Origin of the sequence: Ectopseudomonas chengduensis, from assembly GCF_900102635.1 — a bacterium.
In the GTDB taxonomy this organism is placed as follows: domain Bacteria; phylum Pseudomonadota; class Gammaproteobacteria; order Pseudomonadales; family Pseudomonadaceae; genus Aquipseudomonas; species Aquipseudomonas chengduensis.
This window is the reverse complement of the sequence record NZ_FMZQ01000001.1, coordinates 969,225-1,013,045: the sequence shown is the minus strand read 5'-3', so window position 1 is coordinate 1,013,045 and position 43,821 is coordinate 969,225. Positions and strand designations below refer to the sequence as shown.

Annotated in this window: 34 protein-coding genes (1 of these 34 cut by a window edge); 22 read left to right on the top strand and 12 right to left on the bottom strand. The window is 63.9% G+C overall.

The window, feature by feature from the left end:
* Positions 1 to 128: 128 nt before the first annotated feature.
* Positions 129 to 1,250, bottom strand: coding sequence for a fatty acid desaturase family protein (locus BLS08_RS04560; protein ID WP_162237604.1), 1,122 nt, complete (start codon positions 1,248 to 1,250; stop codon positions 129 to 131).
* A complete protein-coding gene (locus BLS08_RS04555) occupies positions 1,208 to 2,296 on the bottom strand; it encodes a ferredoxin reductase (RefSeq protein WP_017678703.1) in 1,089 nt (362 codons plus the stop codon). Before BLS08_RS04555 ends, BLS08_RS04560 begins: the two co-directional genes overlap by 43 nt.
* Before the next feature lie 148 nt (positions 2,297 to 2,444).
* On the opposite strand from BLS08_RS04555, the gene fabR reads away from it, so the two are divergent.
* The 10 genes from fabR to azu all read left to right on the top strand — a co-directional run bounded on the left by fabR (position 2,445) and on the right by azu (position 10,553).
* A complete protein-coding gene (gene fabR / locus BLS08_RS04550; protein ID WP_017678702.1) occupies positions 2,445 to 3,131 on the top strand; it encodes an HTH-type transcriptional repressor FabR in 687 nt (228 codons plus the stop codon).
* A gap of 112 nt (positions 3,132 to 3,243) precedes the next feature.
* Complete coding sequence (gene ureE / locus BLS08_RS04545) at positions 3,244 to 3,744, top strand: urease accessory protein UreE (protein ID WP_017678701.1); 501 nt, start codon at positions 3,244 to 3,246, stop codon at positions 3,742 to 3,744.
* Positions 3,745 to 3,781: 37 nt separating this feature from the next.
* Entirely contained in the window at positions 3,782 to 4,456 is a 675-nt protein-coding gene (locus tag BLS08_RS04540; RefSeq protein ID WP_017678700.1) for an urease accessory protein UreF, read from the top strand.
* Between the two features lie 16 nt (positions 4,457 to 4,472).
* Positions 4,473 to 5,087 (top strand): urease accessory protein UreG, encoded by a 615-nt coding sequence (gene ureG, locus BLS08_RS04535; protein ID WP_013713893.1) that lies wholly within the window; start codon positions 4,473 to 4,475, stop codon positions 5,085 to 5,087.
* Between the two features lie 22 nt (positions 5,088 to 5,109).
* Positions 5,110 to 5,682, top strand: coding sequence for a HupE/UreJ family protein (locus BLS08_RS04530; protein ID WP_017678699.1), 573 nt, complete (start codon positions 5,110 to 5,112; stop codon positions 5,680 to 5,682).
* 153 nt (positions 5,683 to 5,835) lie between these two features.
* Positions 5,836 to 6,750 (top strand): glycerophosphodiester phosphodiesterase family protein, encoded by a 915-nt coding sequence (locus BLS08_RS04525; RefSeq protein ID WP_017678698.1) that lies wholly within the window; start codon positions 5,836 to 5,838, stop codon positions 6,748 to 6,750.
* Between the two features lie 523 nt (positions 6,751 to 7,273).
* Complete coding sequence (locus tag BLS08_RS04520) at positions 7,274 to 7,888, top strand: LysE family transporter (RefSeq protein WP_017678697.1); 615 nt, start codon at positions 7,274 to 7,276, stop codon at positions 7,886 to 7,888.
* A gap of 236 nt (positions 7,889 to 8,124) precedes the next feature.
* The gene (locus BLS08_RS04515) at positions 8,125 to 8,712 is read left to right on the top strand and encodes an LOG family protein (protein WP_017678696.1); all 588 of its coding nucleotides are present in this window, start codon (positions 8,125 to 8,127) and stop codon (positions 8,710 to 8,712) included.
* Positions 8,713 to 8,778: 66 nt separating this feature from the next.
* Positions 8,779 to 9,714, top strand: a complete 936-nt coding sequence (locus BLS08_RS04510) for a DUF808 domain-containing protein (protein WP_017678695.1) — start codon at positions 8,779 to 8,781, stop codon at positions 9,712 to 9,714.
* A 389-nt stretch (positions 9,715 to 10,103) separates the two neighbouring features.
* On the top strand, positions 10,104 to 10,553 hold the full coding sequence (gene azu, locus BLS08_RS04505) for an azurin (RefSeq protein WP_017678694.1): 450 nt from the start codon (positions 10,104 to 10,106) through the stop codon (positions 10,551 to 10,553).
* A gap of 49 nt (positions 10,554 to 10,602) precedes the next feature.
* Here the strand turns inward: azu and BLS08_RS04500 are convergent, their stop codons facing one another.
* The 3 genes from BLS08_RS04500 to BLS08_RS04490 form a co-directional block, all read right to left on the bottom strand.
* The gene (locus BLS08_RS04500) at positions 10,603 to 11,496 is read right to left on the bottom strand and encodes a transglutaminase family protein (RefSeq protein WP_017678693.1); all 894 of its coding nucleotides are present in this window, start codon (positions 11,494 to 11,496) and stop codon (positions 10,603 to 10,605) included.
* Complete coding sequence (locus BLS08_RS04495) at positions 11,493 to 13,979, bottom strand: circularly permuted type 2 ATP-grasp protein (RefSeq protein WP_017678692.1); 2,487 nt, start codon at positions 13,977 to 13,979, stop codon at positions 11,493 to 11,495. The genes BLS08_RS04500 and BLS08_RS04495 overlap by 4 nt, the downstream gene beginning before the upstream one ends.
* Positions 13,980 to 14,096: 117 nt before the next feature.
* On the bottom strand, positions 14,097 to 17,390 hold the full coding sequence (locus BLS08_RS04490; RefSeq protein WP_017678691.1) for a transglutaminase family protein: 3,294 nt from the start codon (positions 17,388 to 17,390) through the stop codon (positions 14,097 to 14,099).
* Positions 17,391 to 17,612: 222 nt separating this feature from the next.
* Here BLS08_RS04490 and BLS08_RS04485 point away from each other — a divergent pair, with 222 nt between their 5' ends.
* From BLS08_RS04485 to BLS08_RS04440, 10 genes are all read left to right on the top strand, one after another.
* A complete protein-coding gene (locus BLS08_RS04485; RefSeq protein WP_017678690.1) occupies positions 17,613 to 18,395 on the top strand; it encodes an efflux RND transporter periplasmic adaptor subunit in 783 nt (260 codons plus the stop codon).
* Positions 18,392 to 19,711: an efflux RND transporter periplasmic adaptor subunit gene (locus BLS08_RS04480; RefSeq protein ID WP_017678689.1), complete on the top strand. Its 1,320-nt coding sequence runs from the start codon at positions 18,392 to 18,394 to the stop codon at positions 19,709 to 19,711. The genes BLS08_RS04485 and BLS08_RS04480 overlap by 4 nt, the downstream gene beginning before the upstream one ends.
* Positions 19,708 to 21,804: an efflux RND transporter periplasmic adaptor subunit gene (locus tag BLS08_RS04475; protein ID WP_026088747.1), complete on the top strand. Its 2,097-nt coding sequence runs from the start codon at positions 19,708 to 19,710 to the stop codon at positions 21,802 to 21,804. Before BLS08_RS04480 ends, BLS08_RS04475 begins: the two co-directional genes overlap by 4 nt.
* Before the next feature lie 14 nt (positions 21,805 to 21,818).
* Positions 21,819 to 22,619: an aspartyl/asparaginyl beta-hydroxylase domain-containing protein gene (locus tag BLS08_RS04470; protein ID WP_026088746.1), complete on the top strand. Its 801-nt coding sequence runs from the start codon at positions 21,819 to 21,821 to the stop codon at positions 22,617 to 22,619.
* Positions 22,607 to 23,614, top strand: a complete 1,008-nt coding sequence (locus tag BLS08_RS04465) for a sulfotransferase family protein (RefSeq protein ID WP_017678686.1) — start codon at positions 22,607 to 22,609, stop codon at positions 23,612 to 23,614. Before BLS08_RS04470 ends, BLS08_RS04465 begins: the two co-directional genes overlap by 13 nt.
* Positions 23,615 to 23,761: 147 nt before the next feature.
* Entirely contained in the window at positions 23,762 to 24,259 is a 498-nt protein-coding gene (locus BLS08_RS04460; RefSeq protein WP_055984187.1) for a GNAT family N-acetyltransferase, read from the top strand.
* Complete coding sequence (locus tag BLS08_RS04455) at positions 24,256 to 24,585, top strand: DUF6916 family protein (protein WP_017678684.1); 330 nt, start codon at positions 24,256 to 24,258, stop codon at positions 24,583 to 24,585. Before BLS08_RS04460 ends, BLS08_RS04455 begins: the two co-directional genes overlap by 4 nt.
* Before the next feature lie 51 nt (positions 24,586 to 24,636).
* On the top strand, positions 24,637 to 25,287 hold the full coding sequence (locus BLS08_RS04450) for a phage tail protein (protein WP_055984190.1): 651 nt from the start codon (positions 24,637 to 24,639) through the stop codon (positions 25,285 to 25,287).
* A gap of 176 nt (positions 25,288 to 25,463) precedes the next feature.
* A complete protein-coding gene (locus BLS08_RS04445; RefSeq protein WP_055984193.1) occupies positions 25,464 to 31,121 on the top strand; it encodes an Ig-like domain-containing protein in 5,658 nt (1,885 codons plus the stop codon).
* Between the two features lie 53 nt (positions 31,122 to 31,174).
* Positions 31,175 to 32,659: a TolC family protein gene (locus BLS08_RS04440; protein ID WP_017678681.1), complete on the top strand. Its 1,485-nt coding sequence runs from the start codon at positions 31,175 to 31,177 to the stop codon at positions 32,657 to 32,659.
* 4 nt (positions 32,660 to 32,663) lie between these two features.
* Here the strand turns inward: BLS08_RS04440 and BLS08_RS04435 are convergent, their stop codons facing one another.
* Together BLS08_RS04435 and BLS08_RS04430 are read right to left on the bottom strand one after the other, a co-directional pair.
* Positions 32,664 to 33,770: an SO2930 family diheme c-type cytochrome gene (locus BLS08_RS04435; protein ID WP_017678680.1), complete on the bottom strand. Its 1,107-nt coding sequence runs from the start codon at positions 33,768 to 33,770 to the stop codon at positions 32,664 to 32,666.
* Positions 33,771 to 33,772: 2 nt separating this feature from the next.
* The gene (locus BLS08_RS04430) at positions 33,773 to 35,014 is read right to left on the bottom strand and encodes a parallel beta-helix domain-containing protein (RefSeq protein ID WP_017678679.1); all 1,242 of its coding nucleotides are present in this window, start codon (positions 35,012 to 35,014) and stop codon (positions 33,773 to 33,775) included.
* Between the two features lie 161 nt (positions 35,015 to 35,175).
* On the opposite strand from BLS08_RS04430, the gene BLS08_RS04425 reads away from it, so the two are divergent.
* Positions 35,176 to 35,904 (top strand): class I SAM-dependent methyltransferase, encoded by a 729-nt coding sequence (locus BLS08_RS04425; protein ID WP_017678678.1) that lies wholly within the window; start codon positions 35,176 to 35,178, stop codon positions 35,902 to 35,904.
* A gap of 121 nt (positions 35,905 to 36,025) precedes the next feature.
* On the opposite strand, the gene BLS08_RS04420 is transcribed toward BLS08_RS04425, so the two are convergent.
* Positions 36,026 to 38,329, bottom strand: coding sequence for a YgiQ family radical SAM protein (locus BLS08_RS04420; protein ID WP_055984196.1), 2,304 nt, complete (start codon positions 38,327 to 38,329; stop codon positions 36,026 to 36,028).
* A gap of 290 nt (positions 38,330 to 38,619) precedes the next feature.
* On the opposite strand from BLS08_RS04420, the gene BLS08_RS04415 reads away from it, so the two are divergent.
* The gene (locus tag BLS08_RS04415; RefSeq protein ID WP_090336078.1) at positions 38,620 to 40,527 is read left to right on the top strand and encodes a diguanylate cyclase; all 1,908 of its coding nucleotides are present in this window, start codon (positions 38,620 to 38,622) and stop codon (positions 40,525 to 40,527) included.
* Here BLS08_RS04415 and alr read toward each other — a convergent pair whose 3' ends face one another.
* From alr to BLS08_RS04395, 4 genes are all read right to left on the bottom strand, one after another.
* Positions 40,528 to 41,604 (bottom strand): alanine racemase, encoded by a 1,077-nt coding sequence (alr, locus tag BLS08_RS04410; RefSeq protein ID WP_055984202.1) that lies wholly within the window; start codon positions 41,602 to 41,604, stop codon positions 40,528 to 40,530.
* Between the two features lie 123 nt (positions 41,605 to 41,727).
* Entirely contained in the window at positions 41,728 to 43,122 is a 1,395-nt protein-coding gene (gene dnaB, locus BLS08_RS04405) for a replicative DNA helicase (protein WP_017678674.1), read from the bottom strand.
* Between the two features lie 118 nt (positions 43,123 to 43,240).
* The gene (gene rplI / locus BLS08_RS04400; RefSeq protein ID WP_017678673.1) at positions 43,241 to 43,687 is read right to left on the bottom strand and encodes a 50S ribosomal protein L9; all 447 of its coding nucleotides are present in this window, start codon (positions 43,685 to 43,687) and stop codon (positions 43,241 to 43,243) included.
* 21 nt (positions 43,688 to 43,708) lie between these two features.
* Positions 43,709 to 43,821, bottom strand: partial view of a YybS family protein gene (locus BLS08_RS04395; RefSeq protein ID WP_004423255.1) — the 3' portion only. The gene runs 781 nt beyond the window's last position; 113 of the gene's 894 nt are visible here — the last part of the coding sequence; its start codon lies off the right edge, out of view; it ends in the stop codon at positions 43,709 to 43,711.

Here is a 43,821-nt window from a genome sequence, read left to right as displayed (position 1 = left end):
CCCTGGATGTAGCCCATAAACGACAATGCCCCCATCGACTGATGGAGGCATTGTCTTCAGCTTGCTCTCAGACTGCTAGGTTTTCACACAGTCTGGCATGCCGGGCTTTTTTATGCCTTTCACGCGAGTCACGCCGTTCCTGTCGCGGGCAAGCGGTAGATCCAGATGCGCTGCAGCACGGTCGCGAACTGCCCCCACAAGGTGCCGCAGTTGTAATGCTGGCCATAGCGCTGGGCAATCAGGCGCACCTCACGCGCCAGCTCGGCATAGCGCCGCGCCGGCAGATCGGGGAACAGATGATGCTCGATCTGATGGCTGAGGTTGCCGGTCAGAATATGCAGCAGCGGCCCACCGGACAGGTTGCTCGAGCCGCGCAGTTGGCGCAGGTACCAGTGCCCACGCGTCTCCCCTTCCAATACTTCGGGTGCAAACACCGCCGCCTTCTCGGTGAAGTGACCGCAGAAGATCACCAGAAAGGTCCACAGATTGCGCAGCAGATTGGCCACCAGGTTGCCGGTCAGTACGGCCAGTACATTGGCGCCGAGCAGCAGGGCCAGCAGCGGAAACGCCAGATAGTCCTTGCCCCACTGCCGCGCCAGCTTGGCGCCGAACTGACGCGCTAGCGGCCTTACTTCCTCCTTGCTGATGCGGCCTTTCACCAGCTTGTCCAGGCGCAGGTGCTGGATAGCCACGGCGTACTGGAAAAGCAGCGCCTGGATCGTCACCCACAAGGGTTGCCAGCGGTAGAACGGCTTCCAGCGTTGCTCGGGGAACAGGCGCACCACGCCATAGCCGACGTCATCGTCCATGCCCAGCACGTTGGTGTAGGTGTGATGCACGTGGTTATGCGTATGCCGCCAGAAATCGGCGGGCCCGACGATGTCCCATTCGTATTGACGACCGGCGAATTCTGGATCGTTCATCCAGTCATACTGGCCGTGCATCACGTTGTGGCCCAGCTCCATGTTCTCGAGAATCTTGCCCAGCCCCAGCAAGAAGGTACCGAGCAGCCAGGTCGGCGGGAACCAGCCGAACATCAGCAGCCCACGGCCACTCCAGCAGCACAGGCGCACCACACCACGCACACGGCGGATATAGCACGCATCGGCCTCGCCCAGATCAGCCAGGGTGCGCTGGCGCAGAGCGTCCAGCTCCTGACCGAAGGCTTCGAGTTCGGCAGGGGTCAACTCACGATCAGGACGATTGCTCACAGGTCGATCTCCACATCCCCATGCGGGGCGCTGACACATAGACGGATGGGCTGCCCCGGCTCGGCGAACAGCTCACCGCTGCGCAGATCGCGCACCGTGCCGGCCAGCAGCAGGCAGGTGCAGCTGGTGCAGATGCCCTGGCGACAGCCATGGGCCGGGCGCAGACCGCTGGCCTCGGCCTGCTCCAGCAGACTGACATTGCCGTTGCCCGAAACCTGCTGGCCGCTGCGCGCAAAGCGCAGACGAACCTCTCCGGTATCGGCCTCAACCAGCACCGGCAGCGGGCTGAAGCTTTCCGCCTGCAGGCTGGCCCCGCGCCCGGCGTCGCGCCACCAGCCGCACGCCTGCTCGACGAAACCACGCGGGCCACATATCAACAGATGCTCGCCCGGCAGCGCTGCCAGTTGTTCGGCCGTCAGGCGGCCACCCGCCTCACCGCTGAAGGCCCAGCGCACCTGAAAGTTGGCATGACGCGCCGTCAATGCCTGCAGCTCTTCGGCAAAGGCCTGCTGCCCCTGGCGACGCACCTGATGCAGCAGCGTCACCGGCGCAGAAAAGCCACGCGCCAGTGCATCACGCAACAAACCGAGCAAGGGCGTGATGCCACTGCCAGCCGCCAGCAGCAACACCGCATTCTGCTCCTGCGGCCAGGCGAAATCGCCGAATGCCTGACCCAGCTCGACCACCTCCCCCACCTCCAGATGATCGAGCAGCAAATTGGACAGGCGCCCGCCCGGCTGGCGTTTGATCGCAAGCTCGATGCGCCCGTCGGCAGCCACCGACGTCAGGCTGTAACTGCGCCCGTGACGCACGCCGTCCTGCTCCAGATACAGCTGGACATGCTGCCCGGCTCGCCAGCCCCGCGCATTGCCATTGCAGCGCAGCTCAAGTGCCAGCATGTCGTCGGCCACCCAGCGGCGCGCCTCGACCCTGGCGAATACGCGGTTGAGGCGCAGTGCCGGGTGTAGCAGGCGCAAGCACAGATCGACATCCGCCTCACGCAACCAACCGGCCGCACAGAGCCGGCGCAGCGGTTGCAAGCCGCGAGCGACATGCCGCGCCAGTGACAGGGAAAGCAGAGCCATGAATAGATTCCAGTAAACACTTGTGCACAAGGCTGACAGATAGCCTGCATTTCAGTCAACAGTCGTTCACCGAACTGCATCCGCGCGGTTCGACGCTAGCGCCGCGCATTTGCTAGAGTGCGGCATCGCTCAACGACCCCGATCTCGCATGACGCCACGCGCCGAACAGAAGCAGCAGACCCGCCAGGCCCTGATGGACGCCGCCCTCACCCTGATGGAGAGCGGCCGCGGCTTTGGCAGCCTGAGCCTGCGCGAAGTGACCCGCGTCGCCGGCATCGTGCCCACCGGTTTCTATCGCCATTTCGCCGATATGGACGAGCTGGGCCTGGCGCTGGTGGCGGAGGTGGGCGAAACCTTCCGTGCGGCGATCCGCCAGGTGCGTCGTCACGAGTTCGAAATGCGCGGCATGATCGACGCCTCGGTGCGTATCTTCCTCGCCGAAGTGGCTGCCAATCGCGCTCAGTTCCTCTTTCTCGCCCGCGAGCAGTACGGCGGTTCGCAACCGGTGCGCCAGGCCATTGCGGCCCTGCGCGAACGCATCACCAGCGACCTGGCCGCCGACCTCAAACTGATGAACCGCATGCCGCACCTCGACGATGCAGCGCTCGACGTGGTGTCGGATCTGGTGGTAAAGACGGTGTTCGCCACCCTGCCCGAACTGATCGATCCGCCCGCTGAAACCTTGCCGGCGCACCTCACGGCAGAGGCCAAGGTCATCCAGCAACTGCGCTTCATCATGGTTGGTGGCAAGCACTGGTTGGGCCTGGGTAAGCCATCCGAGCAAAGCGCACCACAATCGCGCACGAACAGCGAAAACGCACCAAATAAATCCTGACCGCTCTGCCAAGTTATCCACAGAGCGCCTGAACGCCCCTTCCTGCGCCACTCTTCGGCCTTGGCAAGCCACTTGCACTATTTCCGGGCACATTGCCCCGGAATAGATACGCATGCTGGTGATCCACTCCCGAATCGCGCCACAGGCTGCTGCGGACGCCGAACTGGAACTGACCTTCGAAGCCCGCAGCAAAAGCCGCCTGCGCTGCTTCACCACGGCGGGCGAGGAAGTCGGCCTGTTCCTCGAGCGCGGCCAACCGGCACTGGCCGATGGTGAGTTTCTGCTGGCCAAGGACGGACGCATCGTACGCGTGCGCGCCAAGGCCGAGCCGCTGCTGCATGTCACCTGCGTCAGCCCCTTTGAGCTGATGCGCGCCGCCTACCATCTGGGTAACCGCCATGTCGCCCTGCAACTGGGCGACGGCTGGCTGCGCCTGCCAGACGACTACGTGCTCAAAGCCATGCTCGAACAGCTCGGCGCCACCGTCGAAGCCATCCAGGCGCCCTACCAGCCCGAGCATGGCGCCTATGGCGGCGGTCACCATCACTCTCATCACGGAGACGAGGAATTCAATTACGGCCCGCGCCTGCACCAATTCGGTGTACGCAAATGAGCCGGGCCACGTCGACTGCGCGCACCGAGGCCAGGGCATGAAGCCGGCCTGGGCGTTGCTGCGCCTGGCCAGCCCGCAGTTGCCCATTGGCGGCTACAGCTACTCGCAAGGCCTGGAATGGGCCATCGACAGTGGCCTGATCACTGATGCCGCAGGCGCCGAGCGCTGGCTGGTCGATCAGCTCACGCTCAACCTCGCCCGCTTCGAAGCACCGCTGCTGCTGGCTCACTGCCGCGCTGCACACGAGGGTGACTGGCCGCACCTGCAGGAACTGGCCGAACGGCACCGCGCCAGCCGCGAAACCCGCGAACTGGCCCTGGAAAGCCGGCAGATGGGCTACTCGCTGCGGCAACTGCTCGAAGGCCTGCCCGAGCTGGACGAGGCCGCGCGCGAACTGCTCGCAACCCTTCACGAACCGGGCCTGGCCCTGGCCTGGGCGCTGGCGGCACGCGCCTGGCAGATCAACCCGGACGATGCCCTGGCCGCCTGGCTGTGGGGCTGGCTGGAAAACCAGCTGGCCGTCCTGATGAAAGTGCTGCCGCTGGGCCAGCAGGCCGCCCAGCGCCTGACCAGCCGCCTGCTGCCAACGCTCGAGGCCGCCCAGCAGCAGGCCGCCAGCCTTTCTCCCGAACACTGGGGCAGTGCCGCCTTCGGCCTGGCCCTGGCGAGCATGGCGCACGAACGCCAGTACTCGCGTCTCTTCCGCTCCTGACGAGGAACATCAGCACATGAACAGCCAACCTCTGCGTGTCGGTATCGGCGGCCCGGTCGGTTCCGGCAAGACCGCCCTCACCCTGGCCCTGTGCCGCGCCCTGCGCGAGCGCTACAACATCGCCGTGGTCACCAACGATATCTACACCCAGGAAGACGCCCAGTTCTTGGTGCGCAACGAGGCCCTGGAGCCAGAGCGCATCATCGGCGTGGAAACCGGCGGCTGCCCGCACACCGCCATCCGCGAAGACGCCTCGATCAACCTGGAGGCCGTGGAGCAGCTCAACCGCCGCTTCCCCGGCCTGGATCTGATCATCGTCGAGTCCGGCGGTGACAACCTGTCGGCCACCTTCAGCCCCGAACTGTCCGACCTGACCCTCTACGTGATCGACGTATCCGCCGGCGACAAGCTGCCACGCAAGGGCGGACCGGGCATCTGCAAATCCGACCTGCTGGTGATCAACAAGGTCGACCTTGCCCCCATGGTCGGTGCCTCGCTGGAGGTGATGGAGCGCGACACGCTGAAGATGCGCGGCGACAAGCCCTTCGTCTTCAGCAACCAGAAAGTCGGCCAGGGTCTCGACGAGATCATCGCCTTCATCGAACGCCAGGGCATGCTCACGGCGGCCTGATTCCCCATTCAAGGAGATACTCATGAATCTGCGCAAAACCCTCTACGCCATCGCTCTGTTCTGCACCCCGGCGCTGGCCTTCGCCCACCCAGGGCATGGCGATTCCGGGATCATGGCCGGCCTGGCCCACCCGGTGTTCGGCCTGGATCACCTGCTGGCGATGTTCGCCGTTGGCCTGTGGGCCGCGCAGCAGAGCGGCGCAGCACGCTGGGTACTGCCGGTGACCTTCGTTGGCGCCATGCTGGTCGGTGGCCTTCTCGGCTTCGCCGGGGTGGAAATACCGCTGATGGAAACCGGCATCGCCGGCTCGGTGCTGGCCTTCGGTCTGCTGGTAGCCGTGGCTGCACGTCTGCCGATGGTGGTATCCGTTGCCCTGACCGCCCTCTTCGCCCTCACCCACGGCGTCGCCCACGGCCTGGAGCTGCCGGACCTGGCCAGCCCTTTCGGTTATGCCATCGGCTTTATCGTCGCCACCGCCGCGCTGCACGCCATCGGTTTCGCCCTGGTGCGCTTTCTGCCGCAAGCAGCCGCACCGCTGGTACGCATCGCTGGCGCTGCGTCGGCCGCCACCGGCGTCTGGCTGCTGGCCAGCTAAGCGCCGGCAATCGGTAGGGTGCGCCATGCGCACCGATGTCGACTCGTCGTGGACACCGCAGTGCGCGACGCACCTTACCGACCGCCACCACAGCACTTGCCAACGCCCCTGCGCTGGGGCACAAAGTCCCGAACCGCTTTCGAGACCCGGCCCATGCTGCGCTTCACCCGATTTCTGCTCGTCCCACTGCTGCTGATCGGCATCATCGTGCTGGTACTGACGCTGACCAGCCGTCAGGCGAGCATGCCTGCGGTGCTCGAAGACCTCGGCGAACGCCCTCTGGTGATCGCCCATCGCGGTGGCAAGGGGCTGTGGCCGGAGAACACTCTGTTCGCCTTCGAACGCGCCACTGCCCTCGGCGTCGACATGCTGGAGATGGATCTGCACCTGAGTCAGGACGCCAAGCTGGTGGTGATCCATGATGAAACCCTGGAGCGCACCACCAATGGCCAGGGCCCGGTCGCGCATTTCAGCCTTGCGGAGCTGCAAGCGCTCGATGCCGGCTACAAATGGACGGCCGATGGTGGCCAGAGCTATCCCTACCGTGGCCAGGGTACGCGCATCGCCGCGCTGGAAGAGGTGTTCGAGCACTTCCCATTGATCCCCAAGGCGCTCGAAATCAAGGTGCCCGACGTCGGCATGGAAGCTGTGCTCTGCGAAATGCTGGCGGCTTATGACCAACTCGATCGGGTCATCGTCGGCAGCTTTCATGAGCGCAGCCTCAAACGCTTTCGTGAGCTCTGCCCGGAGGTCGCCACCTCGGCGGGGCCGGTTTCGGTGCGCCTGCTGCTGGCGCTCAATTGGCTGGGACTGAGCGACCTGCTGTCGCCCTCCTATCCAGTGCTGCAGATTCCTCCCCAGCACAGCGGCCTGACCCTGGCCACCCCGCGCCTCATACGCAATGCACAGACGCGTGGCTTGCACGTACAGCTGTGGACGATCAACGAACAACCGGAAATGCGGCGATTGCTGGAAATGGGCGCCAACGGTCTTATCACCGACTACCCGGATCGCGCCTTGCAGCTGCTCGGCCGCTCGACACAGCTCGGCGCGCTGCAGCCACAATGATGGCGAGCAACTCGCCACTTGCTTTTAGAGCCCGCCCGACAGGCGCTTGATGGCCTTGCCACCAGCTTATCCACAGACCTGCCAACAGAATCCGGGGATAACCAGCTTTGCCCACAGAGCGGCCGGCGAAAATGCTGGACAACTCGACCCGCCTTTGCTTTCGATCAAGCCTTCAAAGGCGCTGATCAAAAAACCAGCAAAGCGCTGAAAGGCCCGTCTTATGAAGCCCTCAGCAATGCTTACAGCGCTTACCAACAAAACTATCCACAGACATCGTGGACAACCTACAACCGCCCGAAAAAGCCCTTCTAAATTGTCAACCCCCTGTGCACAAAGGAAAAATTCCGTTGCTCAAATATTCGTCAGCACGGCCTGAACGACGCACGGCGAGGTCAGCAGAGGAGCACCACCAGCTTACCCACAGAGATACCCACAGACCCCGTGGAAAACTTTATTATCAGTGTCTGGCACGCCGCCTGCTATGAACATCAGGCTTCCCTGCCTCCACTTGTAAGGACACTCCATGTTCAGCTTCTTCCTCGCCGCCATGCTCCTCGGCTTCGTCTTCAACGCCGCGCCGGGTGCCGTGTTCAGCGAAACCCTGCGCCGCGGACTGCGTGACGGCTACAAACCGGCATTGTTGGTACAGATCGGCTCGCTGGTGGGCGATGCCACCTGGGCCGCCCTGGGCCTGACCGGCCTGGCGCTGCTGCTCGACAGCGCGCAGATTCGCTATCCGCTGACGCTGGCCAGCGCGCTCTACCTGGCCTGGCTCGGTTATCAATCACTGCGCGACGCCCATCGCCCGCCGCAACCCAGCGACGATGGTCAGGTCGCCGCCGGTAGCGCATTCGCTGCGGGCGCTACGCTGTCGCTGACCAACCCGCAGAACATCGTCTACTGGGCCGCCATGGGCGGGGCGATGGCCGCCATCGGCGTTGCCCAGCCAACGCCGACGCACCTGGCGGTATTCTTCGCCGGCTTCATGGTTTCTTCACTGCTCTGGTGCTTCATCTGCGCCGGTCTGGTGGACTGGTTTCGCCGCGCCGCTTCGCTGCTCTGGCACCGCCTGACTTACGCAGCCTGCGGCGTGGTGCTGCTGGGTCTGGCCGGGATGAGTGCGATGGAGCTGGTCTGAGCGAACCGCGACTATCGCCATCATCGAAACAATCTAACGGCGCGGCGCCAGCAACGGGACTAGCCTGAACCACATGTCCCTGCGTCAGGAAGCCGCGCCATGTACCTCAATGATCTGCTCAAGCAATTGCTCGCCAGTTACGCCTGCGCCACCTGCGGCATTGATACGCGGCACTGATACTTGGTGCGAGCGCAGCGGCTGGTTACCCTTGGCTCATTTACCCAAGGAGTCGTTGCATGTCCCTGCGTAGTGTCTGTGTCTTCTGTGGTGCCAGCCCTGGCGCCAGTCCCGTTTACCGCGAGGCTGCCGAAGCGCTCGGCCAACACCTGGCCGAACGCGGCATTCGCCTGATCTATGGCGGTGGCGCCGTCGGCCTGATGGGCGTGGTCGCCGATGCGGCGCTGAACGCCGGTGGCGAGGTGATCGGTATCATCCCGCAAAGCCTGGAGCGCGCCGAGATCGGCCATCGCAACCTGACCTGCCTGGAAGTGGTGGACGGCATGCATGCACGCAAGGCGCGCATGGCCGAGCTGTCAGATGCCTTCATCGCCCTGCCCGGCGGCCTCGGCACCCTGGAAGAGCTGTTCGAGGTATGGACCTGGGGCCAGTTGGGTTACCACGCCAAACCGCTGGGCCTGCTGGAGGTGAACGGTTTTTACAGCAAACTCGGCGACTTCCTCGATCATCTGGTCGCCGAGCGCTTCGTTCGCCCACAGCACCGCGAGATGCTGCAGATCGCAGGCAACCCGCAGAACCTGCTCGATGCCCTGAGCGAATGGCGCCCCAGCGCGGCGCCGAAGTGGGTGGATCGCGCGCCCGTCTGAACCTGTACGCAGACATGTAACACAATGCTACGCTCTGCGGCTTCTCTCTCTCACGGAAGCCGCAACATGGCCGGAAGCAGCCTGCTCGCCCTGATCGACGACATCAGCACGGTACTCGACGACGTCGCCACCATGACCAAGATCGCCGCGCGCAAGACCGCCGGCGTACTGGGCGACGACCTCGCGCTCAATGCCCAGCAGGTCACCGGCGTCAAGGCGGATCGCGAACTGCCGGTGGTCTGGGCCGTGGCCAAGGGCTCGCTGGTGAACAAGGCGATTCTGGTGCCGGCTGCGCTGCTGATCAGCGCCGTGGCGCCCTGGCTGGTGGTGCCCTTGTTGATGCTCGGCGGTCTGTTCCTCTGCTACGAAGGCGCCGAGAAGCTGCTGCACAAACTGCTGCACAAGCATGAGGATGACGAACAACAGGCACACCTGGAAGCCATCGCCGACCCTGCCGTCGACCTGGTGGCATTCGAGCGCGACAAGATTCGCGGCGCCGTGCGTACCGACTTCATTCTCTCCGCGGAGATCATCGCCATCACCCTGGGCACCGTCGCCACTGCCAGTTTCCTCAATCAGGTGCTGGTGCTCAGCGGCATCGCCCTGGTGATGACCGTCGGCGTCTATGGCCTGGTGGCTGGCATCGTCAAGCTCGACGACGCTGGGCTCTACCTCAGCCAGCGCACCAGCGCCTTCGCCCAGGCCTGCGGCCGCGGCATCCTGCGCCTGGCCCCCTGGCTGATGAAGGCATTGTCGGTGATCGGCACAGCGGCCATGTTCATGGTCGGCGGCGGCATCCTCAGTCATGGCCTGCCGCCTGTGGAAAGCGCCGTACATCTCGCCGCCGAATGGGTCGCGCGTGATGCCGGCCACCTGCTCTCGGCGGTGGTGCCGACGCTGCTCAATGCCCTGCTGGGTGTCGTCGCCGGCTTGCTCAGCGTACCGCTGGTCAATCTGGCCACACGTCTGTGGCAGACCCTGCGCAAACCGCAGTCCGCTTAAGAACGCTCACTTTCTCATCAATCGTCTGCGCCCCTTGTCGGGCGCAGTCGAGGCCGGGTTCCCCCAAGCTTATCCACAGCTTGCTCCACGGCTTTCGTGGATAACCGGCCTGCGCCTTTCCAGGCACGTGCAGAAACTTTGACTTCTCGCTCAAGCAATTCATTTCAAAGCATTTTTCAGTGGCAAGGAGGTGGCCTGGGCAAAAGCTGACCAGATACCCAGAAAGCCCGCGGAAACAGGCCTCGAGCGGGCATTGCAGAGCTTCCCCACAGAACTATCCACAGCTTTTCTGTATAACCAGGCGTGGCGTTCGGTCGCATCCATAAGCGCAGGCAGCTGTGCGAGTCTCTTCAGACCTGACCGGGTTATCAGAAACTGGAGGAATCAAGATGCTGCGTAACGTTGCCCTGCTGGCGCTGCTTGGACTCGCCAGCACACCGCTTCTGGCTGCCGAATGCGCGGTGGATGTCGAGTCGACCGATCAGATGACCTTCAACACCCAGGCCATCTCCGTCAGCAAGAGCTGCAAGACCTTCACCGTCAACCTCAAGCACACCGGCTCGCTGCCCAAGACCGCGATGGGCCATAACTGGGTGCTGAGCAAGACCGCCGACATGCCCGGCGTGGCTACCGACGGCATCTCTGCCGGCCCGGACGCCAGCTACCTCAAGGCCGGCGACGAGCGTGTGATCGCCCATACCGATCTGATTGGCGGTGGCGAAAGCACTTCGGTGACCTTCGATGTCAGCAAGCTGGCGGCAGGCGAAGACTACAGCTTCTTCTGCTCCTTCCCTGGCCACTACTCGCTGATGAAAGGCAGTCTGGCCCTGGTCGACTGAGGCCGCCACAAACCATGGGAGATGCGCCTGTCGCGCCCTCCCACGAACCTCATCCCAGCGGCAGCACCGTCACCTGCACTTCCGGGTCGTGGCTGCCGCCCCCCAGAATCACCCCACGCAACGGCGACACGTCGGAGAAGTCCCGGCCCCAGGCCAGGGTGATGTGCTCCAGTGCCGGACGCACGTTGTTGGTCGGATCGAAATCCACCCAGCCCTGCCGCGGGCAATACAGCGACACCCAGGCGTGCGAGGCATCCGCACCGATCAGGCGCGGCTGGCCGGGCGGTGGCTGGGTCAGCAGGTAGCCGCTGACGTAACGCGCCGCCAGGCCACGCGAGCGCAGGCAGGCGAGCATCAGGTGGGCGAAGTCCTGGCAGACCCCACGCTTTTCCTCCAGTACCTGCAGCAGCGGCGTCGCCACCTGAGTGGCTTCGGCATCGAAACTGAATTCGTCGAAAATCTTCTGCATCAGCGCCTGGCACGCCTGCAGCAGCGGGCGCCCCGGCGTGAAGCAATCGTCGGCGTAGTCGGCGAACACCTGCTTGAGGCGCACATAGGGCGACTCGAAACGGTAGCGTGCCGCCTCCAGCAACGCAGGCTCCATCCGTTTACCGCTGTAGCTGAGCGCGGCGCACGCGGCCTCCCAGTTCGGCGAGTCGTCCAGCTCCAGCGGCGCACGCGTGAGCACCTCGACGCGCAACCGTGCGCTGACGCTTAGCTGCTCGTGCGGGCGCTCGAACACCAGGCGAGTCAGCGGGTTGCCGAACACGTCCAAGCCGTCGCGGCGCTGGCAGGGCTGTGGGTCGATGCGCAGCTCCTGCTCGTGGCAGCGCTGCCAGGGACAGTCACGCGGCCACAGGTGCGCCAGCTGCTGGGCCAGGGAAACCGGCGCCGAGTAACGGTAATGGGTGTCGTGAAGCACCTGATACAGCGCGCTGCTCATGAGGATTGCGTCCGCTGGCTGACATCGACATGGGCGAAGAAGCGCAGCCCGAGATGATCGGAGACCGCGCCAGCGGCCTCGCTGATGGCCACCAGCAAATCGGCCAGACCTTCGAGCACCGCGCGGGTACTACCGGGGCCGAACAACGGGTTTTCCAGGCTGGCCAGGCTGAAGGCGGTGAGCTGCTGTTCCAGATAGACCAGGTAGCGCTCGGCTGGCAGCTCGAAACGTTCGTTGAGCCCTTCCAGCGAGCGCAGCAGTGTACGCATCTGGAAGATCACGGCATGCGGGTTCTGCTCATCGAGCAGCAACAGGTCGAGCACCGGAATCAACTGCGCCGAGGCCAGGTAACGGGTGCGATAGGTGATGCTGCTGTTGCCCAGTTCCAGCAGCCATTCCAGCGCCGACTGGTCGGTGGCCGAACCGCTGCGCAGGAAGCCGGCGAAGCTGTCGCAGAGAAACTGCAAACGCTCGATATAGCGGCCGAGCATCAGAAAGCGCCAGCCGTCGTCGCGGGTCATGTCGTCGAGGGCGAAGCCCGACAGCGCCGCCAGCGACATCAGCAGGCGGTTGAGAAAATCCAGCAGTTCACCGAAGTCGGCCGGTTGGCCTTCAAGCAACTGCGCCTCGCGCTGCAATTCCACCAGCGCCTGCCAGTTGGCCTGGGACAGCTTGCCGCGCACACTGCCAGCGGCCCACTGCAAGCGCTGCAGATTGGAGCGCAGGCTGGCCGGCCAGTCGCTGCCCAGCAGCGCCTGCAGCAGACGCTCGGCCAGTTCACCTTCCTCGGGATCTGCCAGCAGTCCCAAATCCTGCGCCAATGCCAACGCGCTCTGCAGCGCCTGCGGGTCGTCATCATCATCGACGTAGCGCGCCAGCATGATGCGCAGCAGGCGCGCATTGCCCTCGCAGCGCTCGGCGTAACGACCGAACCAGTACAGGTTCTCCACCACGCGTGAAGGCAGGAAGGGGTCGCTGCGCACCAGGTCGGCAGTACCCAGGGTGCGTTGCGTCTGCCAGGGCTCGCCGCCGCTCTGCCGCGTGCCGAGCACCCAGGTGTCCTTGCTCGCCCCGCCGCGCTGCATCGACACCACCTCCGCATCGGCCTCGGCGGCCGCGCGAGTCAGGCCTCCGGGCATCACCCGGTAGCCATCGGCACTGGCCACGGCAAACACGCGCATGCCGATGGCCCGCGGCTGCAAGCCGCTGCCATCCCACACCGGTGCCTGCGACAGCTTGGCCCGCGCTTGCGCGACATAGGCGTAGGGGCGTGCCTGCAGCCGTTCGGCCAGCTTGGCGCGCTGCGCCTCGTCCAGGTCACGACCGAACACCGGCGTGAAGCTCTGCGAGGGGAACGCCGGACGCACCAGCAACTGGTCGAGTTTCTCCAGCGCCTCGTCCAGCACCGGCGGCTCACCGCACCACCAACTGGCGATGGACGGCAGCAGCAGCTCCTCACCCAACAGGTGCTCGCTGATCGCCGGCAAGAAACCGGGCAGGCCGGGCGACTCCAGCACGCCGCTGCCCAGAGCATTGGCCACCAGCACGCGACCACGGCGCACGGCTTCGAGCAGGCCGGGCACGCCGAGGGCGGAATCGGTGCGCAGCTCCAGCGGGTCGCAGTAGTCATCGTCGAGGCGGCGCAGCACCGCGTGCACACGACGCAGGCCGGCCAGGGTCTTGAGGTAGAGGGTGGCATCGCGCACGGTGAGGTCGCTGCCTTCGACCAGCGGGTAGCCGAGCTGACGCGCCAGGTACAGGTGCTCGAAATAGCTTTCGTTGAAGCGCCCCGGCGTCAACAGCACCACCAGCGGCGTCTCGCCACCGCTCGGCGCCTGGCGTGCCAGGGTGTCCTGCAGGGTGCGGAAGAAGCTGGCCAGATACTGCACGCGCAGGTCGCGGTACAGCTCGGGGAAGGCGCGGGAGACGATCTGCCGGTTCTCCAGCGCATAACCGGCACCGGAGGGCGCCTGGGTACGATCGGCGGTGACCCACCAGCGCCCGTCCGGCGCCCGCGCCAGATCCACCGCATACAGGTGCAGCCAGGTACCTCCAGGCGCCTGCATGCCCTGGCAGGGCCAGAGGAAGTTGTTGTGGCCGAACACCAGCTCGGTCGGCAGCAGGCCTTCGGCGATCAGCTTCTGCGGGCCGTAGAGATCGGCCAGCACGCGGTTGAGCAGGGTCGCACGCTGCGCCACGCCGGCAGCGATCTGCTGCCACTCGTCAGCCGGTATCAGGTTGGGCAGCAGGTCCAGTTCCCACGGTCGGTCGGCGCCGTCGGGGTCGGCGTAGACGTTGTAGGTAACGCCGTTTTCCTGGATCTGCCGCGCCAGCATGGCCTCGCGCTGCGCCAGGTGCTCCGGGCGGCTGCGTGCCAGTTGTTCATAAAGGCGGCGCCAATGCGAGCGCACGTTGCCCTTGGCGTCGAGCAGTTCGTGGTAGGCACCGTTAGGCGGCGGGTAATCGGCTAGCAGGTCGTGCATGGCAGGCTCGGCAGTGGCAAGGCGGTGCGGCGTGATGCAGTTTGATACCGCATCCGTGGGAGGCGCTTCAGCGGCGACAGGTCGCGGCTAAAGCCCCTCCCACAGATGGAATCGACGTCAAACGCGACGCAGATCCAGGGTCATCGGCAGTTCATTATTGTCTATCGGCTGCATGACAGGGCGCTTGCCGGGGCTATGGCCCAGGCGGAAGAAGCGTGCCAGGCGCCGGCTCTCGGCCTCGTAGGCGTTGACCGGCAGGCTGTCGTAGTTGCGACCGCCCGGATGCGCCACATGATACTGGCAACCGCCCAGCGAGCGCTGCATCCAGGTGTCGATGAGGTCGAACACCAGCGGCGCGTGCACGCCGATGGTCGGTTGCAGGCAACTGGCCGGTTGCCAGGCGCGGAAACGCACACCACCGACGAACTCGCCGACCTTGCCGGTCGGGCGCAACGGCACCGGCACGCCGTTGCAGGTCAGCACGTAGCGATCCGGCGCCATGCCGTTCACCTTCACCTGCATGCGCTCCAGCGACGAGTCGACGTAACGGACGGTGCCGCCGACTGCGCCCTCCTCGCCCAGCACGTGCCAGGGCTCCAGCGCCTGGCGTAGCTCCAGATCGATGCCCTTGACCACGAAATCGCCGGCTTTGGGGAAACGGAACTCCAGATGCGGGGCGAACCATTCGCTGCGCAGGCGATAACCGAAGCTGCCCAACTCCTGCAGCACATCGGCGAAATCCTGCTCGACGAAATGCGGCAACAGGTAGCGGTCATGCAGTTCGGTACCCCAGCGCACCAGCTTCGCCGGGTGGTAGGGCTCTTGCCAGAAACGCGCGATCAGCGCGCGCAGCAGCAGTTGCTGGGCCAGGCTCATCTGCGCATGTGGCGGCATCTCGAAGGCACGCAGTTCGAGCAGGCCAAGGCGACCGCTGGCCGAATCCGGCGAGTACAGTTTGTCGATGCAGAATTCGGCGCGATGGGTGTTGCCGGTGACATCCACCAGCAGGTTGCGCAGCAGCCGATCGACCAGCCAGGGCGGGCAGTCGCGGCCCGGTTCGGGCATCTGCGCGAAAGCGATCTCCAGTTCGTACAAGGCATCGTTGCGCGCCTCATCCACGCGCGGCGCCTGCGAGGTCGGGCCGATAAACAGACCGCTGAACAGGTAGGACAGCGACGGATGGTTGTGCCAGTAGCTGATCAGGCTGCGCAGCAGGTCGGGGCGGCGCAGGAAAGGCGAATCCCCCGGCGTGGCGCCGCCGAGGACGAAGTGGTTGCCGCCGCCGGTGCCGGTGTGGCGCCCGTCGATCATGAACTTCTCGCTGGACAGGCGCGACTGCCGCGCTGCCTCGTAGAGAAATTCGCAGCGCTCGACCAGCTCATCCCAGCTTGCGGCTGGGTGGATGTTGACCTCGATCACCCCCGGATCGGGGGTGACACGGAAGTACTGCAGGCGCGGGTCCAGCGGCGGCTCGTAGCCTTCCAGCAAGACCGGACACTTGAGCTCGGCAGCCACGGCCTCGATGGCCGCGACCAGCTCCAGGTAGTCTTCGAGATGGCTCAGCGGCGGCATGAACAGGTACAGGCGCCCCTCGCGCGGCTCGGCACAGAGCGCGGTGCGCACGATACCGGCAGCCGATTGCCCACTGGCCGGACGCGCGCTCTGCGGGCCGGCACTCGCGCCGCGCCAGACACCGCGCAGCTGACGCTGGATCTGCGCCGGGCTGGGCAACGGCGGCAACGCCTGACTGGGGTCGACCGGATTGACGTAGGGGTAGTCGGCCTGACTGACCCAGGGCAGCGAATCCAGCGGCAGGCGATAGCCCAGCGCCGAGTCACCGGGCAGCAGGCGGCAATGTTCGTCGCGCAGGAACCAGCGCCCGCTCTGCCAGCCCTCGCCCACCACCTGACGCGCCAGTGGCAGCACGTGACCAACCACGGCATCGAGGCCCTGATCGAACACCTTGCGCAGACGCTCGCGCTCGAGCGGGTCGCTCAGGCGTGGATCGTCCGGGGTGACGTTGTCCGGCAGCTTGCGCTCGCGCCACAGGTAGTAGAACCAGTCCTCATAGGCCGGGAAAACGTTGCCGCCATCTACACCCAGATGCGCCGCCAGAGTAGCGAGAAAGCGCGAGGCCGTTTCTGCCGTAGCGCCATAACCGCGCTTCTCATCGGCCAGCAGCTTGGGGTCGTGCCACAGCGGTTCACCATCGCGGCGCCAGAAGCAGTTCAGCGACCAGCGCGGCAACTGCTCGCCGGGGTACCACTTGCCCTGGCCGAAATGCACCAGCGCCTTGGGCGCGTAGTGACTGCGCAGGCGATAGAACAGGTCGGCAGCCAGGCGGCGCTTGTTCGGCCCCAGTGCGGCGGTGTTCCACTCGTCGTCATCGGGGTAATCGAGGGCGACGAAGGTCGGCTCGCCGCCCATGGTCAGGCGCACGTCGTGCTTGTGCAGGTCATCGTCGATCTGCCGGCCCAGCGCCTGGATCGCCTGCCACTGCGCCTCGCTGTAGGGCTTGGTGACGCGCGGCGCCTCCCACACGCGCTCGACGCTCATCAGGTGCTCGAACTCCACCTCGCACTCGTCCAGCCCGCCGGTGATCGGCGCCGCCGAGGATGGCTCCGGGCTGCACGCCAGTGGAATGTGGCCTTCGCCAGCAAACAGGCCTGAAGTCGGGTCGAGACCGACCCAGCCGGCGCCAGGCAGGTACACCTCGCACCAGGCATGCAGGTCGGTGAAGTCCTTGTCGGTGCCGGATGGGCCGTCGAGGGCTTTGACGTCGGCAGTGAGCTGAATCAGGTAGCCGGAGACGAAGCGCGCCGCCAGGCCCAGGTGACGCAGCAGCTGCACCAGCAGCCAGGCCGAATCGCGGCACGAACCGGCGGCCAGCTCGAGCGACTGTTCCGGCGTCTGCACGCCCGGCTCCATGCGGATCAGGTAGCGGATGTCGGCCGACAGACGCTGGTTCAGCTCGACCAGAAAATCGATGCTGGGAACCGGCTCGCGGGAAATGCCGGCCAGGTACTTAGCGAACAGCGGCGTGGCCGGCAGCTTCACCAGATAGGGCGCCAGCTCGCGCTGCTCGCCCTCGGTGTAGGCGAAGGGAATGCGCTCGGCATAGGGTTCGAGGAAGAAGTCGAAGGGGTTGAATACCGCCATCTCGGCGACCAGGTCCACCTCGACCTTGAACTCGCGGGTCTTCTCGGGAAACACCAGGCGCGCCAGGTAGTTGCCCTGCGGGTCCTGCTGCCAGTTGATGAAGTGCTGGCCCGGTTCGACCTTCAGCGCGTAGGAAAGGATACGCGTGCGACTGTGCGGTGCCGGCCGCAAACGTACGACTTGTGGCCCAAGGTTCACCGCACGGTCGTAGCGGTAGTGGGTGACGTGGTGCAGCGCGACATGAATCGACACGGCGGCCTCCTGCTAGCCTGGACGATACTCAGTGCAGCGCAAGACTTATGCCAGGGCTCAGACCACGCGCCAGCTAGGCCGGCCAGACAGCCCACGCACCAGAAGCAGGCCGTGCGCGCACCAGAGTCGACATCATGCACCATATGGATGCGCAGTTACGGCCAATTTGCCGGGCCCGACTTCTGCCGTAGACTGCGCTGACTTCATGCAAGGACGTATGCCATGCCGCGCCACAGCCCTATTTCGACCCTCCTCGGCCTGCTGTTCTTGGCGTTCAGCCCACTACTCTGGGCCGACGACCCGCTGCTCGATTCACCGACTCCCACCGCCACCCAACCCGGTGAGCGCCAGGTGCGCGGCGTGTTGCGCGCGCAAAACCAGGCGGTACTGTCCAGCGAACTGCCTGGCCGCATCATCGAAATGCCGTTCAGCGATGGCCAGGACTTCAACAAGGGCGACGTTCTGGTGCGCTTTGACTGCAGCGCTTACCAGGCCCAGCTCAATGCGGCCCAAGCCGCCACTCGCGCCACCCGTGAAGAGCTGAACCACAAGAAGCAGTTGGCCGCCCTCAATTCGGTCGGCCGCTTCGAAGTGGCGCTGGCCGAGGCTCGGCAGGCCCAGGCCCAGGCGGAAACCCAGGTGTATCAGGTACAGGTGAAGCGCTGCAGCGTCGTCGCTCCCTTCAATGGCCGTGTGGTTCTGCGCCGCGCGCAACCCCACGAAAGCGTGGCCAGTGGCACCCCACTGCTGGATGTCGTGGATAACGGCACGCTGGAAATTTATCTGCTGGTGCCGTCCAGTTGGCTTAGCCGCCTGCAGCCGGGCCAAACCTTCGACTTCACCCCCGACGAAACCGGCAAGCCGCTCAAGGCCACGGTCAAGCGCCTGGGCGCGCGTATCGATGAGGGCAGCCAGACCCTTCTGCTGATCGGCAACCTGTCCGACGATGCCAAGGGCCTGCTCGCCGGCATGAGTGGCACGGCCCAGTTCCAGGTGGCGGAATGAACGCACCGCTGCCCAGCACGGCCGAACGTGTATTTGCCCTGTTCCTCGGGCTCGAGCAACAGGCACGCAAGGCCGGTGATACCGAGCAACTGGCCTTCGCCATGGTCAATGACGGGCAGGCACTGTTCGGCTTCCGCCACGCCGCCCTGCTGATCGCCGGCAGGGTGCAGGCATTGACCGGTATCAGCGTGGTGGAGGCGCATGCACCGTTCGTGGCCTTCGTCGAACGCGCCACCTCGGCCTTGCTCAAGCACGGCCGACTGGGTGAGGGCCACAGCGTCGACCCTGCCCAGTTGGACGAGCAGGCCCGCGCCGACATGAACGACCTGTCCGCCCCTCATGCCTATTGGCTGCCGCTGAAAAGCCGCAGCGGCGAAACCTTCGGCGGCCTGTGGCTGGCTCGCGACACCCCCTTCAGCGAAGCGGAGCAATCATTGCTCAGGCAGTTGGCCGATACCTACGCCCACGCCTGGCTGGCGCTGCAACCGCACAAGCCCTGGCGCATGCGCTGGCCGCGCAAGAAGCTGCTGGCCGTCGCGGCAGCACTCTCGCTCCTGCTGCTGATCCCGGTACGCCAGTCCGTACTGGCGCCCGCCGAAGTCGTCCCGTTGGGTGGCCGGGTGGTCGCCGCGCCGCTGGACGGCGTGATCGCCGAATTTCTGGTCAAGCCCAATCAAAGCGTCGCCGCCGGTGACCTGCTGGTGCGCTTCGAGGCCACCAGCCTCAAGGCCCAGGCAGATGTAGCCGAACGCGCCCTGGGCGTGGCCGAGGCCGAACTCAAGGCCAACAGCCAGCGCGCCTTCGCCGATGCCGAATCCAGCGCCCGCCTCGACCTGCTGGCCGCACGCGTCGAACAGAAACGCGCCGAACGCGACTATGCCAGACAACTGCTGGCTCGCAGCGAGGTACGCGCCGAGCGCTCAGGCATCGCCGTTTTCGCCGACGCCGAACGCCTGACCGGCAAGCCCGTGCAGACCGGCGAACGGCTGATGCAGATCGCCGACCCGAGCCAGGCCGAGTTACGCATCGAGCTGCCGGTGGGTGACGCCATCGCTCTGCAGCCGGGCGCCGAAGTGGCGCTGTTTCTCGACAGCGACCCACTCAATCGTCATGAGGCCCAGCTGGAGCGCTCCGCCTACGAAGCCCAGACCACCGCCGCCGGGCAATTGGCCTACCGGCTGGATGCGCGCTTCATCGATACCCCACCACGTGTGGGGCTGCGTGGCACTGCCAAGCTGTTCGGTGATCGTGCGCCGCTGGCCTATTACCTGCTGCGCCGGCCCCTGGCCGCGGCCCGCCAGAGCCTGGGTTTCTGATGCTGCCTGCCCTGCGCCCCGATCTGCAGCTTTCACCGGCGGCGCCTGGCCTCGACGGCGCTCCGCAATGGACGCTGGCCGACCCGCTACGCGGTCGCTACTTCAAACTCGGCGCCGCCGCCGTGCGCCTGCTGCGTCACTGGACACTGGGCGAACCGCAGCGCGTATTGGCGGCCGCCAATGCCGAGCCTGGCCTGCCCTTGGGTCAGGCCGAACTCGAGGACATGCTGCGCTTTCTCAGCAGCCATGACCTGATCGCCGCCCTGGACGAAAACCAGCGTGCCAGCTACGCGATGAAAGCCGCCGCCCAGCGCCAAAGCCCGTGGAAGCGGGTACTGCATCAATACCTGTTCTTCCGCATTCCGCTGTGGCGGCCCGACCCCTTCCTCAATCGCGCCTGGCCCGTGCTCGAACGCCACGGCCCCTGGCTGCTGCGCTGGGGCCTGCCGCTGGTCTTTGTACTGGGATTGTTTCTGGTGATGCGCGATTGGCAGCGCTTTCTCGCCACCTTCCCCCACCTGTTCAGTCTCGGTGGCGCATTGGCCTTCGGCATCGCGCTGACCTTCGCCAAGCTCTGTCACGAGTTCGGCCACGCCTTCATGGCCAAGCGCGCCGGCTGCCGGGTACAGAGCATGGGATTGGCGTTCATGGTGCTGCTGCCAATGTTCTACACCGACGTCAGCGACGCCTGGCGCGTGCGCGACCGGCGCTCGCGACTGCTGATCGGTGCAGGCGGCGTGTTCGCCGAACTGCTGTTGGCGGTGCTGGCACTGCTGGCCTGGTCATTGCTGCCGGATGGCCCCTTGCGTACCTCGGCCTTCATGCTGGCCAGCGCGACCTGGATCACCACGTTGGTGATCAACCTCAATCCCTTCATGCGCTTCGATGGCTACTTCCTGATCAGCGATCTGTGGGGTGTGGATAACCTGCAGAACCGTGCATTCGCCCTGTGTCGCTGGCGCCTGCGCGAAGCCCTGTTCGGCTATGGCGAACCGGCACCGGAACCCTGGTCGCCAAGCATGACCCGACGCCTGCTGATCTGGGGCTACGGCTCCTGGATATGGCGCGCAATCCTGTTCCTCGGCATCGCGCTGGCGGTCTATCACCTGTTCTTCAAGGTGCTCGGCATCTTCCTGATGGTGGTTGAACTGCTGTGGTTCATCGGCCTGCCCATCTGGCGTGAACTGGGTGAATGGTGGCAACGCCGCGAACAAGCCGACTCGCGCAAGGTGCTGATTACCGGCCTGAGCCTTGGCGCGGTACTGCTGGTGCTGATCGTGCCCTGGCGCAGCTCGGTGGAAATACCTGCGCTGCTCGAAGCCTCACGCACCAGCGCCCTGCATGCGCCGGTGGCCGCGCGCTTGAAAGCCGTGCACGTGCTGGACGGGCAGAGCGTGGCAGCCGGCGACCTGCTGCTGGAACTGGATTCACCCGACCTGGACTCGCGCCAGGCCATCGTTCGGCGCGAGACCGAAATTCTTCAGTTGCAACTGCGCCGCCAGTCCGCACGCAGCGAAACGGCGGCCGATGCGGGCATCCTCGAACAACGCCTGGCCGAAGCAGTAGCCGAATACCGCGGCCTGGCCGCCCAGCGTGAGCGCCTGCAGCTACGCGCAGCGCAGGCTGGCGTGGTACGCGACCTGCAACGCGACCTGAGCGCGGATCGCTGGCTGCACCCTGGCGAATCACTTGCCCGCATCGTCGAGCCGGGGCTACGCCTACGCGGCTATCTGGCCGAAGAAAACCTCTGGCGGATCGAAACGGGCAGCGAAGGGCGCTTCATCACTGACGACCCAGCACGCCCGGCGGTGAAAGTGCGCCTGGACGAAGTGGACGCCACCGGCGTCGCCTATCTGGAACTGGAAGCGCTCAGCTCGGATCACGGCGGTCCCATCGCCGTACGCCGTGACGCACAGCGCCGCGCGGAACCTGTGCAAGCACAGTACGGTGTACGTCTGACGCTATTGGATAACGACATCCATCCCGATCACCCACTGCGCGGCGTGGTGATACTGGACGGAGAGCGGCAGTCGCTACTCGGCGCGGCCTGGCGGCGGATCGCGGCGCTCGGCGTGCGCGAAAGTGGTTTTTAACACAAGGATGCAACATGAGCCTGGACGCTTTACCACGATGCTCCCGATTGCCACTGGCGCCTCGATTACCCGCACTGCTGGAGGCACTCGGGCGGATTCCTGACGACGCCTGGCAGCATCACTTCAATACGGGTTATTACCAGGGTGAGTGGAGCGGCGTCGCACTGATCACCCCGGAGGATGCCCTCCTGCCACTTGCCCCAGGGCAAGGTGCACCGGTGCCTACCGACTGGTGGCAGGAGGAACAGGCCTGGCACCAGGTGCTCGCGCTGTTCCAGACCAGCATCCGCAGCGCGCGGCTCCTGCGCCTGGGGGCCGGCGCTCGCATTCACGAACACTGCGACCCCGACCTCGGCCAGCCCGGTGGCGACCTGCGCCTGCATATGCCACTACTCAGCCCTGCTGACGTGGAGTTTCTTGTCGATGGCCTGCAGGTGCCCATGAAGGTGGGCGAATGCTGGTTCATCGACCTGTCACGGCCACATCGGGTGGATAACCCGGGGCCCGGCGCGCGCGTGCATCTGGTGCTGGATTGCCAACCCAACGCCTGGTTGCTGCAACAGGTGGCAGCCGGGCTGCCGGATACGCCTGCACTGCAGCCCGGGAGGGCAGAGCTGGCCTTTGCCGCCTTCCGCAAGCATGTGGCGCAGGACACAGCTCTCGCCGCACGCCTGCGCACCCTGGGCGACGCGCGTGACTTCCAGGCCGAGGCCGTGCGCCTCGCTGCGGCGTTGGGGCTGACCTTTTCCGAAGCCGAGGTAAAGGCTGCCATGCGCCGTGGCAGGCAAGCGTGGAGCGAACAATGGCGAGCGTGAATACCGAGCAAGACTTCAGCGGCTGGCTACCGATCCGCGCCTGGTTTCAGAAAGGTGAATGGCGCCTGGACTGGTGCTGGTTCGGCGAGCAACGACTGACCCGGCCCTTCTTCCGTGACGATGTCGATCACGCGTTGCGCCTGCCCTTCAATCAGGCCTTCCGCCGGGAGACAGACCTCCAGGCGTTGCTGGACTGGCAGGCCGTAAGCCCTGGTTTGCCGCCCACAGCGCTGATCTTCCACGCCTCGCGCTGCGGCTCGACACTGATGGCGCAGATGCTGGCGACGCTGGACGACAACATCGTGCTCTCCGAACCACCACCGTTGGACAATCTGCTGCGTGCGCACCGGCTGGATCCCAAGGCGACGCTTCATCAACCCGCCTGGCTCGCGGCGCTGGTATCCGCCTACGGGCAACGACGTCAAGGCAACGAGCAACGGCTGTTCATCAAGCTCGATGCGTGGAACGTGTTCGAGGCCCCCTTACTGCTGGCGCTTTACCCCGAAGTGCCGCGTGTTTTCCTCTATCGCGACCCGCTGGAGATCGTCGTTTCCCAACTACGCCAACCGGGCATGCACCGCGTGCCAGGGTTGCTGGGATCATCCGCACTGGATTTACCTGCAGAAGAAGCGCTGCGCATGACTCCCGCCGAGTACACCAGCCGCACGGTCGGCGCGATCCTCCGGCAAGGGCTGGCGCTTTGCCAACAGCATGGCGCGGTAGCGGTGAACTATCAGGAGCTGCCCGATGCCTGTTGGGGTCGATTGGCCTCGTTGTTCGACGTGCACGACGCACATCTGCCACGGCTGCGCGAGACCGCCGGCTTCGATGCCAAACAACCGTCGCAATCATTCACTGCCGACAGCCAGAGCAAACGCGAAGCTGCCGACGAGGGCCTCCGCGAAACCGTGGAATACTGGGCGGGCAAAGCCTATAGAGCGCTTGAACAATGGCGAATGACAAAGCAAGAGCATGAAAGTTCCAGCAGAAGTTAAATAACGCGTCTACCGTCTATCCGGATGGTGGCGATTGACCCCGGACTTCAGCTAACCTCCGACCTGTAAGTCGCATAGTGGCAAAACAAAACGAACCGGTTCCGGCTCACGCCGCGGTAGCACGGAAGCAAAAAGGACACCCACACCATGCGTTCCCACGAATTGCATCTTCGGCCTGCCGAGGAGACTGATCTAAACTTCCTGCGCAGGCTTTATGCGAGTACCCGGGCTCAGGAAATGGCGCTCAGCGGTTGGGATCAACCCGTCATTGATGCCTTTCTCGCACAGCAGTTCGACGCCCAGCACCGCTATTACCAGGAGCATTATCAGGGCTCCGACTTCTCCCTGATTTGCCACGGTGACCTGGCTATCGGCCGCCTCTATATCTTCCGCGGTCCGACCGTGATCAACCTCATCGACATTTCGCTGCTCCCCGAATGGCGGAGCAAGGGAATCGGCACCCGCTATCTGGCTGCACTGGTCGATGAAGCGGATGCAGCAGAGAAGTCGATGCGCCTGTTCGTCGAACCCACTAATCCGGCCAAGCGCCTGTACGAGCGTTTTGCCTTCAGAGCCAGCGGCTCCAACCATATCTACCTGCAGATGCACCGCGAAGCCGTGCCCGCTCTGGCGGTACCGGCATGAGCCAGGTGCCCAGCCTCGAGGACTTCGAGCGCCACCTCCAGCAACCCTGGCAGCTATGCTGGGACGAGGGTGAAGGTGTGACCATCACCCTGGTGGAGGCCTATGAAGGCGTGGCGATGACTGCCCGCTACCACTGTTACAGTGCAATTTTTGCCCAGCCCGAGGGGCTCCAGCTGCCCCAACACTGTTATCGGCTGCGCAGCCCGGAAGGTGGTGAATGGGAGGCGATGCTCACCCCCATCGGCCCGGATGAGGAAGGCGACCGGCATCTGCTGCAGGCGCTGTTCCATGTAAAGCGGCCAAAGCCGGCCGAGTCCCTGCTCTAGAACAATAAACACCAGTGCCGCATACGCGGCTGCATCAAGGAGAGATAGGTAATGAGCGATCCATTCATGGGCGAGATCCGTATGGTGGGCTTCAACTTCGCCCCCCGGGGCTGGGCGACCTGCCAGGGACAGATCATGGCCATCCAACAGAACTCGGCACTGTTCGCGCTGCTGGGCACCACCTACGGTGGCAATGGCCAGACCACCTTCGGGCTGCCGAACTTCTCCGGGCGTAGCCCGGTTGGGCAAGGCACCGGGCCTGGCCTGGCACCGGTCACAATCGGGGAAGTGGCGGGCGCAGAGAGCGTTACGCTGAACGTCACCCAAATGCCGATCCACCAGCCCGTCGCTCAATTCACCGGCCAGGCCAGTGCCGTGAGCCTCACGGGTTCCAGCGTCGACGTCGCAACTGGTACGCCAGGTGCCATGGCGGTGCCCACTGCAGGAGCTACGGTGTACCTGTCGAACACCACTGCCAGGTCCGGCCCAACCGCCGTGACCATCAATGGCCTGTTCACCTCAACCGCCCCGGATGCCACCAAGGCCAGCCTGGGCGGCGTTCACGGGCAGGGTTCAGTCATTCCCCAGGGAACCGTGACTGTATCGCCTGTTGGTGGCAGCCAACCGATCGGCATCCGCAATCCCTATCTGGGCACCAACTTCATCATTGCGCTGGAAGGCATCTTCCCGTCGCGTAACTGAGTGATCGAGCCGACTCGTGTATTCGGGTCGGCAGGCAACTACAAGGGGAAGGCCGATGGAGCCTTCCTCTTCTTGAAAGTGGTAGGAGGTGCTCCATGTTTTGGAAGAAGACTGCTCCCGTAAGAACTGCGGCCAATCCCGCAATGTCCGCTCTGGCGATGGCTCTGGAGCCACGGATGATGTTCGACGGTGCGGTCGCAGCCACTGCGGTTGAGGTCGCGGATACGCAGACTGCGGATGCCCAGCCGACAGCGGATACTTCTTCCAGCCATGACAACCTAGCGGCGACGCCGACAGGCACTGCCGACAACCGTCAGGAAATCGTGTTCGTCGACGGGCAAGTCCAGGACTACCAACAACTGTTGGCGGGCATAAAGCCGGGCACCGAGGTGGTGGTGCTCAACCCCACAGGCGATGGTCTGAAGCAAATCAGCGACTACCTGGCAGGACGCATTGGCATCGATGCCATCCATATTGTCAGTCACGGGCTGCCCGGGCAGGTGACGCTTGGCAGCCTTACCCTCGATAAAGCGGGCCTGGACGCACGTGCGGCGGACCTTGCGCAGATTGGGCAGAGTCTCGATGCCGATGGCGACATTCTCTTCTACGGCTGCGATGTTGGTAGCGGCGCAGCTGGGCAGGCATTCGTCAACCAGATAGCCCAACTCAGCGGCGCGGATGTAGCCGCTTCCAACGATGCAACCGGTTCTACCTCTCAAGGCGGTGACTGGACGCTGGAGGTCACCAGTGGCTCGATCGAGGCAGTAATACCGTTCTCGGCATCGGCCCAACAGGCTTTCAGTGGCAAGTTGTTCGCGGGAACACTCAATTTCAGCGGCCCAGATACGACCATTGGTACGACGGTTAGGGATGGTGACGCCAACTCTACTGACATTCCCGGTGTAGTGATCGAGATCTACTCGGCAAACTCAGGCAATACCAACAGTAATTCTACGTGGGATTACTACAGTGACTTATTCGGTCCAAACTCTGACGGAATCGTCGATAGCTCTGGTGACGGAACGCCGAGAATTATCATTCGCAGCCAGAACGGAGCTGATTTCTCCTTCACCGGTATCAAAATCGTTGACTACCTGGGCGCTCATCCGCAAATCACCTTCGAAGCCTTCCGTGATGGCGTCTCGCTGGGCAGCGTGACGCTGGCGACCGACAGTCTCAATTACATATCCGACTTCACTCAGTCAAACGGGCTGACCGCGTCGATCTTCCAGAACGTCGACGAGATTCGTATCTCGGATCCCTCTTCCGGCGATGGCAATTTGTATGTCGCGCTCGACAACATTGGCTTCGCCGATGTGCCCCGCCCCGCCCTGGTGTCGGCAACGTTCTCCGACAACAACCTGAAGGTCGGCGAGACCTCCACCGTCACCTTCACCTTCAACATGGCGGTGACTGGTTTCACCACTACCGACCTGACCGTGCCCAACGGAAGCATTAGTGGATTGAGCAGCTCCGATGGCGGCCTGACCTGGACCGGCCTGTTCACGCCCGATGCAAGTGTCACCGACAGCACTAACGTCATCACCGTCGACCTGAGCGGTGTCACTGGAGTCAGTACCTCCCTTGCAGGTATCGGTACCGCCAACTCCAGCAACTACGCCATCGACACACTGGCCCCCAGCGTCACGTCGGTGACTTCCAGCACCGCCAATGGCACCTACAAGGTAGGGGATGTGATCTCCGTACAGGTGAACTTCGCTGAGAGCGTCACCGTCACCGGCACACCGCAGCTGACGCTGGAGACCGGTAGCACTGACCGGGTGGTGAACTACGCGAGCGGCTCCGGCACCAACAGCCTGACCTTCACCTACACGGTGCAGGCGGGCGACAGCAACGCAGACCTGGACTACATAGGCACCAATGCCCTTGGGCTCAACGGCGGCACCATTCGCGATGCCGCCGGCAACGACGCCACCCTGACCCTGGCAGCACCAGGCGCTGCGGGCTCTCTGGGGGCCAACAAGGACATCGTGATCAACGCGGTGCCAGCTATTTCCAACCTCAATGGCGACAGCGTGGCCTGGGCCGGTGCCGGTAACATCGTGGTACTGGATGCAGGCGGGAACGCCCTGTTCAGCGACACCGAGTTCGGCGCGCTCAACGGTGGCAACGGCAACTGGGCCGGAGCCAGCCTGACGATCCAACGCAACGGCACAGCACTAGGCAGCGACGTGCTGGGCTTCGACACCGCCGGCGCGCTGTTCAGCATCGATGGCAGCAACCTGCAGTCGGGCGGGCAGACCTTCGCCACCTTCACCAATGTGGGCGGCGTACTGACCATCACCTTCACCAGCAGCGGCACGGCAGCGACCACTGCACTGGTCAACGATGTGGCACAGCGGGTTACCTACCGCAATGACACGCCGGCGGGTGACACCACCATCCGCTACAGCCTGAATGACGGCACCAGCACCGTCACCGCTGATGTCGTAGTCACCAGCGACATTATCTACGTCACCAATACCAACGACACGGCGACCATTGATCTCAGCAACGGTGTGAGCTTCAGTGAGGCCGTTGCCATCGCTGCAGCCGATGTCACCGGCAGCCAAACCATCGTCTTCGCCAGCAACCTGGCCGGCCAGGCACTGAACCTCAACGTCGTTGCTCTGAACGAAAGCCTGACCTTCGACATGACCCGGGCCAACGGCCTGACGCTGACCGGCGGCACCATAACCCTGGCCGGCGGTACCACGCAGGTCTTCAACGTCGGCTCGGGCTATAGCGCGACGATTTCCAGCGTGATTGCAGGAACCGGTGCCCTGACCAAGGCAGGAGCGGGTGAACTGACCCTCTCCAACAGCAACACAAACGCCGGAACCACCACTGTCTCTGGCGGCACTCTGGTGGTCGATGGCAGCACCAGTAGCGCCACCACGGTGGGCACCGGTGCGACCCTGGCCGGCATCGGGACTCTGGGCGGCGACGTCACCGTGCAAAACGGCGGCACCCTGTCCCCGGGCAGCTCAGGCGCCGGCACCCTGACCGTCAATGGCAACTTGACCCTGGACTTCGGCAGCACCCTGGCGCTGGACATCAACGGCACCACCGCCGGCACCGGCTATGACCGGGTGGTGGTCAACGGAGTCGTCGACGTATCCGGCGCAACCCTGGCAGTCAATCACGGCTACGCGGCCGGCAGCGGCGACAGCTACACGGTGATCGTCAACGATGCAGCCGACGCGGTAGTCGGAACCTTCAGCGGCATCAGCGAAGGCGGAAAATTCAATACGGCGGGTAACGGCACCGAGTTGACCACCAGCTATATCGGTGGCACCGGCAACGACCTGACCCTGACCGCCCCCATCGCCCCGACCATCACCAACGTATCGTCCAGCACCGCCAACGGCACCTACAAGATCGGTGATGTCATCACCGTCAACGTGCAGTTCGACTCGGCAGTGAACGTGACCGGCATCCCGACGCTGACTCTGGAGACGGGCGCCACCGACCGGGTGCTCAACTATGTGTCTGGCTCGGGCACCAACACCCTGAGCTTCAGTTACACCGTGCAGGCGGGCGACAGCTCCGCCGACCTCGACTACGTCTCCAGCTCGGCTCTGAGCCTCAACGGTGGCAGTATCCGGGACGGCGCCAACCAGTCCGCCATTCTCACCCTGGCAGCCCCCGGCGCGGCGGGCTCCCTAGGCGCCAACAAGGCCCTGGTGGTCGACGGTGTGCGTCCGACAGCCACCAGCATCACCCTGAGTGACACGGCTCTGCGCATCGGCGAGACCGCCACCGTCACCATCACCTTCGCAGAGAGAGTGGTTGGGCTGGATACGGCGGACTTCACGGTCGCTGGCGGTACGCTCACAGGCCTGAGCAGTGCCGACGGCGGTCTCACCTGGACCGCCACTTTTACTCCGGATAGCAACCTCTCCGACGCCACCAACGTCATCACCCTGGACAACACCGGCGTCATGGATCTGGCGGGTAACATCGGCAGTGGCTCCACCGACTCGGTCAACTACGCCATTGACACCCAGCGCCCGACAGCCAGCATCGTGGTCACCGATACCGCGCTCAGGGCTGGGCAGAGCACCACCATCACCATCACCTTCAGCGAAGCGGTAGTAGGGCTGACCACGGCGGACTTCAGCGTGGCCAACGGCACCCTGAGCAACCTGAGCACCTCGGACAACATCACCTGGACGGCAACCCTGACGCCGAGTTCCAACGTCACAGACACCACCAACCTGGTCACCCTGGACAACACCGGCGTGCAGGACACGGCCGGCAATGCTGGCGTCGGCACCACCGATTCCAACAACTACGCCATCGACACCCAGCGCCCGACGGCCGGCATCGTGATCACCGATACCGCGCTCAAGGCAGGGCAGAGCACCACGGTCACCATCACTTTCAGCGAGGCCGTGACCGGGCTGACCACGGCGGACTTCAGCTTGGCCAACGGCACGCTCGGCAACCTCAGCAGCAGTGACGGCGGCATCACCTGGACGGCGACCCTTACGCCTGACGCCGACGTCACCGACGCTACCAACCTGATCACTCTGGATAACACCGGTTACACCGATGCCGCCGGCAACACCGGCACCGGTACCACCGACTCCAACAACTACGCCATCGACAGCAAGGCACCGGCAATCACCTCTGTCGGCGTGCCGGCCAACGGCACCTACGTGGCGGGTGACGCCCTCGACTTCACGGTTAACTTCGACGAAGCCGTAACCGTTGATACCACTGGCGGCACACCGCGACTGGCGATAACCCTGGACACCGGCGGCACCGTCTACGCCAACTACCTGAGTGGCTCGGGCAGCACCGCGCTGGTGTTCCGCCTGACCGTCGCCAATGGCCAGCAGGACAGCAACGGCATTGCCGTCGGCACCAACCTCCAGAGCAACGGCGCGACACTACGTGATGCCGCCGGTAACGACACTGCGACGACTCTCAACAACGTCGGCGCCACCAGCGCCGTGCTGGTTGATGCCGCCCCACCACAGGTGACAGGCATCGCCCTCGACGGCACATCGCCCACCACCAATACCACCCTCGGCTTCACCGTTACCTTCAGCGAAGACGTCAACGGCGTCGATCTGGCCGACTTCGCGCTGTCCACCACCGGCAGCGCCAGCGGTACCCTGCTCTCGCTGGTACAGATCGATGCACGCACCTATCGCATCACCGTCGGCGGCGTGACCGGCCAGGGTACGCTTGGCCTGTCGCTCACGGCCGCTGGTAGCGGCATCGTTGATGCCGTCGGTAACGCCCTGCAGAGCAACTTCTCCAGCGCCGGCTACACGCTGGGCGGGCTCAATACCGGCGATCCGGAGTTCCGCGCCAACCCGACGCCCAACGTACCCACTACACCGACCGCACCACCTCAACCCAATGTGCCCGGCGCGCCACCCTCCAGCACCACCTCGCCACTGTTGCCGCCGCCACTGTTCGAGCAGCCGACTCTCGGTAGCGGCGTACCCACAGTGGGCAACATCTTCATCAATAACGGTGCGCTGGCGCCCAGCTTCATCGCCCAGGTCTTTGCCAGCAGCGACAGCGGTGCCGGCAATGGCAGCGGCATTGGCTTCCTCGGCTTTGGCGGGGGCGACGGCGGCGTGTTCGGTACCAGCAGTTTCTCCAGCATGTTCAACAAGGACGTACCGCTGGAGTCAGGCGAAATCCAGCTTCGCTGGGGGACTTCCAGCGGCAATGGCCTGGGCGGGGGAGAGATTCTCGGAGCACCGACTCTGAGCCAGCAACTGCAGGAGATCGGTGAAAGCGAACAACGCCAGATAAGAGAGCTTGCCTGGGCGTTGGGAGAAATTCCGTTGCAGATGCCACAAGCGTAATCGACAAAACAGATAAGAATCGAATGAGTGCCGTACCAGGGGGCGGCCCAAGGATGAGCAAAGCAGCGAAATTTTTCAGTATCAGTGTACTGGCGCTAGCCGTTGGCGGCTGCGCGGTGACCAGTCAACCCATCGACCGCAGCGTCAGCGAGCAACGCGCGCAGCAGGATCTGGCGACCATGTTCAAGGATCAGGAGCCGCTCAGCGGCCCACTGACCTTGCACGAAGCCATGGCCCGCGCGGTGAAGTACAACCTCGAGGCGCGCCTGAAGGTCATGGAGGAAGCCATGGCTCAGCGCCAGGTCGACCTGGCCACCTTCGACATGCTGCCACGCATGGCGCTGTCCGCCGGCTATGCCGGACGTAACAACGTCAGCGCCTCCAGCAGCCAGAGCATCGAAACCGGCACCCAGTCTCTGGAGCCGTCCACCTCGCAGGACCGCGACCGTGGCGTGGCGGATCTGACCATGGTGTGGAACGTGCTGGACTTCGGTGTCAGTTACGTCAGTGCCAAGCAACAGGGTGACCAGCGCCTGATCGTGCAGGAGCGCCGGCGCAAGGTAGTGCACACCATCATTCAGGATGTGCGCTCCGCGTACTGGCGTGCCGTGGCGGCCGATCGTCTGCTGACTCAGATCGACAGCCTCATGGCCCGCGTCGCCCAGGCTCGCGACAACAGCCAGCGCCTGAGCGAACAGCGCATCGGCGATCCGATCCAGGCCCTGAGCTATCAGCGCGCGCTGATCGAGGCCACTCGCCAGTTGGAAGAACAGCGCCGCGCCCTGTCGCTGGCCAAGACCGAACTGGCTACCCTGATCAACCTGCCACTGGGCACTCAGGTCGAACTGGCGCCTGACGCCGGTTATCAGATGCCGGAACTCAAGGTGGCGCTGGACACGCTGGAGCAGGAAGCCCTGGCCAGCCGTCCCGAACTGCGCGAGCAGGATTACCAGGCGCGCATCAGCGCCGCAGAAACACGCAAAGCCATGCTCCGTCTATTGCCAGGCCTGGAGTTTTCCGCCGGCGGGCACTACGACAGCAACTCGTTCCTGGTGAACCAAAGCTGGGCCGACTACGGCGTGAAAGTCACCTGGAACCTGTTCAATGTACTCTCCGCGCCAGCCGCCATCGATGTTGCCAAGGCCGGCCAGGAGGTCGCCGATGCGCGGCGCCAGGCCATGTCTATGGCCATCCTCGCCCAACTGCACGTTGCCAACGCCAACTTCCGCGAAGCCCAGCGCCAGTTCCAGACCAGCCAGCAACTGGCGGGGCTGGATGGGCAAATCGTCGAGCAGTTGCGCAATCGCTACCAGGCCCAGGGCATTGGCGAGCTGGAACTGATCCAGGGTGAGCTGAACACACTACAGGCGGATCTGCGCCGCGACCTGGCCTACGCCGAACTGCGTAACAGCTATGGCCAGCTATTCGCCAGCGTCGGCCTCGACCCGCTGCCCGAGAGCGTCGCGTCCGACAGTGTTGCGGACATCGCCGCGGCTCTCTCCAGTCGCGAAGCGCAGTGGCAGGCAGGTCAGCTCTAGTCTGTCAGCACTCGCCATCGAGACTGGCGATCCAGCGGTCGATCACCTCCAGCCCTTCGCGGTGGGAGGTGGAGCGACCCAGCTCGGGCATCATGATGCTGGGATCGGTGCTGTGCAGGCGGAAGCTCAGCACCGACTTTTCCGGCGCACCGGGATAAATGTCCACCAGGCGATCACCGGAGCCCTTGCCCGCGGCCACTGGTTGCTTGCACAGACCATAAGCGATGCTCAGCGGCGTAGCCGGATCGAGATACAAACCTGAGGTACGCCCCGGCCCTTCAGGGTTATGGCAGTGCGAGCAGTTGGCATCCAGATAACTGCGTGCCTGATGCTCCAGCCCCTCCCCTTCACGCGGTGCGCCCCACAGGGCGTTGCGTGGAACGCTGGTCATGTCAGCCGGAACACCTTGCAGAAAACCGATACCCTGCCAGTGCAGCAACTGGTTGGCCGCGCCATCGGCGTAGACGAAATCCTTGTTCAGATGACGCGCCTTCGGCCCCAGCGGCTGTACGCCCTTGCCCGCCTGCTCCTCGTGACACCCCGCACACTGGTTGGCATCGGGCACCTGATAGTCGACCGCCAGCACCTCGCCAGTTTCATCATGCAGTTGCAGATCGAAGCTGGCGCCTGCCCAGTCCAGCGTGGCCTCGCGTTGCGCCTCGTCCCAGACGTAAGGAAGGGCGACCCAACCCTGCTCCTGGCGCAGCAGAATGCGCGTCTCGATCAGCCGTACCCGCTTCAGTTCCACCGCCTCGGCATCGCGCTGCTCGCTGCGCTGCAACCGGCCCTGGGTATCGATCGGGTAGTAGAAGGTTTTGCTCAGCACGGTGCCAACGGGGTAATCGAAACGTGCTTCGGCATAGCGAGCATGGCTCCCTTCGGGCAGCCAGATCGTACGCAGCTTGTGCGCATAGTCGGTGAACAGCGGCGTATTCAGATCATAAGGCTGTACACCTTCGACCGGCTGCAACTGGCCGTCACGCTGTTGCAGCACACCCCAGGCGCTGAGCTTGTGCGGATAGTCTTCACTGCTGGGCAGATACAGGGGCGTACGCGCTTGCTCACAGGCGCCGAGCAGCACAGCGGCAATCAACAGCCAGGCGTGCTTCATGCTTACTCACCTACCTCGGCCAGAGCTGCACGCAGCTCGACGGCAGGAAGACGGGGCAGCTCGCAGCGGTGCGGCGTTATGTCAGTACTGATGTTCTTGTAGCCGCCGGGGCCGTCGACGTTGACGATGCCGGCATCGCCATTGTCGATGCAGATGGCCAACTCAGCCGGCAGCTTGCCATCGACCAGCTTTTCGGGGTTCACGTAGCCGTCCCAGAGGATGTCCGGCAGGCGGCCATTGAGACCGAACTTGGTCAGCCTCAGCGCTTTCAGCTCGAGGTTATCGGGGCTGTCGCCACCAGGTCCGAAGCGGTTGCCATGGATATGAATGGCCTCCGGGTAGGGATCGAAGTCCGCCTCGGTGGAGAGGTCGGTGTAGCCGGTGCTGAAGTAGCTGCTGACGATGACGTTGGCGGTGCGGTGGTCGCCAATATCATTATCGAAGATCTCCACCTTGTCGTTGGAGTTGACCAGCACGCCAGAGCCCGCCGGGACACTGGCGACCGGCGTGCCCTTGTGGCCGAAGTTCTTGTGGTTGTTGCTCTCGACCTTGTTGCGATAGACCCGCGTGGTGTGACCTGGCTGCGGCAGGTTGGGCATGTTGAACACCAGGATGCCGCCGGTATTGCCGATGGCGACATTGTCATAGACGTCGGCGCCGATGGTGTTCTCGATCTCGATGCCCGCGACGTTGCGCTCGGCACGGCTATTGCGCACCACCACGTTGCGCGACTGGCCGACGTAGATGCCGGCGTCCGAGGCAGCGATGGCCACCACGCCGTCGATCAGCACATTCTCGGTCTGTACCGGATAGATGCCATAGGCACCATTCTCGGTAGCCGGGCCATTGGTCCACTCGGTGCGCACGCGACGGATGATGATGTTCTGGCCGCCAACCACCTTGAGCGCATCGCCCTTGGTGTCCTCCAGCGCCAGGTCCTCGATGGTGAAGTCGGAAGCGTTCACCAACAGCCCTTCGGCGCCGGACTTCTGGCCCTTGAAGTTGAGGATGCTCTGATCCATGCCGGCACCGCGCAACGTCACGCCACTGACCTTGAGACTAAGACTGCGGTCGAGCTGCCAGGTGCCGGCGGGAATCTCGATTACCTCACCCGGCTTGGCCTTGATCAGCTGCGTCTGCAGTTGCTTCTGAAAGTCGAGACTGGCCACGGGCGGCGCTTCGCTCTCCCCGCATGCTGTCAGCAGCAAGGACAGAGCAATAAACGAGGGGGCGGCAAGGCGCATGATGGGAGCTCCACTGTTGTTTTTATATTCTGGAACTATAGTGCCAGAAAATAGACAAGCCAACCCTCACAAGCTGCGCCATGAAACCAAGGGAGATGCTTGCAGCCCCTATCGGCAAGCAACAGACTACGAACACTTCCGCAGCCCAAGGACAGGCCGCCATGCACACCCTTGAACGCATCTATCCCTTGAAGATGGATGATCGCCTGGCCGCCGACCTGGCCACTCTCGAGTTGCACATGCAGCGCTACGAATTCGCCAGCGACGCGCTGACAGGCTCGCGCGTGCTCGATATGGCGTGCGGCTGCGGATATGGCAGTGCATTGCTGGCCGAACGGCATCCGGACAAGCAGATCACCGGTATCGACATCGATCCCGAAGCCATTGCCTACGCGCAGGCGAATTATCAGCGACCCAACCTGCGCTATCAGTGCGCCAATGCCGAAACCTTCGCCGACAGTTCAGGCTTCGACAGCATCGTCAGCCTGGAAACCATCGAGCATCTGCCAGACCCGCTGCGCCTGGCAGAAAACCTCGTACGACTGCTGGCCCAGGGCGGCCGTATCATTGCCTCGGTGCCGACCACACCGACACTCGACGGCAACCCGCACCACCTGCATGACTTCAGCCCGGCCAGCTTCGCGCGCCTGTTCAGCCGCCATGGGCTGCACCCGCATGAGCGTTTCGAGCAGATCCAGCGCTGGGAGTTTTCCGGGCTGTTCAAGAAGTCAGCGAAAAAGGAGGTACGCCAACACCGCTCGGAAGGTGTCGGCAATGCCGTACTGGCGTATTACCGCAGCCACCCGTTTTACCTGTTCAGGCGCTTGTGGTCGATCCTGCGCTATGGCCCGAGCAATCGCTACCTGACCTGCCGTTTCAGCACGGATTGAGACAAGCCGCACGTCACGGCGACGGTGGTGGGCTGAAGCCCACCCTACGAGGCGCTGGCTAGGGCTTCTGCAACGAAAAAGCCAGCACAGTGCTGGCTTTTTCGTGAGTGCTGCTGATGATTCAGCGCGGTACTGCGGGCTTCTTCCCAGGCTTCTTGCCCTTGCCCTTGCCTTTGCCAGCGCCAGCACGTTCACGCGCGGCTTGCTGGTTACGCGCCTCAGCCGCCGCCTTGGCCTGCTCACGCTTGTCCCAGGGCTTGCTGCCGTCGCTGGCACGAGGCGGTAGCCCCGTGTGCTGAGTGAGCATCTTGCCTGCATTACCCGCCTTCTTGCTGCCGACCGGCGTGGAGTTCTTGCGCCGGGCGCTCTGGTACTCGTCGCTCTGCGGCTGGTAGGTGGGGATCAGTTGATGCTTGCCATTGCCGATCAGATCGCTACGGCCCATGCGCTCCAGCGCTTCACGCAGCAGCGGCCACCCTTTCGGATCGTGATAGCGCAGGAAGGCCTTGTGCAGGCGACGCTGCTGCTCGCTCTTGACGATCTCGACGCCGTCGCTCTTGTAGGTCACCTTGCGCAGCGGGTTCTTGCCCGAGTGATACATGGCCGTGGCGGTGGCCATCGGCGACGGGTAGAACGCCTGCACCTGGTCAGCACGGAAACCGTTGCGCTTGAGCCACAGGGCGAGGTTCATCATGTCCTCGTCGGTGGTGCCCGGATGCGCGGCGATGAAGTAGGGGATCAGGTACTGCTCCTTGCCCGCCTCCTTCGAGTACTTCTCGAACATCTGCTTGAAGCGGTCGTAGCTGCCGATCCCCGGCTTCATCATCTTGTCCAGCGGGCCACGCTCGGTGTGCTCCGGAGCGATCTTCAGGTAGCCGCCAACGTGATGGGTGACCAGCTCCTTGACGTACTCCGGCGACTCCACGGCCAGGTCATAACGCAGGCCAGAAGCGATCAGGATCTTCTTCACCCCCGGCAGCGCACGGGCCTTGCGGTACAGCTCGATCAGGGAGGAGTGATCGGTATTGAGGTTCTCGCAGATACCGGGGAACACGCACGACGGCTTGCGGCAGTGCTTCTCGATCTCCGGGTCCTTGCAGGCGATGCGGTACATGTTGGCGGTCGGCCCGCCGAGGTCGGAGACCACGCCGGTGAAGCCGGGCACCTTGTCGCGCATTTCCTCGATCTCGCGGATGATCGACTCGTGCGAACGGTTCTGGATGATGCGTCCCTCGTGTTCGGTGATCGAGCAGAAGGTGCAGCCGCCAAAGCAGCCGCGCATGATGTTCACCGAGAAACGGATCATCTCGTAGGCCGGGATCTTCTCCTTGCCATAGGCCGGGTGCGGCACGCGCGCATAGGGCATGCCGAACACGTAGTCCATTTCCTCGGTAGTCATGGGGATGGGTGGCGGGTTGAACCACACGTCCACCTCGCCATGCTTCTGCACCAGCGCGCGGGCGTTGCCCGGGTTGGTTTCCAGGTGCAGCACGCGGTTGGCGTGGGCATAGAGCACGGGGTCGTTGCGCACCTTCTCGAACGACGGCAGACGGATCACCGTCTTGTCGCGGGTCATGCGCGGGCTGTCGAGAATCTGCACCACCTTGGCTTCGTTGGGGTCTTCGACCTCGCCTTTGGCCTGCTCGATGGCACAGGCTTCGGTGTCCTGCGTATTGACGTAGGGGTTGATGATCTTGTCGACGCGACCCGGACGATCGATACGGGTGGAGTCGACCTCATACCAACCTTCGGGCGTATCACGACGGATAAAAGCCGTACCGCGTACATCGCTGATGGTTTCGACCTGCTCGCCACGCGACAGGCGCTGGGCGATCTCGACCACCGCGCGCTCGGCGTTGCCGTAGAGCAGGATGTCGGCGGTGGCGTCCATCAGAATCGAACGGCGGACCTTGTCCTGCCAGTAGTCGTAATGGGCGATACGGCGCAAGGATGCCTCGATGCCGCCCAGCACCACCGGTACGTGGCTGTAGGCCTCCTTGCAGCGCTGGCTATAGACCAGGCTGGCGCGATCCGGGCGCTTGCCGGCCAGGCCGCCGGGCGTATAGGCGTCGTCGGAGCGGATCTTCTTGTCGGCGGTGTAGCGGTTGATCATCGAGTCCATGTTGCCAGCAGCGACACCGAAGAACAGGTTCGGCTCGCCGAGCTTCATGAAGTCGTCTTTGCTGCGCCAGTCCGGCTGGGCAATGATGCCCACGCGAAAACCCTGGGCTTCGAGCAGACGACCGATGATGGCCATGCCGAACGAAGGATGATCGACGTAGGCGTCACCGGTGACGATGATGATGTCGCAGCTGTCCCAGCCGAGCTGATCCATCTCTTCCCGGCTCATCGGCAGGAAGGGCGCAGGCCCGAAACACTCGGCCCAGTACTTGGGATAGTCGAACAGCGGCTTGGCGGCTTGCATATTTTTTGATCAATGGGCTATCACGAGGGGCGCGGATAATAGCACAAATATTGACCAAACCAGACTGTTGCACTGGGTTTAATACCGCCTGCACGCACTGCGACGAACGCTCAAGCACGCGCCTGGCTCACTGGTCCGGGCATCGACTCTGGCGCAGCACCGACCTGGGCAAAGAAAGGACAGAAAAATCAGACATTTTCCCGCAGTAGCCATACGCCATATTTGTTTTCGTCCGATAACAATCCTGTGCATATACTCAAGCTACTCGGTCAGCCGACTCCAGGACATCTATGCTGCAGCGCTTCGCCTTTCTGCTCGCTCTTCTGTTGGGACTGTCGACCACAGGCCTGGCGGCGGCGTCCGTGGTGCTCACCGACGCCAGCAGCGGTATGCCGCTCAATGCGCATATCGAACTACTGGAGGACGACCAGGGCACTCTGACCATCGATGACCTTGCCGCCCCTGAGCAGCAGTCGCGCTTTCAACCGGCTAATGGCCGTGCCAGTGTCGGCCAGAGCCTCAATCCCTGGTGGATCAAGGTCACCCTGCAACGCGATATGCGTGCCCCCGCCCACTGGGTACTGGAAGTGGGCTCGGTGACCCAACTCGACCTGCAGCTCCATCAACCCGACGGCCAGGGCGGCTGGCTGGTGCGTCAAGCCGGCGAGCGCATCGCCTTCAGCGAGAACCGCGACCACCCCTACCGACGCATGGTGTTCGACCTACCAGCCCTGGGTGAACAGCCAACGACCTTCTACCTGCGTGCCTTCGACCCGGCGGGCAACTCCTTCCCGCTGCGCATCTGGCAGCTCGACGACCTCACGCAACTGGCCACCCGCGAGAATCTGGCGCTCGGCGTCATCTACGGCGTGGTCTTCGCACTGCTGCTGTACAACCTGTTCATCCTCATCTCGCTGCGCGACAAGGCCTATTTCTGGTATGTGCTGACCACCGCCGTCGCCCTGCTGTTCATCATGAGCATGACCGGTCACGGCGCGCAGTACCTGTGGCCGAACCACCCGGTGCCGGCTTGGCTCGACCGCATCACCTTGCCGTCGTTGTGGGGCCTGTTCGCCAGTCGTTTCACCCAGACGCTGCTGCAAACGCGCGTTTACGTACGCTGGGCGCATCATCTGTTGAACATGGCCTGCGTGATCTACCTCATCGCCATCGTCCTGACCCTGTTCGATCAACGTTACCTGGCCGCCTGGGCCATCGCCCTGCTGTCTCTGACCAGTATCCCTGCCGCCCTGGGCAGCGCCGTGATCCGCTGGCGCCAGGGGTTCTTCCCCGCGCAGCTGTATCTTTACGGTTATGGTCTGGTCCTGGGCAGCGTCGCCATCCTGTTGCTGCGCACCACCGGAGTGCTGCAACCGGCTGAATGGAACGCCTACGTATTCCCGCTGGCCGTGGCAGCCGAATCGATCCTGTTCTCCTTCGCCCTGGCTTATCGCATCCAGATCCTCAAGCAGGAGCGCGCCGTTGCCCTGCAACAGGCAGACCGTGAGAAAACCGCTCGCCTGGCGCAACTGCAGGCCAGCGCCGATGAACTGCAAGCAGCGGTGACCGCACGCACCGCCGAGCTGGCCGCGACCAACGAACAGCTGCGCGACCGCGAGCGCGAACTGCAGCACGCCGCCTTCCATGACTCGCTGACCGAACTGCCCAATCGACGCTATCTGGTCGAGCGTAGCGAGTCGGCCCTGGCTCACGCCGAGCGGCACAAGGAGAGCGTGGCTTTGCTGCTGATCGACCTGGATCACTTCAAACCGATCAATGACCGTTTTGGTCACGCAGCCGGTGACCTGATGCTGCAGGTGGTCGCCAAGCGCCTGCGCGAGCACGTTCGCGCAGGCGATGCGGTTGCCCGCCTGGGCGGCGATGAGTTCGCCGCTCTGATCTGCGGCAGCGATGCCGAAAGCCAGGCCAGGGAGATCGCTGAACGCCTGCTGGCAGAACTATCCGAGCCCGTGCACTACGGCGCCGAGCGCCTGCGCGTGACCATCAGCATCGGCGTAGCGCTCTATCCGCGCCATGCGAAGAACTTCACCGGGCTGTACAAGGCGGCAGACATGGCCCTTTACCGGGTAAAGGAACTGGGTCGCTCCGGTTCGCGCGTGCATGGCGACGATGGCGAGCTCAGCGAACAGGCCTGCCTGGAGCTGGACGTACTGAAAGTCCCGAGCGGGCTGGCCTGATCAGCCGATATAGCGCCGAGGCACCCGCGCGGTGACCTTGGTCAGCAACTCGTAGCCGATGGTGCCGCACGCCGTGGCCACCTCATCCACCGGCAATTGGCTGCCCCACAGTTCCACCGGCGAATCGATATCGGCCTCGGGCAGATCCGTGATATCCACCGCCAGCATGTCCATCGACACCCTGCCCGCCAACCCGGCACGCTGCCCCTCGACCAGCACCGGCGTGCCGCTGGGCGCATGGCGCGGATAACCATCGGCATAACCGCAACTGACCGTGGCAATACGCGAGGGCCGCTCGGCCACCCAGGTCGCGCCATAACCAACACTCTCACCGACTGCCACCTCACGCACGGCGATCACCCGCGCAGCCAGGGTCATGGCTGGTTTCAGCCCCAGTTCGCGTGCACTCAGCTCGGCGAACGGCGTAGCGCCGTAGAGCATGATGCCGGGGCGCAGCCAGTCCATATGCGCGGCAGGAATGGTCAGTACGGCCGCCGAGTTGGCCAGTGAGCGATGATTGAAATCCATATCCAGCAGATCGAGAAAACGCTCGACCTGCTGTTCGGTCAGCGGATGGCCGCGCTCGTCGGCGCAGGCGAAATGGCTGAGCAGGTTGAGCTCGGCGACCTGCTCGGCGTCTTCCAGCCGCGCATGCCACTGACGCAGGCTGGCGGCGTCGAAACCAAGGCGATGCATGCCGGAGTCGAGCTTGAGCCAGACATTGAGCGGACGCGCCAACTCAGCGGCAACCAGCGCCTCGGCCTGCGCCGCGCTCTGCACCACCAGATCCAGCCCCAGTTGAGCGGCGATGGCGTATTCACTGGCCTCGAAGCAGCCCTCGAGCAGCAGGATGCGCGCCTCACCATGCATGGCGCGCACCTCGGCCGCCTCCTCCAGGCAGGCCACGGCAAAGCCATCGGCAACCTCGTGCAGCGCCGTCACCACCTCACGCACGCCATGCCCGTAGGCATTGGCCTTGACCACGGCGAAGGCCTGACGCCCGGGCGCGCAGCGCTTGGCGACGGCGTAGTTATGAGCGATGGCGGAAAGGTCGACGATGGCGGCAAGCGGACGCATGACAGAAGGCCTGAACGAAAAACGGGCGCCCATCTTAACCGCTGGGCGCCCGTTTTCATTGATCTAGAGCGTAGCCCGGATGCAATCCGGGGGCTTCTGCGCCGAGAGCCCTGGCTGAGAATCTCATTCGTCGTCGAACTGGTAGCTACCCGGCGCCAGGTTCTCGAAGCGCGAATACTTGCCGAGGAAGGCCAGGCGCGCGGTGCCCAGCGGGCCGTTACGCTGCTTGCCGATGATGATCTCGGCCACGCCCTTGTACTCGGTCTCGGGGTGATACACCTCATCGCGGTAGACGAACAGGATGATGTCGGCGTCCTGCTCGATTGCACCGGACTCACGCAAGTCGGAGTTGATCGGGCGCTTGTTAGGGCGCTGTTCCAGACCACGGTTGAGCTGCGACAGGGCGATGACCGGGCAATTGAATTCCTTGGCCAGCCCCTTGAGCGAGCGCGAAATCTCGGAAATCTCGTTGACCCGGCTGTCGCCGCTGGAGCCCGGGATCTGCATCAGCTGCAGGTAGTCGACCATGATCAGGCCGATCTCGCCGTGCTCGCGCGCCAGACGTCGCGTGCGCGCACGCATCTCGCTCGGGGAAATACCGGCGGTATCGTCGATGAATAGCTTGCGATCATTGAGCAGGTTGACCGCACTGGTCAGGCGTGGCCAGTCATCGTCATCGAGCTGACCGGCACGTACCTTGGTCTGGTCGATACGCCCCAGCGAGGCGAGCATACGAATCACGATGGATTCCGACGGCATCTCCAGCGAGTAGACGAGAATCGCCTTGTCGCTACGCATCAGCGCGTTTTCCACCAGGTTCATGGCGAAGGTGGTCTTACCCATCGACGGACGGCCGGCGACGATGATCATGTCAGCAGGCTGCAGGCCACTGGTCAGGTTATCCAGATCGTCGAAACCGGTGGACAGGCCGGTGATCGCGTCACCGTTGTTGAACAGCGTGTCGATGCGGTCAATGGCCTTGACCAGAATGTCGTTGATACCCACCGGCCCACCGGTCTTGGGGCGGTCTTCGGCGATCTGGAAGATCAGGCGCTCCGCTTCGTCGAGAATTTCCTCGCCAGTGCGGCCTTCTGGGGCGTAAGCACTGTCGGCAATCTCGTTGCTGATGCTGATAAGTTTGCGCAGCGTGGCGCGCTCACGAATGATCTGCGCATAGGCCTTGATGTTGGCCACCGACGGCGTGTTCTTCGCCAGCTCGGCGAGATAAGCCAGGCCACCAACCTGCGATAGCTGCCCTTCCTTGTCCAACTGCTCGGACAGGGTCACCACGTCGAAGGGCTCGTTACGCTCGGCCAGCTTGAAGATGGCGCGGAAGATCAGCCGATGGTCATGGCGATAGAAATCGACATCCGACACACCATCGAGCACGCGCTCCCAGGCATTGTTGTCGAGCATCAGGCCACCGAGCACCGCCTGTTCCGCCTCGATGGAGTGCGGCGGCACTTTCAGGGCGGCAGTCTGCAGGTCGTATTGCTCGGGAATGCTGATGTCGTTCATAGGCTCGGGGAGAAAATGCTGCGATAGAAAAAACAAAGGGCACGGATCGCAGAGCGATACCGTGCCCGATTGTCAGCAGACCTACGCTACAGCGCAAGCCCGCTTGGCGGCTACTTGATTAAGCAGCGACCACAACCACCTTGACGGTGGCTTCGACGTCGGTGTGCAGGTGCACAGCTACGTCGTATTCGCCAACCTGGCGAATGGTGCCGTTCGGCAGACGAACTTCAGCCTTGGCCACTTCAACGCCGGAGGCGGTCAGGGCGTCAGCGATGTCGTGGGTGCCGATGGAACCGAACAGCTTGCCTTCATCGCCAGCGGTGGCGGTGATGGTGACTTCCAGTTCAGCCAGCTGAGCAGCGCGAGATTCAGCGGAAGCTTTCTTCTCGGCAGCAGCTTTTTCCAGCTCGGCGCGACGTGCTTCGAAAGCAGCAACGTTGGCTTCGGTGGCAGCGGTGGCTTTGCCTTGCGGCAGCAGGAAGTTACGGCCGTAACCGGCTTTAACGTTCACTTTGTCGCCCAGGTTGCCCAGATTGGCGATTTTTTCCAGCAGGATGACTTCCATTTGGGTCTTACCTCTTAACTTTTAACCTTCACCGTTCGCAGAGCCCGGGCCGTTCTTGCGCGCCAGGCGACCGCGAAAATCAAACAGACTGTCGACGATGGCCAAGACCACCAGTAACGGATAGATCAGCTGCA

What these genes read in the sequence shown, in the direction of transcription:
- BLS08_RS04560 (WP_162237604.1), bottom strand. Translation starts at nt 1,250, where the DNA reads ATGTGTCAGCGCCCCGCATGGGGATGTGGAGATCGACCTGTGAGCAAT.
- BLS08_RS04555 (WP_017678703.1), bottom strand. Translation starts at nt 2,296, where the DNA reads ATGGCTCTGCTTTCCCTGTCACTGGCGCGGCATGTCGCTCGCGGCTTG.
- fabR (WP_017678702.1), top strand. Translation starts at nt 2,445, where the DNA reads ATGACGCCACGCGCCGAACAGAAGCAGCAGACCCGCCAGGCCCTGATG.
- ureE (WP_017678701.1), top strand. Translation starts at nt 3,244, where the DNA reads ATGCTGGTGATCCACTCCCGAATCGCGCCACAGGCTGCTGCGGACGCC.
- BLS08_RS04540 (WP_017678700.1), top strand. Translation starts at nt 3,782, where the DNA reads ATGAAGCCGGCCTGGGCGTTGCTGCGCCTGGCCAGCCCGCAGTTGCCC.
- ureG (WP_013713893.1), top strand. Translation starts at nt 4,473, where the DNA reads ATGAACAGCCAACCTCTGCGTGTCGGTATCGGCGGCCCGGTCGGTTCC.
- BLS08_RS04530 (WP_017678699.1), top strand. Translation starts at nt 5,110, where the DNA reads ATGAATCTGCGCAAAACCCTCTACGCCATCGCTCTGTTCTGCACCCCG.
- BLS08_RS04525 (WP_017678698.1), top strand. Translation starts at nt 5,836, where the DNA reads ATGCTGCGCTTCACCCGATTTCTGCTCGTCCCACTGCTGCTGATCGGC.
- BLS08_RS04520 (WP_017678697.1), top strand. Translation starts at nt 7,274, where the DNA reads ATGTTCAGCTTCTTCCTCGCCGCCATGCTCCTCGGCTTCGTCTTCAAC.
- BLS08_RS04515 (WP_017678696.1), top strand. Translation starts at nt 8,125, where the DNA reads ATGTCCCTGCGTAGTGTCTGTGTCTTCTGTGGTGCCAGCCCTGGCGCC.
- BLS08_RS04510 (WP_017678695.1), top strand. Translation starts at nt 8,779, where the DNA reads ATGGCCGGAAGCAGCCTGCTCGCCCTGATCGACGACATCAGCACGGTA.
- azu (WP_017678694.1), top strand. Translation starts at nt 10,104, where the DNA reads ATGCTGCGTAACGTTGCCCTGCTGGCGCTGCTTGGACTCGCCAGCACA.
- BLS08_RS04500 (WP_017678693.1), bottom strand. Translation starts at nt 11,496, where the DNA reads ATGAGCAGCGCGCTGTATCAGGTGCTTCACGACACCCATTACCGTTAC.
- BLS08_RS04495 (WP_017678692.1), bottom strand. Translation starts at nt 13,979, where the DNA reads ATGCACGACCTGCTAGCCGATTACCCGCCGCCTAACGGTGCCTACCAC.
- BLS08_RS04485 (WP_017678690.1), top strand. Translation starts at nt 17,613, where the DNA reads ATGCCGCGCCACAGCCCTATTTCGACCCTCCTCGGCCTGCTGTTCTTG.
- BLS08_RS04480 (WP_017678689.1), top strand. Translation starts at nt 18,392, where the DNA reads ATGAACGCACCGCTGCCCAGCACGGCCGAACGTGTATTTGCCCTGTTC.
- BLS08_RS04470 (WP_026088746.1), top strand. Translation starts at nt 21,819, where the DNA reads ATGAGCCTGGACGCTTTACCACGATGCTCCCGATTGCCACTGGCGCCT.
- BLS08_RS04465 (WP_017678686.1), top strand. Translation starts at nt 22,607, where the DNA reads ATGGCGAGCGTGAATACCGAGCAAGACTTCAGCGGCTGGCTACCGATC.
- BLS08_RS04460 (WP_055984187.1), top strand. Translation starts at nt 23,762, where the DNA reads ATGCGTTCCCACGAATTGCATCTTCGGCCTGCCGAGGAGACTGATCTA.
- BLS08_RS04455 (WP_017678684.1), top strand. Translation starts at nt 24,256, where the DNA reads ATGAGCCAGGTGCCCAGCCTCGAGGACTTCGAGCGCCACCTCCAGCAA.
- BLS08_RS04450 (WP_055984190.1), top strand. Translation starts at nt 24,637, where the DNA reads ATGAGCGATCCATTCATGGGCGAGATCCGTATGGTGGGCTTCAACTTC.
- BLS08_RS04445 (WP_055984193.1), top strand. Translation starts at nt 25,464, where the DNA reads ATGATGTTCGACGGTGCGGTCGCAGCCACTGCGGTTGAGGTCGCGGAT.
- BLS08_RS04440 (WP_017678681.1), top strand. Translation starts at nt 31,175, where the DNA reads ATGAGCAAAGCAGCGAAATTTTTCAGTATCAGTGTACTGGCGCTAGCC.
- BLS08_RS04435 (WP_017678680.1), bottom strand. Translation starts at nt 33,770, where the DNA reads ATGAAGCACGCCTGGCTGTTGATTGCCGCTGTGCTGCTCGGCGCCTGT.
- BLS08_RS04430 (WP_017678679.1), bottom strand. Translation starts at nt 35,014, where the DNA reads ATGCGCCTTGCCGCCCCCTCGTTTATTGCTCTGTCCTTGCTGCTGACA.
- BLS08_RS04425 (WP_017678678.1), top strand. Translation starts at nt 35,176, where the DNA reads ATGCACACCCTTGAACGCATCTATCCCTTGAAGATGGATGATCGCCTG.
- BLS08_RS04420 (WP_055984196.1), bottom strand. Translation starts at nt 38,329, where the DNA reads ATGCAAGCCGCCAAGCCGCTGTTCGACTATCCCAAGTACTGGGCCGAG.
- BLS08_RS04415 (WP_090336078.1), top strand. Translation starts at nt 38,620, where the DNA reads ATGCTGCAGCGCTTCGCCTTTCTGCTCGCTCTTCTGTTGGGACTGTCG.
- alr (WP_055984202.1), bottom strand. Translation starts at nt 41,604, where the DNA reads ATGCGTCCGCTTGCCGCCATCGTCGACCTTTCCGCCATCGCTCATAAC.
- dnaB (WP_017678674.1), bottom strand. Translation starts at nt 43,122, where the DNA reads ATGAACGACATCAGCATTCCCGAGCAATACGACCTGCAGACTGCCGCC.
- rplI (WP_017678673.1), bottom strand. Translation starts at nt 43,687, where the DNA reads ATGGAAGTCATCCTGCTGGAAAAAATCGCCAATCTGGGCAACCTGGGC.